A 46,082-nucleotide genomic window follows, 5' to 3' on the forward strand; every position below is an offset into this window, starting at 1 on the left:
AGCTCAGTCGGGCTGGTAGGTTGCCCACCTTCACTATCGGCCTAGCTGAGCTAATAAAGAAAGATTTTTATGAATAAAATTAATAAAACCGAGTTCGAAAAAGAGCTTAAAAAGAAAAATAAAGATTTAAAAACCTCAATTTGATAATATTTTTGAAGCAGAAAATCGACTTAAAAACTCGCGTGTAGGTTTAGCCGGCAGCTTAGCGGGACTGATCCAATCTAACTTGGAAATCTTAAAGAGGCTTGAGAATAAATAATGAATTATCTCGACGCTGATAAGAAATATTAGAAACCTGAAGTAAAGCTTATGATGAAGACGGAAAAACACAGAAGATTGCAAAATATTCAAGCCTTGGAGTGTTGGCCGTAGTACTGTACCACACTAGCAAGAGATATACGATTATGTTGTGCCTGTGTACTATAAGAACTGTAAAACTGTAACGATTAAGCACGGTACTGTTGAAGAAGGTTTTAAGAGTGTGTCTTCATCAATAATAGTTGAAAAATTAACTGTTTAGGAAGGGCGAGATGGCGAAGAAGAGGTGTGTGATGCATCAAAACTGGGGTATGAACAGAAAAGAACCGTTAAGAGAGAGCCTATAACTGAGATTGTTTCATATAGGATTAAACCTTCAGTGCATGAGTCGCAAGATTCTATAGAAGATGAAGATGATGAAGAAACTGGCGGAGTAATTTGCCGTGATGGAACAAGGAGCTATTCGGTTAGTCGTGGAACGTGTTCTCACCATGGTGGAGTTGAGCAATGGCTGTAAGACTTGATTTTTGGGGTGGAGTGGAATAATATCAAGATATGAAAGATATGCGAAAGATAGTTGTGTATGGTATTCTCGGGCTGGTCGTGTTAGGGCTAGTTGGAGCTTTAGGATATACTCTTGCTTTTCCGGATAAAGTAGCTAAAATAACAGGACATGACAAACTGTTGAATAAGCCAGTTGAATATCATGAGCCAGAAGTGACTACAATTCCTGAGAGACCAACTGCTGACAAGATATTTGAACTTGTGAACAAAGAGCGAACCCAAAGAGGGATTGCTCCTTTAGTGCGTGTACCTGAAATTGACAACGTTACAAGGCTTAAGGTTGAAGATATGATCAAGAATAATTACTATGCTCACAGGAACCCAAAAACCGGACGTGGGTTAATTGACCAAACTTATGTGGACAATCATTGTAAGGAGTATGGTGAGAATATTAACCAAGATGATTATTGGACTACAAGACCTGAAGACCATCCAGCTGAAGACCATGTTAAAGAATGGATGGAAAGTACTGATGGACACCGTGAAGCTATTTTGAACCCTAGATTTAAATATGCAGGATTAGCATTGGGTTGGAGAACTGAAAGCAGGTTTGTTACAGCTCTTCATTTTTGTGAACCTTTATAGACCTTAGATCATCTCCCAAATAGAAATAAGGAGAAGATATGGGCTATATTGCAGACTATAATGGTTTGAATGCGAACAAATATAACGGCAGTAAAGACTTTCGTGGTTTTTTGGCAGCGAACGGCTATGAAAATTTCTTACCATATGTTGGTAATGATGGTAAGGGAGATTTCAGGAGAATGGCACAAAACCCAGCATATGCTGATCAGACCCAAAGGAACTTGGGTGGAGCAATGCAAGAGTTGCATAATTGGTGGAGTAAGAATAACGCTGATGTGAACAGGCGATACACAGACCCTCGTAGTAGTGGTGGATACTACGACCCTCGGGCAGCAACAGAAGCACGGGCAAGAGCAGATGAAATTGCGAAATACCGTGAACAAGAACGAGTGGCATCTGAAGGCTTGGGTAGATTGGACCGCCAACGAGACATTTGGCGTGGTAATGTTGAGAATAACTACGCTAACCAGCTAAACGACCTTGAAAACAGCTACACCCAAAGCAAGGGAGCCTATGAGATGAACAAACGAGACTCAGAAGCCCAAAACCGTGCGGTGCGTTCACAAATCATGGAAGACGCAAACAACCAAACAAACTCTTTACGTCAAATGTTTGCAGCAGGTGGGGCTGGAGATTCAAGTGCAGCACAAATTGTTGCTCCTTGGGCGGTTGGCTTGGAAGCAAGCCGAAACGCCGGAAGTGCACAAGATGCTTTTGCCCGAGATCGCCGAAGCCAAGACTTGGAGTTTGCTAGTGCAACTAATGCATATAACAAGAATAAGAAAGATTGGGAAGCTAACCGCCAAGATGCGCTAAACAATGTTGATTCGCAAATTGAAAGTAGCCGAATTGACTTAAATAACCGTATTATGGATGCAAGGCAGAAACAAAAGACTGCGAATGGTCAAGGATTACAGAGTGCAATTGACCAAACTAGGGATCTATCTAACCAGATCGGCAACAGCCAAAATAAGATTTTAGATTTGAGCAAGGAAACACCAAAAGCGCTTGAAAAAGTGGAATTTAAAGCACCAAAGCTTAGTGATTATAGCGAAAATGTGCAAGGTGTTAAGGTGGATAGCGGAAATACGGATCAGGCAGGGCTCCAAGACCAGCTTGACCCACGACTTGCTGCGTTGCTTGATCCGAATAAGAAGAAAAAGGATTTGCAGGCGTAAAAAAGGGAAGCTCGAAAGGGCTTTCTTTTTGGCTTGACTCTAGAATTAATTGACATATCATTTTTTCCTTAAAATATATTTTTAAAAACGAAAAAATATGGTACTATTTAAATAGACAAGAGCTAAATAGGGGGAATACTTTTATGAGCAACAATGAAAGAATAGAAAAGGCTGAAAAAGAATTAAAACAAAAAATTGAAGAAAAACTAAAGGAAATAGAAAAAGAAACTAAATCTATGTCTGAAATTGAAAAGATTAACTTTCTTTTTTCTGAGGCTAAAAAGATAGATGAAAAAGAACCTATTATTCTTGACAAATAATATAAAAATAAATAATAAATTTGTCTTTCTGGACACTAATATTTTTGTTTATGCTTCAGAAAATGATACATTTAAAAACTGGCTAATAAACAATAAAGAGAAAAATGGAGTCTCCTTTACCACTATTGATATAGTTTCTTTTGAATATACAAAAAACTGTAAAGACAGTTTACAGATAGTTAAAAAACGCGAATTAATAAACCTTCTAGCATCAGCACCTATACAATCTAGACATTTTTTTGATATTGAATTTTCAATGATTATGTCCAAGCTAGTCTCAGATAAAAATTGCCAATTCGCAGACTTTCTACTAGCTTCTGCATTAATGAAATATTCAAAGAACAGAGAAGATAATCAATGTTATTTATTAACTGCAGATATCAAGGCTTTCACCTCTAATCTTTTTAAAATTGAAGGAATTCTAAACATTTCAGTAAAATCAAATATGGTAGCTATATATTTAATTTCCTTCAATAAGGGAGAATATATTAAAGAATTGAAAAATATAAAGTAATTTATAGAATTAATCTTTTAAATTTATATATTAGACCAATAGACAAAATAATATAATGGAATTATGGATGAAATACGAAAAATATATCATAATATAGTAAATACTGATGATATAAATAAATATCTATCTGACACCGATGATGGCGAATCCGGGATTATTGAATTTAAAGAAGTTGATCAATTAAATGATAAAAGTAAAAAAGCAACCTTTAGGGCAAAAATAGCTAAAGAAATGTGTGCCTTTGCTAATTCTGAAGGAGGTATTCTAGTTGTTGGTGTTAAGGTTGAAGATGGAAAAGTTATACCAGCATGTAAAGAATCGAACCTTGAAAATTTTTTAGAGAAACAAAAGATAAGTAAATATCTCGAGCCATCTCTTAAAGGTTTGAATTTTAAGTCATTAGGTGTTGAAGACGGAAGTAATAAACCTGTTATTATTATGATTCCTAAAAGTGAGTTCTTGCCTCATAGAACTATTAATAACTATAATGATGTTGAAGGTAAAAGTAAGGATATTGTTGGGGAATATTTTGTTAGAGAAAGTAGTGATAGCCGCAAGCTTTCCGAACAGCTTGTGCGGGCAATGTATCTATCATCGGGAAGAGCTCCAAGATTTGAAATAGTCCCTGTAATTAAATTTATAAAAGCTTATGATTGTAAGGTGATAGATGTTCAGGCCTTAGTTTATCCGGATAAGTATAAGTTTATAGATAAATATTATTTTAGTGCTAAATTAAAAATGTATGATAAGTTTTTTAACACTATAGGTGAATGTTTCCATGGAAAAAATATTTTTGATGTAAGTATTTTAATGGATGGTGAACGAAGTAAGAAAATGCCAATTTATCCTTCAGATAAAAATAGATATGCTGCAGATTGTAATATTAAGATTAGACCAAGGCTTGAAGAGGATATTTATGATATTGCCCTAGATAATGAAATAGTTTTGGACGATAATGCTTATGGCACTATTAAGTATATAATCATTGATGTTGTTTATGCTTGCGAGGGTATGTCTGCAGTAAAACGTCGATTTGGTTATATTTTTGATGTGAAAGATTTTAGATATTATAATAATAGTGAAATAGGGATGCATAAATTTAAACATCTGAAGAATGTTTTTTTAGATGGCAGACTTACGGATAAAATTGTAGACTTAGATTCTTTTAATAAATTTACTAAAATAGGATTCAGCAATAGAGACGAGCTATTTAAAGATAAATTTGGATTTACTGAAGAAGGCTAAACTTTTCAAAATTTTTAGTATATGATATAATCAAGATAGAATATACGGCTCATCGCGAAAGTGGTGGGCTTTTTCTGTTGGTTAAAAGATATTTTGAAATATATATACTTAACTATTATCGATCATCCCCACTTCTATAAATCTTATCTGTTGTTGGCTAGCTAATTTCTCAAGATTAGTCTTTAATATATCTTTACTAAAAGCGATTAAAAATAGTATAATTAAGACAGTACATTTTGAAGAATTGAATATAAAATAATCGACCTAAAGGATAGGAGATTTTGCTTAATTGCAAGGTCTCCTTTTCTTTTTGTCTCAAAGGAGAAGAGATGGATATTTTCAAGGGTATTGGCGACTTTTTTGGCGGACTTTTTGGCCAAAAGAAAAAGCGAGAAGATGAACAACAACAGCCACAGCAACAATCTGCGGTGAGTTTTAATAACGCCCCAAAACTGGGAGATAATTTTATAAATAATTTAAACAACCTCACTCAACCACAGCAACCAAAAGAATTTGCGAAGAGTTCGGTAGATTTAAACCCAGTAAAACCGGTGCAGCCTGTGCAACCACAACCACAAATGAATCGAGACCAAGAACGCCAGCAACTAGCGAACAAATATCGGCAAGAAGAAACAGACCGCTATAACCAAGGTTCAGACCATGCAGCGAACTTCTTAAATGATATTTTTAGTGGTGGCAAAACGGCGCAAATGCGAGAGAATACTATTAACCAGAACATCCAAAACCGTGTCAATGCTGAAATGCTCCGAAAATATGGATCAGATGACCAACAGGTGAAACAAAATATTGCACAAACTAGCCAAGATATTAACAACAAAGCAGCATCAGTGAATGACTTCACGAAAAACTATAACAATACCGTGCAACAAACGGTTACTTCGCCAGTATCAGCAGTAAAAGGTGCAGCAAATAGCGTGATGGAAACTGTGCCGAAAGTTTCTGGAGCAAGTGGGCTTGATTTGTTTACTAATAATTATAAAAATATTGATACATCTTTACTGCACCCTAATTGTACATGTATTGAACGGTTTAAGGTTACGAATGTAGAAACTAACGAAAAGCCGAAAAGTATTTTAGAATCTACCCCTGAAAAAGTTGTAAATGATTTAACTACTGAAGAAAAAGCTTTTATTTATGACTTTGAGCGTAATGGCTATAAGATTGATAAAATAATTTCTAAAGATTATGAAACTTTTAAACCAACGAATGATTTTATTATTAATGGGCTAGAGTGGGAGATGAAGACGCCAGAAAAAAGTTTAAAGTATTCAACTATGTCTACACATATAAGAAATGCTATTAAGCAGAATAAGGAAAATTTTATTATTAATTTACAGGGTAAATATTATAATGAAAAAGCTTTAAGGCAATTATCTGATTATAATAGCAGGAACCCAAGCTATAAACTAAAAAACCTTGTTATATATAAACAAGGTAAGATTATACAATTAATTGGCAACAATTCTATTAATAAAAAATAACACCCCAATCCCCTACTTTCTGACGGTGGATTATTGATATTATCGCACTACTGGTGGGGGGAGGTGTTATTTTATATTATAATAATAACATATATAATATAGCTAAATCAATCTATAATCTATAAAAAATATATAGATATAAAGAAAAATCCTTGCAATTCCGTCAATTCTTATGAATCTTACACCTTTACGGCAGCACGGAAAGACAAGGATTTTTCTTGAATGATTATAATCTTATCCACTATCATTATATCATAACAAGTCTACGATTGTCAATCTGTCAATTAAAACAATACAATAGCAAAAATTCAAATAATAAAGTAGATAAAATTTTTATATAGATATGGGGAATTTATTGCTATATTAGAAAAATAAAAAAACACTAGAGTGGGACTCCAGACCTTTCTGTTAAGATATTATTCTCCTTACTCGGTCCGGTGCACTCTAATGTTTTATATTATAATAATAACACGTATAATATAGTTAAATCAATCTATAATCTGCAAAAAAGGTAAGCTTATTGATTTACTGGAAAATATAAACATTGAGCCTTAAATATTGATTTAAAATTAAAAATATAATATATTTAATATATAAATATCATCTAACGACCCCCCACCAGTGGTGCGATAATATCAATAATCCACCGTCAGAAAGTAGGGGCACCACCGTTAGGTGGTATTTTTTTAGTAGAGCTAATGTACTAATTGTGCTTAAAATCAAAAAATTTATTATTGCCGACAGAAATAAAGTAGTTTATAGCAAGAATATAAAATAAAAAAGAGCTATATTGTCCACGCCTCTATGTCGTAAACGCGGGGAAGCATGAACTAGCTCTTTTTTGCTAATATAGCCGTCGCCTTCAGGCTTATACATCCCAAGACAAACGGCTATTTAAACAATTACATTATACGTATTTATTAACTTGAAGTCAATAAATAGACATTAGGTAGTGTGTTGTTTTATACTATAAATAATAAACATTCTGACGTAGAAAAAACACCCCCTCGTGAGGGGTATTTTGTTTTGGGACAATTATTTTTTATTCATTTCTTAATGTGCGTTTTAATAGCTTAGCTAATTCTTGGGCGATAGTTGTGCCATTCTTTTCAGCCCTCTTCCTTAGTTTTTCGTGTGATTCAGCATCAATTCGTATAGCTTTAGCTGTTTTAGTAAAATCACCCTTTTTTTGTGCCATTCTTTTTCCTTCCTTCGGCAAGGTATTTGTGGCGGAGGCTTGACAACATTTGTCTTTTTTGTTAGGATTTAGGTAGGTTTATTTTTTGTCATTGGTTTCAATTTTAAGTAAATTGATTTCAATGACTTTTATTTTTATGTTCTTAAAAGTAAAAAACATTTTACCATCCTTACCCCCTTTCTTGCCGATTTATTAAGTTACGCCTTCGCCACTGTTAATAGTATACAACTTTACATCAAGGAAAGTAAGAAGTAGGGGCTTGATATTAGTTAATTATTTTAGTAATATATTGATAGTTAAGATAATTCTATTTTAACTATTTTCATTTTTGAAGGTTTCTTTTTGGAACCTTCTTTTTTGTTTTAATTTCTATAATGATATTCAATAATTCAATTTTAGCTATTTTCATTTTTTCTCCTTGATTTTAAAGTGCCTTACTTCTTACCTATTTATATTATAGCAAAATATACGTATAAAGTAAACTGTTATTATAATATATAATGTCATTTATATATTTATGTATTTATTTATAAACTCTATACATATCTGGAATATTAGTATGTGCCAATCGGCATGGAGGTTTAAGCCCTTTCTCGTCTTACTTAGCGTTTTGTTCAAAGACGCTTTTTTTATTTTTACTTAAGCAAAAAACTTTTTGAGTTTGTGGGGTGGATGTAGTAAAATTTAAGTATATTTATGAAGCCTGTTTTTTCAACTATTAGTTATGGTTTATATAATATAGAATCTTATTTAATTGAGGACGGCTTTTGTACAGAAAAAATATTAGAGGAAATAGTAGCTAAAACAGGGCTTCATATAGTTAAAAAACAGAAGCATGAATTTTCACCTCAGGGTTTAAGTATGACATTTATTTTAGCAGAATCACATATTGCTATACATACTTACCCAGAATTAAAAAGTGCTTACATTACATTAACTACATGCCATAAACTAAATGAATTACAACGTAAAGAGATACTAGAAAAAATAAAGAATAGTTTTAATACTGATAATGTTATAGAAAAAATAGTTAGCGTATGATATTTAAAAAAACGATAGGTAAAATAAAAATAGGGGATATTTTAAACGGTGAAAAAACTCGTTTTAGGGTTGAGGGCTGTTTAGTTTTTGAAGAAAAGCGTTTAGAGAGGAAGGATGAGGATGATTCGGCCTATACCAATACTATTTATAGATGGGAAGAATGGGAACTTGTAGGGTTTAATAATTATGATAGTTGGTTGGAGATAGACCACTATACGAGAAAAGTTTCAATATATGAGCCTATTTATTTTATGGGACCGATTGATCCAGTAAATTTTAGAAAGGGCGATACTATTACCTTAACCGAAAAGGGTAGTGAAGAACAAAAAACGGTTTATGTGGAAGAAGTTGGCGAAGGTACCATTGTTGAAATTCAAGGTAAAAATACTTTTCAAGTTTTTAAAGATGAAAAAATGGCTTATGCTACTCTGAAGCAAGACGGTAAGTTAATAACTATTGAAAAATATAATAATCGTGAATATGATGCTTATAAGAAAAGAGAAATTACACGAAAGGAACAGAAAAAATTATTCGGTAAAGTTATATATGATCCAAATTGGTTAGTTATTTATTATATCGTTGGAATATTAATATTTTATGCAATTATTACAATCTTTTTAAATATCTTTTTTCCTAGCTCTTCTAGTAGTGATAGTAATAGTAGTGGAGGGGGCGTATATACTACTAGAGGAATCCATGGTGGGGGTGGAGGAGGAGTTGGTAAATAATGGCTATATTTAGAAGCAGAAAAGATAAGGAAAGAGAGAATGTAACTCTATTTGCTGCTGCTCTTTTAGTGGCTATAGGTGGAATTATCTACGAGCTTATTTTAGGCTCTGCCGCTTCATATCTAATTGGTGATTCTACTTTAAGCTTTAGTATTGCAACTGGCGTAACGCTTTTTGGTATGGGGGTAGGGTCATTATTAGTTAAAAAAGTAAAAGGCCATCCAGCGACAAGTTTTGCTCTTAATGAGATTTTTTTAAGTTTAGTTGGTGGTAACTCGGTTTTAATTCTATATATTGCTTTTGGGTTTACTAAGATATCTTGGATTATTTTTTCTATAATTAGCCTATTAATTGGCGTGATGATAGGTTTTGAAATACCTTTAATGATGAAAACTTTTGAAAAGTTTGGCCGCAAATCTTCAGTAGAGCTGCTAAGTAAAGTGTTTGCTATTGATTATTTTGGCGCTTTAGTTGCCTCCTTAGTTTTTCCGTTACTACTATTACCTCAGCTTGGGCTTATGAGAAGTGCTTATTTTGTAGCTAGCTTAAATATATTAGTTTCACTATTAATACTAAAAGAAATAAAAACATCTAAAAAGGTTTTTTCTTTATGTTTAGGTGCTTTCTTTATTGTGGCTAGCTTATTTGTAGCTTCTAACTGGCTAGAGAAAAAGATAGATTCTGGAATTTATAAAGACCCTATTGTATTTTATAAACAAACTGAATATCAAAAAATAGTACTTACAAAATACTATAATGACACGAGGTTATTTTTAAATAATAACTTACAATTTTCTTCATTAGATGAAGCTAGATACCACGAAACTTTAGCCGTTAGTGCTATGTCATCAGTAGAAAATCCTAAACGAGTGGCTATATTTGGTGGTGGAGATGGGTTACTTGCAAGGGAAATATTGAAATATCCAAGTGTTGAGCATATTGATTTAGTTGATATAGATTCTGAAATGACAAAACTAGCTAAGGAAAATAACTTTCTAAGAAGCCAAAATGAAGGCTCATTTTTTAATAAAAAAGTAAAAATTCATAATCAGGATGCTTTTAGGTTTGCGTTTGAAACTGATAATAAATACGATGCAGTGCTGGTTGACCTTGTAGACCCTTCTAATGAACGACTTGCTAAACTATATTCAAAACAATTCTATCAAAGAGTAAATGATCTTTTAACAGATAGGGGGGTAATGATAACACAAGCGACTTCATCCTATTTTTCGCCTAACGCTTTTGCTACAGTTTTCTCAACTGTTAAGGAGGGACAGAGGGATAGGGAAGTATTACCTTTTTCTATAAACATACCATCCTTTGGCGAATGGGGTTTTGTTATGAGCATAAAAGATAAAAGTAAAGTTTTATCTCAGCCCTTGCCTACAAACCTTAAATATCAAAATAAAGATAATTTAGATTATATAATTAAGAAAAACCCTATAAAGATTAATAAGGGTGAAATTTCTACATTGCTTCAACCAAGGATTATAGAGATATACAATAACGATATGAAGCAATGGCGATATTATAAATAGAGTATAAGTACATGATATAATAGAGCTTATGGATATTATAACTGTATTTAAAGTTGCGATAGTTGCAATTATAGAAGGTATTACTGAATGGCTTCCAATATCTAGTAGTAGCCATATAATGCTTTTTGATAAGATTGTAGGACTTAATTTTACAAATGAATTTAAAGAAGTTTTTTTGGTAGTTATTCAGCTAGGTGCTATTTTAGCTATTATAGTAACTTACTTTAATTTATTAAATCCTATATCGGAAAAGAAGAGCTATAAGGAAAGGAAAGAAACTTGGGAATTATGGGGTAAAATACTAGTAGCTTCTATTCCAGCAGGAATACTTGGTGCAATTCTTAATAAGACTATAGATAGTAAACTTGAAAATTTTATAGTAATATCAACCACATTAATATTATACGGAGCTATCTTTATTCTTTTAGAAAAGTTCATATTTAATAAGAATAAAAAAGCAAAAGTTCAAAAAATAAATGAAATAAGCTATACTGATGCTTTAAAAATTGGAGGGTTTCAAGTATTATCATTAATACCTGGAACCTCTAGGAGTGGATCTACTATACTAGGAGGTGTTTTGTCTGGCTTCTCTAGGTCTGTTGCAACAGAATTCTCATTTCTTATAGCCATACCTGTTATGTTTGGTGCAAGTGCACTTAAAATATTAAAATATGGGTTACATTTTAGTGAGGTAGAGCTATTCTATATGGCTTTAGCTACTGTTATAGCTTTTGTGGTATCAATGGCTGTAGTTAGAAGAATAATAGCTTATCTTAAAAAACATAGCTTTGAAATATTTGGTTGGTATAGAATTTTACTTGGCATGCTAATTATTCTATGTTTTATTTTAAGGTAATATATGGTAGAATATAGTTTATGAATTGGAAGACTGTGTTTAAGTCCTTTAAAAATAAGGACATGCAAAAACGTTTATTTGGAGTTATAGGTTTAATTATCGTATTTAGATTTTTATCACATATACCTGTACCTTTAGCCGAACCCACTAAATTAAAAGAGGTAGTTGCTAACGCTATTAATTCTACTGATTTAGGTGGTTTTATAAACTTGTTAACTGGTGGTGCTTTGACTAGCTTTTCTATTATGATTGTTGGGCTTTCACCATTTATTACTGCTTCAATTATTACTCAGATGCTTTCTAAAGCTGTTCCATCACTTGAGGAACTTAATAATGATGGTGAATCTGGTAGAAGAAAAATAAATCAATGGACACGTATGCTTACTATCCCTTTAGCTATTGTCCAGTCTATTGCTTATATTTTTATTCTGCGAACAACAGTACTTGCACAAAATACAACAGTATTTAATGGTATGAATATGATGGACTGGGTAGTGGCTGTTACTGCTATGACAGCAGGATCAGTGCTATTAATGTGGATAGGTGAAATTATTACTGAAAAAGGTATTGGTAATGGAATTTCTTTGATAATTTTTGCAGGTATTATTTCACAGCTTCCAAGAATGCTTGCTACTTTCGGCAGTTCTATTGGTGATACAAAAACTTATGGTCCACTTCAAATTTTTAACTGGTTTACATTACCAGTTAACCCAGTTGTAACCGGTGTTGCTTTTGCTCTAGGATTTGCAGGAATTATCCTTCTATATATTTTAGTTAAAATTAATGAAGCACAAAGAGTTATTACTATAAATTATGCAAAGCGTGTTCATGGTAATTCATCTTACGGTGGCATTAAGAGTATTTTGCCAGTAAAATTAATTGTTGCTGGAGTTATACCTGTTATTTTTGCTGTTTCTTTCTTGAGCTTACCAGCTTTTGTTGGTCAAGTTATGAAATCATCTAATACGAATGTTGATCTTGCAAATAAACTAATAACATGGTTCCAAGCACCTAACGCAGGTTCTTTTACAGGTAGTACATGGGAGGCTTTCATTTACCCAATTTGTTACTTTATCTTAATTGTAATGTTTACTTACTTCTACACCTCAATAGTATTTAATTCTAATGAAATAGCTGATAATCTACAAAAACAAGGTGGATTTATAGAAGGTGTACGCCCTGGAATTTCAACAGCTAAATACTTAAGTACTACAGTTAATAGATTAAACTTGTTTGGGGCTATAGCTTTAGGATTAATTGCTATTTTACCTTTTGTTGCAGATTATTTGTTATATCATTTAGTACAAATACAAAACGGTAACTTATCAATAGGCGGAACAGGATTACTAATTGTTGTTACCGTTGCACTTGAAAGTATTAGGCAGTTAAATTCTAGAGCCTTAATGGTAACTTACGACGATTATAAATAGAATTTTATAAAAGGGTGGAAGGTGGTATATTACCGTGATTGTTAAAAACAGGAATAGCCGTAAAAGAAAAGTATTTACTATAATATTAGTGATTGCTTGGCTAAGCTTTGCAGGATTTAGTGCCTATTACGTATATACTCATTTTATTGATGTCAAGCCAGAAGTAATTACTAGGGTTGACCCTAATGGTGTAGAAATAAAGGTTGATGAACGACCCGTTACGGTTCAAGCTAAGCAAGAGTGGACAGTACCAGCTAGCCATCCAAGGTATATCTCTATTCCTAAATTAGGAATAGAGAATGCTAGAATAGTTCAGCTAGGGATTATTAAAAAAACTGGCCAGTTAGATGCTCCTGTATCTATACATGATGCTGGTTGGTATAACGGTAGTGCATTACCTGGTAAGGGTGGCGCAATGCTTATGGATGGACATAACGGAGGCCCTAATTTCGGTGGCATATTTGAAAAACTTAGGGAATTAAAAAACGGCGATGAAATTATCATTGAACGTGGCGATGGTAAAAAGTTAACATACGTAGTAAAAGACAACCGCGATATGAATGTTAAGGATATTAATGATCCATCTAATAAATGGGGGATGGCTACCATGACAAATTCTATAGAAGCTGGTAAAGAGGGACTTAATATTATTACTTGTGTCGGTCAATGGGATGAAAGATCGCAAACTTTTAATGAGAGAACAATGTTAAGGGCTGTAATAAAATAAGGTATAGATTATTTTAAAAAAGTAGATAAAACTTCTTCAGGTAGTTGGAGAAGTTTTATTTTTATACGAAGATATATTATAATTAAAAGTAGATAATATCAGCTTGAATGGATAAAACTATGGAGCTTTCTAAATTTAAAAAAACTATTATAATACTTATTACACTTTTATTTGGTTTTATACCTATGTTTATATCTGCTATTTTGACGGATTCGTTTATCGGAGATAAGTATGATCTTCCAATGATTTTTTATATTAGCATTATGTTTGGAGACTTAGTTCTTTTACCTATATTCAATATTAAATTTGTAGAATTGTTTTATGAAAATAAAAAGAATATTATAGCTAAAAAATATAAGACTATCGGCAAAATTATATTAGTTTCTGTATTGTCTGCCTGCATAAATTTATACTCCCACTTTATTTTATGGCCTAACGATAATATTACAGGATTTATGGATTTTCATAAGGGTGAATTAGCTATTGGTGGATGGGTGCATTTCTTTTTTAGCTTTTTGCAAATGATAATTGTATTTTATTATTTAATCGAGTTGCCGGAAATTATTAAAGCAAACAAGAGTAATAAATTAATAAGATCATTACAGAAATTATTGATTATTTTCGTACTTCTACAAATTCCTGATTTTATTCTTCGAAATATTAAATTAAATACTATAAATAATTTTATAGGTGCCTTATTGACGGATTGGCCATCGGTAGCTGTTCCTATAGTTATGATAGCTTACTTTACATTTTTACAGATTAAATATAGAAAATAGCATATTAGAAAGCTCTAAAATACTCAAGGCTTAGGACATAGTAGGGTAAACTACAAACATAAAAATATAAGAGACTACTGCATTCGAAAAATATAACATAAAAGACCTAATATATTATTTTAAAGCATAAGCTAAGAAAGAATAAAACCTATTTTAGTGCTTGACTTTTTTACTCGGATGGTGTAAAATTTTATAGATTTATGGCTCAGAAAGAAGTTATCAAGTTGGAAGGGAAAATCGTAGAAGCGTTACCAAATACGCAGTTTAAGGTTGAACTCCAAAATGGGCATACAATCACCGCCCATATTAGCGGAAAAATGCGTAAAAACTATATCCGTTTAGTACAGGGTGATAGAGTGGAAGTAGAGTTGACCCCTTATGATCTCACGAAGGGAAGAATCAGCTTCCGACTCAGAGACGAAAAGCAAGTATCGTAATAACAAATATGGAATGCCGTTATTATCATCTAACGGTAGTCTTATTATTTTTATGAGGAGCTTGCAGATAATATCAACCTAAAGGAATAAGGAGTTTTTTACACTTTATGAAAGTTCGTGCAAGTGTTAAAAAAATCAGTCCTGATGACATTTTAGTGCGTCGTAAAGGTCGCCTACGTGTTATCAATAAGAAAAAACCTAAGAATAAGCAAAGGCAGGGTTAAGTATGGCTCGAATCGCAGGTGTAACAATCCCAGCGGAAAAACAAGTATGGATTGCTCTTACCTATATATATGGTATCGGCGAAACTACTTCAAGAACTATCCTTGCGGCGGCTAATATTGAGCCGACCACTCGGGTGAAAGATCTCACCGAGGCTGAAGAACAGAAGCTACGTGAAATCATTGATAATGATTACACTGTAGAAGGTGATCTGCAACGCCTCGTGGCAAATAATATCAAACGTCTAAAAGACATTAACAATTATAAAGGTATGCGTCATAAGACAGGTCTTCCTGTGAACGGACAGCGCACCCGTACAAATGCACGAACACGCAAGGGACGCGCAATTGCCGTTGGTGGAACGCAACCAAAAGCAGCAAGTAAGACCTAAGATTAAGGAAGGAATAGGAAAATGGCAGAAAAAGTTAGTCGTAAAAAACAGCGCCGATCTGTTCCATCAGGTCAAATGCACATTCAAGCTACTTTTAACAATACTATTATTACTTTTTCAGACAAAAAAGGTAATGTGTTAACAGCAGCAAGTGCAGGTGCTTGTGGCTTCCGTGGAAGCAAAAAAGGTACTGCATACGCAGCACAAGTTGCTACTGAAAAAGCAGCTGAAAATGCTAAGACTCTTTATGGTCTTGGTTCTGTAGATGTTTTCGTAAAAGGTGTGGGACTTGGTCGTGATTCAGCGATCCGTTCATTATCAAACCTAGACATCTCAGTTGAAAGTATTAAAGATGTGACGGGTGTTCCACACGGTGGTGTTCGTCCAAAGAAAGCAAGGAGGGCTTAATAAATGGCACGAGATAGGTCTCCGATTGTTAAACAATCACGCCGTGAAGGCTATGCTCTTCATCCAAAAGCTACTAAGATTATGGCGCGTAAAAGTGGTATTCCTGGACAACATTCAGGAAGCCGACAAGGTAAGCCAAGTCTTTATGCAATACAATTACGTGAAAAACAAAAAGTACGTCGTCTATACGGATTACTTGAAAAGCAATTCGCACGTTTAATGAAAGAAGCATCACGTAAAGATGGTCTAGCAGGTGAAAATCTTCTTCAACTTCTAGAGCAACGTCTTGACAATGTTATTTATCGTGCAGGGTTTGCTACTTCACGTCGTCAAGCTCGCCAATTAGTAAGCCATGGACATTTCATGCTTAATGGTAGACGAGTAGACATTCCATCAATTCGCGTAAAAGCAGATGATGAAATTGTAGTACGTCCAAAAAGCCAAAAATCTGGTTACTTTACTAACTTACAGGATGTAGTTGCTAATACAAACCAACCTGCACTTAGCTGGTTGAAATCAGACAGTAGCAAAATGACTGTTAAAGTTACTGGTCTTCCAAAACGTGAAGAAGCAGAAGCCGGAATTAATGAACAGCTAATTGTTGAGTACTACTCACGATAAAGGGTAAGGAGCTAAAAGTTTATATGTCAAAATTAATTCATAATCCAGCGCTTGCTGAGATCCAAGATAATAGCGAAACTTCTGCAACTTTTGTAGTTAAGCCGCTAGAAGCTGGATACGGTAATACGCTTGGTAACAGCTTGCGTCGTGTTTTGCTTTCAAGCATTAACGGTGCTGCTGTGGTAGCATTCAAAATAGAAGGTGTAAGCCATGAATTTACAACTGTTGAAGGTGTTCGTGAAGACGTTGTAGATATTATGCTAAACCTTAAAAATGTAAAATTTAAAGCACATACAGATAATCCTGTAGAATTAACTCTTGAAAAGAGTGGAGCAGGTATTATTACTGCTGGCGATATTCAATCTAATGCAGATATGGAAGTGGTAAACCCAGACCAAGTTATTGCTACTATTGATGGTGAAAAAACTAAGTTTATAATGCACCTAGTAGTAGAATCTGGCCATGGATATAAAACTATAGAAGATTCTAGTGAAGATAGATTACATAGTGATATGATAGCTATAGATGCTATGTTCTCGCCAGTTTTACGTGTGCGTTATAAAGTTGACAACACGCGTGTTGGACAAAATTCTAATCTTGATAGTCTTGAGATTACAATTGATACTGATGGTTCAATTTCACCTAGAGAAGCTTTCGAACAAGCAGCTGCTATATTAGTAAACCAATATACTGCTTTAGCTGGATCTACTGAAGTTGCTCCAGCTCCTGCATTAGGAGAAGAAGCTGATGATGAAGCTAGTGAGCTTTATACACCAGTTGAAGATTTAAACTTGACAGCTCGAACAACAAATGCGCTTGTTAATAACAACATTCGCACCGTTCACGATTTAGTTAACCTTACCGAACAAGATTTGCGTGAACTTAAAGGCTTTGGAAGTAAAGCTCTAGATGAAGTAAATGATAAAATAGCGGAGTTAAATTTATAATATGCACCGACATGGATATAAAGGGCGAAAATTTGGTCGTGAACGCGACCAACGCCGCGCACTCCTCAAAGGCTTGGCAACTTCGCTTGTCATTCATGGCAAGATTGAAACTACTTTGCCGAAAGCCAAAGAGACATTGCGTTATACTGAAAAATTAATTACAAAGGCCAAAAAAGGTGATTTACATAACCGTAGACAAGTAATGGCAAAACTTGGAAATATCGAAGTTGCTAATAAACTTGTTGATGTAATAGCACCACAACTTAAAAATAGAAATAGTGGTCACCTACGCATAGAACGAACTAGAGTTCGTCGTGGCGATGGCGCTGAAATGGCTATTATTGAGTTTGTTGACCAAATTAATCATGAAAGTGAGGATAAGTAAATGGCTGTTAATGCAAAAACTTATTCACAAAAACCAGTAGAAGTAGAAAGACGATGGGTTTTGATTGATGCAGAAACTGCACCAACACTTGGACGTTTGGCTACTGAAATTGCTACTTACTTAACAGGTAAAAATAAAGTTACTTACACACCACACACAGATGGTGGTGATTATGTAGTAGTTATTAATGCTGAAAAAGTAAAAGTAACTGGTAATAAAGAAGAAGATAAGATGTACTACCGTCACAGTGGTTTCCCTGGTGGACTAAAAGAGGCATCTTTGAAGGAAGTTAGAGTTAAAGATGCTTCAATGATTATTGAAAAAGCAGTTAAAGGTATGCTTCCTAAAAATAAATTACAAGAAGAACGCATGAAACGTCTACGTGTTTATAACGGTAGTGAGCACAACCATGTAGCACAAAAACCTGAGAAAGTTGAGGTAAAATAATATGGCTGATACTAAGTATTTTTATGGTCTTGGTCGTCGTAAGTCTGCTACAGCACGTGCAAGACTATTTGCAGGAAAAGGTAACCTAACTATTAACGATAAGCCTGCATTGGAATATTTTTCAGGAAATAAAACTATGCTTGCTGAGGTTACTGACCCATTAGCACTAGTTCAAAAACAGAATGAATATGACATTACTATAAAAGTTAATGGTGGTGGTCTTTCTGGACAAGTAGATGCGATTAAGCTTGCAATTTCAAAAGCTTTGACAGTTGCACATGTTGATTTACGTCCTGTACTAAAGAAAGCAGAATTATTAAAACGTGATCCACGTGAAAAAGAACGCAAGAAGTATGGTCTTCGTTCTGCACGTAAAAGAGAGCAATTCTCAAAACGTTAAAAGCTACGATAAAAATAACTCCGGATGGAGTTATTTTTATTTTTTATTATAAAAATTATTAAATATTATCAATATTATAAAGCCCCTCAACTAGGAGGGGTAAGGAACACGCTAACGCACTACATGAACTACTTTAGTGACTTTTAGGTCACCTGTTGATATCATTTTATAAAAGATATTGAAGATATTACCATTACTAGTTAGTTTAACCAAGCCTTTTTGAGAAGTGGCGTAATACCTGCTACCTTTTAAAATATGTTCAGACTCTTTGATGAGGTCTGATTCAGATGGGAAGATTTTATCCTTAAGATTATTCATCTTCTCTGCTTTAGTGTGAAATTGGTGATAATGTACTAATGGAACCATAATAGATTCCTCCTTTACTATTTGATAATTATAATTATACCATTAAAATATATAATTTGCAATAGTAAATTTATATTTTTATTACTAGTAGTTCTATTTATATAAGCTAAGTAATAATATATTTATATAGTATAATAATACCTTTACTAAAAATAGAAATATTGAAAAATAATTATGATTATGATTAAATAAGGGTATATTTTAGTAAGTGGGAGTTATTATGAAAAACATTTTAAATAAAAAAAACATATTTAAAATAATATTAGTTTTGTCACTTGTTATACTGGCAAGCCATGGTTGGTTTATGTATTTAACAGTACCAAAAAATTATGTAGGGTCAGTTTGCAATAATAAAGTAATAGAGGAATATAATAATTTAATCCAAGATGGTAATAAGCTAGATAAAGAAGCTAAAGGTTTTGAAGATAGAGTGATAGCTATGAAGAATTATAGCAAAGATTCTAACTGCGTACTTATTTCTTTAAGAATGAATGAATACCTTAAGAATGAAGATAAATATAAAAAAGATTTAGAAAATCTTAAAGACCTAGTAAATAAAAATCAATCCCCTAGTATTAAGAATAAAGGTATAGATAGTCTTGATAATTTAATTCAGAATGCTAATTTTTCTAATAACGACGATTACTATATAGATGCAGGTGAGTTAAATGACAAAAAATAAAATAGTTATATTAGGTAGTGGGTTATTATGTACTATTTTTGTTAGTTTTACTATGACGTTATTTAATAGTAATTATGCTAGTGCGTCAGTTATAAGCGGAATAAAAGATGATTTGCGTAGTCTAGATGGTAGAACTGAAGCTTCCGGACATACCCTGCATTGGTTTACCCTTCCTGGCAAGCCTATTGATAGGGATAGCGACGCAATTGAAATACCGGATAATTTTAATAAGGTGACTGTTCAGCTTAGAACTATTGCTTATACCCATAAAAATAGTAGATATATCCCTGCAACATCATACTCTACTAATATTAGAAAAGGTATTGGCCTGTATGCAGACAGGATAAAAAATATCGATTTCAATGCTAAAGACGTAGGTAAAGGAAAAATCGTTGAGATTGGTAGACGGCCAGCGCCAGGTAATTTTACTACCGAAGCTGAGTATAGAAGAAACTACCTTACTTTAGAACTTGATATTAGAGGTATAGGAAGAAGTGGTGAAGTTGTTGCTATGCCTATACCTATATTTTCCTGTTACCATACAAGGGGGCTATTCAATTTATCTGGAATAGATAATGGTGATGAATGGGAAGGTCAACTTATAGACGGCCGTGCAAGATGTAATTCTTCTGATTATATATTAAAAATTAAACGCTTGCCAACTATTCCACCCCCACCAGCATCAGAAAGCTCTCATGCTAAAACTTTAATATCAGTTAATGATAATGGCAATAAAAAGAGTATTTATGATAGAAATTGGAGTGAACAAAACCTATTAGCACCAGTAGGTAAGAACTTAATGTTCTACCACTCTGTTTATGATGGTGTAGGCTATAAAGATGATACTAGGTCGAACTGGTCATGGAATACTAGACTAGGAGCCGTTAACTCTGGCCTAGAAAAAACAGGAAGAGGAACTGTTGTTCGGCAAGGAAATATTCACGAAACGCTAAGGAATAGTCGAAGTAATAGTAGTTCTATGACTATAAAACCAAACCAAGCAGGTCAAACTATTTGTGATAGCATTAACTATCGAGCTGAGCATTTTAGGTATATATATGAATATAAAGAACGAAAAGAAAATGGAGAAGTTGTAGGATACGATTTGCAAAAACATGAGGAGCGTAACCCAGAAAGTGTAGATGTGCATTCTACCCCTAGATGTGCTTATGTGCCTTATGATTATGAATTAAAATTATGCTTAGCATCCTTATCAACAACACCTCAAGTTTATTGTGGAGGTTCAGACATACCAACTGAATCAAATAAAGAAATCCCAATAGATCCAAATATAGAGAATAAAGGAAGTACACCAACGCCTTCAAATACTAAATGGAAAATTACTCAATGGAGAGTTTCAGAAGATAATGAGAATATCCCTGTAGGGAAGGGAGGAGATGATAATAATGGTAAAAATACTTGCCAGTATTATAGTGAAGTATTTGCTGGAAATATAAGAGACTGCAAGGTTACTAACGAGGGTGAAAAAAGCATACCTATTGGTGACAGTTATTTTGATAGTAAAAAAATAGTAGTGCCAAATAATGCTAAAGTTGGCGAGAGATATTGTATAGGTTTGTCTGTATCTCCTTATTCATTAAAGCAAAATGAAGATAAAGCTAAACAGGATAGTAAGATAGGTAAAGAATGGCGACATGCTGCACCTATTTGTATGTTAGTTGTTAAAAAGCCTAAGGTGCAAGTATGGGGAAACGGTATATATACACGTGGTGGAATAAAGACAAGTACAACAGTTGTGTCGGGCAAGACGCTTGGTTCTTGGGTAGAATATGATGCTTTTTCGGCTAAAAGTATTAAAGGATTTAAATCTGAATCGTCTTATACAACAAATAATTTGACATTTACTAACAATATTCATCATTTAGGTAACTGGGGGGTGTGGAATAGTATTTCTACAGCTAACTATATAGAAAATGGTGTTAGAGCTAAATTTGGTAGGAATAGCAAGAACGATCCAGTAAATAAAGTAGAAGTAGAAGAATACAGAGGAAATTATACTTTGAATGGCTTGGACGGTAATAACAAACCTGACGGATGGACGAGTGTAATTTACGCTGATAATATTAAAATAAATGGTGATATTATAAATAAGAATCCTGCAGATAATAATATTACTAATATTCAGCAAAAAATTATTATTGCTAATAATATCTATATAGATCCAAGGGTTAAAAGGATTGATGCGTGGTTGATAGCTAAAAATGATTTAATTACATGTACTGAAAATAATGCTAGTTTTAAGACAAAAGTATCAAATAAAACATGTAATAATGAGCTAAAAATTAATGCAGGGGTAGTGGCTAAAAATATTCATTCTTGGAGAACATATGGAAGTGAAAACGGAATGATGGAAAAACCTGCTGAAATATATAACCAACGAGCAGATGCTTATATGTGGTCATATAGTAAAGGGTCTGGTGATAACCATATAGTTACTACTTATACTAAAGAATTGCCAGTGAGGTATTAAAATTATGGGTATTAAAAAATATAATTCTGGATCTGTTTCAATGTTTGTGGTAATTATGACAAGTACCTTAATTGTCATAATGGCATCAAGCTTTGTAAAATTAATGAATCGTGACCAGCAAAGAGCTACCGAGCAAGATTTATCTCAATCTGCCTACGATAGCGCACAGGCTGGGGTGGAGGACGCTAAAAGGTTTATTGCTAAGTATAGTGCAGAGTGTGGAAGAGGTTTAAGGCTGGATACTCGAGAATGTATTGATATGCAAAATGCTTTAAATAAATCTGACTCATGCAATATGTTAAATAGCGGTAATATTGGAGCTAAAGAGGGTGAAACGCAAATTCAAACAAGTGCATCTTCATCATCTCGCGACTCACAATTAAATCAAGCTTATACATGTGTTAAAATGCAATATGATACGGATGACTTTTTAGGGAAATCTAGTACTCAGCAATCAAAAATGATACCTTTAAAAGGAAATAGAGATTTTAGGTATGTTAGGATATCTTGGCATAATGTAAATAATATGTCTAAGCCTGACGAAAGCATTAACTTGCCGGAGGTTACTGGACATCCATCACGAATACAAACAGAGAGTCTTAGTAATTGGCAAAAAAATGCCACTAGGCCGGCAATGTTAAAAACGCAGTTCTTTGGCTATAAGAATGGCAGAAACATGTTAGAAAAAATGGATAGTTCGTTTTCCGATGATGGTGAAGGTTTAGATGAAGCGTTGCTAATGCCAACTGATCCAAAATCAATATCAGCTAACTCACGATTTAACCTTCCTAATAATCGTAGAGATAATCCTACGAAATTAGAATACTTATATCCTGTTAGCTGTAATAAGAATTTACTAGCTGGTGGATATGCTTGCATGGTTACTATAGATCTTAATCATAACGTATTAACTGGAGACAACGCTTTCTTAAGGCTTCTTCCTATTTATAGAGATACAGATTTTAAAATTGAGCTATTAGATGAAAGGCAAAGAATAGTTAAATTTAATGGTGTTCAACCAAAAGTAGATTCTACAGGTAGGGCAAATGATAGATTTAGAAGAGTTGAAAGTAGATTAGAATTTAATGATTCTAACATCCCTGTTCCTGATTTTGCTGTAGAATCAGAAGATACTAGTCAACCGTTTTGTAAATCTTTCTGGGTGAGTCATTTGAAGAACGGTGGATGGGAATGTAAACTCTAAAAAAATCACATATATAAATAATGCCGGTATAATTACTGGCATTATTTTAAGATATGTTACATCTTGTTAAAAGTTGCCATTAGCGTTATAATAAGTATATGAATGAAAATTCTCGATATGCGGTAGGGGTGGATGTTGGTACTTCATATATTAGATGTGTAGTAGCTAGTTTAGATAATGAAGCAAAACCAAGAATTGTAGGTTGTAGCCAAGTTGAAAATAGTGGTATGAAGAAAGGAGTTATATCTCATCTTGCTGGACCTAATAAAGCTTTAGATAAAGCTTTGAATGAAGCTGAAAATATGAGCGGGCAGGATATTAAAAAGGCTTGTTTTAGTATTAACGGATGTCATATATTGAGTACTAAAACCGATGGAATGATAGCTATTAACTCTCCTAAACAGGTGGTTTCTTTAGACGACCTTGATCGTGTTGAGGAAGTAGCTTCAATAGGAAAAATACCAAATAATCGAGAAATACTTAAATTTATACCATACTCGTACAATTTAGATGGGCAAGATGGTATTGCTGACCCTATGGGTATGAATGGAAATAGATTAGAAGTTTATGCGAACATTATATCTTCCTTAGCTCCACATATAAATAATATACATATTTTAGCTGAAGAAATGGAGATGAATGTTACTTCTATTATCCCTAGTGTTATGGCTGCCAGTGAAGCTGTTTTAAACGAAAAGCAGAAAGAAAGTGGTGTAGTTGTGATTGATATGGGAGCAACTACTACTGGTGTTGCTATATATGAAGAGGGCGATATACAGTTCCTTCGAGTAGTGCCAATGGGTGGGCAAAATATTACTAATGACTTAGCTATTTGTCTTAAAATAACACCTGATATTGCAGAAGAAATTAAATTAAAACATGCACTTGCTATTGAGCGCAGTGAACACCACGATATTGTTGTTAAGAGAGGTCGTGAACACTATAGTTTTAACACTAGCGAAATTGATGAAATTATAGAAGCTCGCCTTGAAGAAATTTTTGAAGAAGTAAGGAAAGTTCTAAAAGTTGCTGGTAAAGATGCAAAACTTCCTAGTGGTGCTGTACTAGTTGGCGGTGGAAGTAATATGAAAAAAATTGATGAGTTTGCTAAGAAACATTTAGATTTAGCTACTCAAATAGGAAAATCTAATATTGAGTCTTCAGTTTCTGAAGAGGTGTTTAGCCCCGAATTTGCTGTGGCGGTAGGCCTTATGCTTGAAGATACTAATAGTGATGGCGATTTAGGTGGTCATCACCAAAGAGAAAAAGAGCAAAATGGATTTTTTGCACGGCTCTTTAGAAGAAATAAATAAAAAGTGTTATAATAAGTGAAAATAAGGAGATTTTAAATGCCAGAGATTAAACCTAATGAGATTCAGACATTTGCTAAAATTAAAGTAGTTGGTATAGGAGGTGCTGGAGGTAGCGCTGTAAACCGCATGAAGGATGTAGGTTTAAATAATATTGAATTCATTGCAATGAATACAGATGCACAAGCTCTTTATAACTCTAAGGCTGATACTAAAATACACCTTGGCCGAGAGACTACAAACGGCCTTGGTGCAGGTGCCGACCCAATGGTTGGTGAAAGTGCTGCTTTAGAATCTAAAGAAGATATAAAGCAAGCTTTAGAAGGTGCTGACATGGTGTTTATAACAATTGGTGCTGGTGGTGGTACTGGTTCTGGTGCTGGTCATGTAGTAGCAGAAATAGCACGAGAAATGGGTATTTTGGTTATTGGTGTTGCAACCAGACCATTTACTTTCGAAGGAGCAAAGCGTAAAACTAATGCTGATTGGGCAATTAGTCGCCTTGCATCAGCCGTAGATACTTTAATTACTATCCCTAATGACAGGTTGCTTCAAACAGTTGATCGCAATTTACCATTAATGGAAACTTTTAAAATTGCTGATGACGTATTAAGACAAGGTGTTCAAGGTATTTCAGAGTTAATTACTGAACATGGGCTAATTAATCTAGACTTTGCTGACGTTAAGTCTATTATGAGTAATGCTGGTTCTGCGTTAATGGGGATAGGTCGTGCTAGCGGTGATGAGCGTGCAAGAAAAGCTGCCGAGCAAGCTATCGAAAGCCCAATGATTGAAGTTTCAATAGATGGAGCTAGAGGTGTACTATTTAATGTTTCCGGTGGTTATGATATGAGTATGAGTGAAATACAAGAAGCTGCCGAAATTATTACAGGAGCCGTAGCGCCTGATGCTAATATAATTTTTGGTGCAACATTAAAACCAGAATTAGAAGATGAATTAATTATCACCGTAGTTGCTACTGGTTTTGACCGTGAATATAATGCAGAGCATAAAAATAATTCATTAGATAGCGTAGTAACACAAGACTTAAGTATTGATAATTCATCAAAAAATAGCGAGAATGTAGAAGATATAGCAGAGTCAATTGATATAGAGCTAAATAAAGAAGAAGAGAACTCAGCAGCTGATTTTACTGGAGAACTTCAAACAAATAATATCTGGGCTACACAGGAAGATGATGAAGAAAGTGATATTCCAGCATTCTTACGTCGTCGAAAACGTAATAAGAAGGACTAATGAAATATAAAATAGACGAAACAAAAGTTTTAGAATCTAGAGTTTCGGTAGATGGAGAATCTATACGGCGTAGGCGCATAACTAAGGATGGTTATAGATTTACCACTTATGAACGTATAGAAAAGCCACAGTTAACCGTACTTAAATCTCATGGTGGTAGAGAACCTTTTGGTAGGGATAAACTTAAAGGGTCTATAATTCGTTCTATTGGTAAATTTGTTTCTGATATGCAAGTAGAAGAGATAATTAATCGGGTAGAGAATAAGCTTTTGAGTCGTTCTAATAAAGTATCATCTCATCAGATTGGTGAAGAGGTGTTAGAAGCTTTATTTGTTATGAATAAAGTTGCTTATATAAGATTTGCAAGTGTATTTAATGGTTTTCAAACGGTTGAAGATTTTGAAGAGATTTTACAAAAAATAAGGAATGAAGAATGAGAATTATAGCAATTTATAATAAAGAAAGCGACCACGCCCGAGCTACAGAAGATTTTTTATATGAGTTTGAGAGAAGAACTGGCTATAAAATTGAGACTCTAAGCCCTTATGATAGAGAAAATGAATCCCTGCTTCGTGCTTATGATATTGTTGAATACCCTACTATAATCGCCCTTTCAGAATCTGGCGAACTGCTACATATATGGAAAGGTATGCCTATACCTCTTATAAATGAAGTTTCGTATTACTTAGGATAATTATATAGAATGGATATTCTAGCACTCTTATTGTAAGAGTGCTATTTTCGTGTTATTATATATAGTATGACAAAGACATCAAATTATTTAGTGCCAACAGTTATTGAAGAAACTAATAGAGGTGAGCGTGCGTTTGATATCTACTCTCGTTTACTTAATGAGCGTGTGATTTTTTTAGGCGATGAAATAAACTCGCAAACAGCTAATATTGTGGTGGCACAGCTTTTACATTTAGCTTACCAAAATCCAGATGAAGATATTAAATTATATATTAATTCTCCTGGCGGAAGTGTTTATGATGGCCTTGCTATTTTAGACACTATTAATTTTATTAAGCCAGACGTGCAGACTATAGGAATTGGGTTGCAAGCTTCTATGGGTGCTTTTTTGCTTGCTGCTGGAACTAAGGGTAAAAGAGGAATCTTACCCAATGCTCGTGTAATGATCCACCAACCATCAAGTGGAACTAGAGGAAAAATAACTGATCAAGAAATTGATCTTAAAGAGGGCTTAACGCTAAAAGAAAAGTTAGCAGAAATATTAGCAAAAAATACTGGACAGAACCTAGAAAAACTTAAAAACGATATGGAACGTGACTACTGGATGAGTGCAGAAGAAGCTGTTAAATACGGTATTGTTGATAAGATTTTATAGAGTTAAATTACTATTGATTTTTAGATCAATAAGGAGTAGAATTATATATGCTTTAAAAAGCAAAATAGTTCTTTTAGGAGGATGGTAAGATGAATATACCAGAAAAAATTAGCGAAATCCTACATACTAAGGACCATTCAAAAGAAACTTTGGATGAAGAAACTAATAGAGTTATTTTAGCTAGCCGTAAAGCTGAAATGGAACGTAGTGTACAAAGGTTTATAATGTAATAGCCTTTTCCTCCATATACAATAAAAGTGGCAATATTGCCACTTTTAAATTTAAAAAAGAAAAGTCCGTTTTAAAACGGACTTATTTTAGTGGTTGAAAACTAGTGCCTACTTCAGAATTTTTTAATCTTAGAAATTCTTCATAAGTTACTGGTACAGGCCTATAGGTAATGCTATCACCAAAGCGTAGTTTTGCCAATACATAATACCTATCATTGGGCAATAGATTCAAGTAACCTTCTGTGTAAGTATAATCTGTTTTTACTGGTTTTTTTGCAATTATTTTTACGAAAGAATACTCATCAGCCCAAGCAAACTGCTCACTACTATAGGTTAAGCCTTTTATTTTCTTACCTTGACTGTCACCGAAATAAATTCTAGTTCCAAAACCTAGAGGATTTATTACGAAAAATACATTGTCAACTTTTTGACCAGTACCAGCCTGTGAGAAGGTTAAGCCTTCTGCAGGTAAGATTGTTTTACCAGCAAATTCTTCACTTAACCAATTTTTAGCTTTATTACTACCAATTTTACCTTTTTCTAAAATATCCTCTAATTTCTGCTTCCATTGTGAATTTGAATTAGAATTCAAAATAGGGTCGTTATTCTGGGTTGCTTCAGGAACAGCCTTTTCATCCGTCTCTTTAGGAGATGGACTAGAAATATTACTAGTTTTAGGGGCTACGCTAGTTTTACCAGTGTCATCTTTATTGCTACAGGCTACAAAAATGAATGAAGCTAGTATTATACTAAAAAATAACACTACTTTTTTATCAAGATTTTTCATAAAAATCCTCCTTATTTTTAAATGTACTAATATATTTATATTTTATAATAAAAATACAAAAAAGTCAAATAAATAACAGATTCGCTATTATTGATTTCTATTGAAAAAAATGACTTTTTATGATAAAATTGCTTATAAGAAGTAGTGTGTCTGCGGGAATTATTTCAGAGATTTGGCAGTTTCTGAATGTCGTTAGACGGAGAATCTTCGGGCCGATTCTAATAACACTTATAAAATACAAGGAGAAAAATGGCGGAAAAGCGAGTAAACGCTGCGGGTCGAGTATTCTTTTCAAAAGAGGATGCTATTTTAAGTACACCCGATTTAATTTCTCACCAACGTGAATCGTGGCGAAATATGATCGACACGGGTCTTAGTGAGATTTTTAATGAATTAAACCCAATTGAAGACTATACTGGTCAACGATTGTCGTTAAAATTCAAAAAATATGAATTTCATAACCCTAAAACCACCAAGAGTTATGCAAAAGAAAATAATATAACTTTTGAAGCACCTCTTCATGTACAGGTTGAGTTAACTAATAAAGTTACTGGTGAAGTTAAAGAACAAGAGATTTATCTTGGTGATTACCCATGGATGACTAGCCAAGGTACCTTCATTATTAATGGTACTGAACGTGTTATTGTTTCTCAGTTAGTACGTTCTGAAGGTGTATATTTTAATGCTGAAAACTATGCTGGCAAAAAATACTATGGAGCTAAAATTATTCCTGCGCGTGGTGCATGGCTTGAATTTGAAACAGACCCTAAAACTAACGTAATTTATGTAAAAATTGACCGTCGTCGTAAAATTACAGCTACAACATTAATTCGTGCTCTTGCACAAATCAGTAAAGATGAAGTTAAAGAAATCTTTAAAGATGTTGATAGTGGTGATATTAAATATATTGAAACTACTTTAGAAAAGGATAGCGCAAGCGGACCAAACGAAGCGTTAATTGAAGTTTACCGCCGTTTACGACCAGGAGACTTAGCCACTATTGATAATGCTCGTTCTATGATTGAACGTATGTTCTTTGATTTTAAACGCTTTGATTATGGACGCGTTGGTAGATATAAAATCAATAAACGATTAAATATTGAAACACCAAATACTGTAGATAACAGAACTTTCCAGATGGATGACCTTTACCGAATTATTAAAGAAGTTATTCGTTTAAATAATGAACAAGGTGAAGTTGATGATATTGATAGTTTAGAAAACCGACGAGTTAAACTTGTAGGCGAACTTGTAGCTCGCCAATTCCGTGTTGGTATGCTACGTATGCAACGTAATGCAATGGATAGAATGTCCTTAACTGATATTGAAAATGTTACTCCTGGACAATTAATTAATGCTCGCCCAGTAGTAGCAGCAGTGCGTGAATTCTTTGCTGGAAGCCAGTTGGCTCAAGTTATGGATGAAACAAACCCACTATCAGAGCTTTCACACAAGCGTCGTCTAAGTTCAATGGGTCCTGGCGGTGTTACTCGTGATCGCGCTGGACTTGAAGTTCGTGACAGCCACCCAACACACTATGGGCGTATTTGTCTTGTTGAAACTCCTGAAGGCGCTAATGTTGGTCTTGTTACTAACCTTGCGACATTTGCTAGAATTAATGAATACGGCTTTATTGAAGCTCCATACTTAAGAGTTAAAGACGGTAAAGTTACTGATGAAGTTGTATACCTTGATGCAGCACAAGAAGCCGAAGAAATTATTGCCGATGCTGGGTCTAAACTTAATGATGACGGAACTTTCGTTGAAGAACAAGTATCTGCCCGAAAATCACTTGTTCCTTCTCAGGTTGAAAGAAGTGAAGTTACGTTGATGGACGCTGTACACAGACAAGTTCTTGGTGCTGCTGCTTCCTTAATTCCATTCTTGGAGCGTGACCGTATTGACCGTGCTTTGACTGGTTCATCCATGCAGAAACAGGCCGTGCCTCTTCTTTGGACTGAAGCACCAACCGTTGGTACTGGTGTTGAAGCAGATATTGCTCGTAATCTATCTCAATTAATTACTGCCGAAGATGATGGTGAAGTATTAAAAGCTGATGCTAATACTATTGAAGTAAAATATAAAAATGGTACTACTATTTATGAGCTAAAACACTTTGAAAAGACTGCTGACGACCGTTGTTATAATCAAAAAGTAATAGTTAAAAGAGGCCAAAAAGTTAAGAAAGGTGATATTTTAGCTGAAGGTGCAAGCATTAGCAATGGTGAGCTTGCTTTAGGGCGTGATTTACGTGTTGCCTTTATGTCATGGGGTGGATATAACATGGACGATGCTGTGATTATATCTGATAGATTAGTTAAAAACGATGCTTTAACAAACATCAACATTAAAGATTACATGGTTGAAGTACGCGAAACTAAGCTAGGACCTGAACAAGTAACTCGTGATATTCCTAATGTTAGCGAATATGCTTTAAGGCACTTGGATGAAAACGGTATTGTACAAGTTGGCTCTGAAGTTAAAGCTGGAGATGTTCTAGTTGGTAAAATTACACCAAAAGGTGAACAAGAACTTTCAAGTGAAGAGCGACTACTTCGTGCTATTTTTGGTGAAAAAGCTAAAGATGTACGTGATACTTCACAGCGAATGGGAAATTCTGGCGCTGGTAAAGTTATTGGTGTTAAAATCTTCTCAAGAGAAAACGGTCATGAAATGCGTGCTGGTGTATTAATGCAGATTCAAATCTTTATTGCTGAAGCTCGCAAAATTATGGTTGGTGACAAGATGGCAGGACGCCATGGTAACAAGGGTGTTGTTGCTAAGATTCTACCAGAATCTGACATGCCTTTTATGGAAGATGGAACCCCTATTGATGTAATTCTTTCACCTCTTGGTGTACCATCACGTATGAATCTTGGACAGTTATTTGAAGTTCACCTTGGTATGGCTGCTAAAACACAAGGATATCGTGTTGCTACACCTACTTATGATGGTGTTGATGCTGAAACTTTAAGTGATGAATTAGAAGCAGCTGGTATTGCTAGAGACGGTAAAGTGCAACTTTATGACGGTTTAACTGGCGAGCCATTTGAACAACGCACTACAGTTGGATTCATGCACATGATTAAGCTTCACCATTTAGTAGCAGATAAGATTCACGCTCGTTCTACTGGCCCTTATACTATGGTTACACAACAACCTCTTGGTGGTAAAGCACAAAACGGTGGACAGCGATTTGGAGAAATGGAAGTTTGGGCGCTTGAAGCTTATGGTGCAGCTAATATGCTTCAAGAAATGCTAACTATTAAATCTGACGATGTGGTAGGACGCGCTAAAGCCTATGAGAGCATCATAAAGAACAATAAAATTGTTGGACCAGAACTTCCTGAATCATTCAACGTTTTAGTAAAAGAACTCCAGGGATTAGGATTACGCGTTGACTTGCTTGATGAGCATACGCAAGTTGATGCCGAAGAGCTATTATCTGTAAGAAATGCTGACGTGGATAGTTTAAGCATTGAAGATGAAGAATATGAAGCTATTCGTGATGAATCCGATGGTGAATTTGAAAATAATATGAATATTCAAGACATTGATGAAATTGATGAAATTAAGGAGGAAGCGTAAATGGCGAGGGTAGTACATACCAATCAAATGACCGATTTTGATGCCGTACGTCTTGCTGTAGCTAGCCCAGAAGATATTTTGGGCTGGTCACACGGCGAGGTTACAAAGCCAGAAACAATTAACTATCGTACACAAAAACCTGAAAGAGATGGTTTGTTCTGCGAAAAAATATTTGGACCTGTAAAAGATATTAACCCTTATGACAGCAAATTAAAGGGCGTAAGAAGCCGTGAAGTTGCTGTTGATAAGAACGGTGAAGTGGTTACTAAATCTATTGTTCGTCGTGAACGTATGGGGCATATCGCCTTAGCAGCTCCTGTAGCACACATTTGGTTTATGCGTGGAGTTCCTAGTGCAATGAGTTTACTATTAGGTATGACCGTTAAAAATATTGAGCGTATTGTTTATTTTGCAAGTCATGTTATTTTAAGTGTTGACGAAGAGAAACGTGAACAACTACTAGCTGATCTAGATGCTGAAGACACTGCAGCACGTGCAGCTATTAAATTCCGTTATGAAGAAATGGCTAAAGAAGATGGTGTTAATCTAAAAGCTATTGCTGAAATGCAAACCAAAGAAATAGATGAGCTTAACGAAAACTATAAAACTAAGAAAGATCAATTTACAGGAATTACTAAAGGTGCTTTGATTACTGAAACTGAATATCGCAATCTTCCAGAAGAAGCTCAAGATATTATTGAGATCGGTATGGGTGGTGAAGCTATCAAAAAAATGCTTGATGAGGTTGATGTAGATAAGCTTATTGAATCTCTAAAAGAAGAATCTGAAAAAGCAAAAGGCCAAAGACAAAGTAAGATCCTAAAACGTCTAAAAACTATTGAAGGAATGAAATCTGCTGGCATTAAACCATCTAGCCTATGTATTTCTGTTCTTCCGGTTATTCCTCCGGATCTACGCCCAATGGTTCAATTAACTGGTGGTCGTTTTGCTACTTCAGACTTAAACGATTTATACCGTCGTGTAATTAACCGTAATAATCGTTTGAAAAAACTTATAGAGCTAAATGCTCCAATGGTTATTAAGCGTAATGAAATGAGAATGCTACAAGAGGCAGTTGATTCATTGATTGATAATAATGCTTCAAGAAGTGGTAGGTCTGCTAATACTACTGGTGGACGCCGAAAGCTAAAATCATTAAGCGATATGCTAAAAGGTAAGCAAGGACGATTCCGTCAGAACCTACTTGGTAAGCGTGTTGACTACTCTGGACGTTCAGTTATTGTTGTTGGTCCAACACTTAAAGCTCACCAATGTGGATTACCGAAACAAATGGCAGTTGAGCTATTTAAACCATTTATTATCTCTTGGTTGATAGATAAAGGACATGCTAACCATATTAGAACTGCTACACGTTTAATTGAAGCTAAAGATTCAGTAGTTTGGGATGCTTTAGACGAAGTTATTGTAGGTAAATATGTGCTTCTAAACCGTGCTCCATCACTTCACCGTTTATCTATTCAGGCTTTCCAACCTAAGTTAGTAGATGGTAAAGCTATTCAATTGCACCCACTAGTTGCTAATGGATTTAACGCTGACTATGACGGTGACCAGATGGCTGTTCACTTGCCACTTTCTGAAGCTGCCCAAGAAGAAGCCAAGAATTTGATGAGCATTTCACATAACCTTCTAAAACCAGCAGATGGACAACCAGTCCTTTCTGTTGACCAAGATGTTGTTTACGGTAACTACTATCTAACTTACGAAAAACATTCTGAAGCTAGCAAAAAACCACGAGCTTTTGCTAATGTTTATGAGGCAGAAATGGCTTATGACAAGGGCGAAATTGCACTTCAAACACCTATACGCGTAAATGTTAAAGGCGAAAACCGTAATACCACATTAGGACGTGTATTCTTTAATGAATTGTTACCTGAGGATTATCCTTATGATAATAACCCACAAACTAAGAAGCAAATTAATAAAGTTCTTGCTGATATGTTCTCTCACTACGGTGCAGAAACTACAGTAGCTGTTGCAGACAAAATTAAAGCTTTGAGTTTTTACTTTGTAACTAAGTCAGGTTTATCTATTGGTAAAGAAGACTATACCGTATATGAAAGTGGTAAAGTTGCAGAAATTATTGCTGAAGGTGATGCTAAAACTACATTAATTCAAGAACAATATGATCAAGGATTGTTAACAGAACAAGAACGCTACAACCTTATTATTAACAACTGGCATGATGCTATAGACAAGGTTGATAGTGAGATTGCTGACCGTGTTAAGAATGAGGGTGCTGATTCTCCTGTAGGATTAATGGCGATTTCTGGTTCTCGTGGTAACGCAACTAACATCCGTCTTGCTTCTGGATTAACAGGAATTATGGTGGATGCTACTAACCGTGAAATTGAGCTTCCTATTCGCTCTAACTATACACACGGTATGAGTTCCCTTGAAGCTTTCGTGGCTACACGTGGTGCTCGCCAAGGTTTGATTTCTACAGCCCTTAAGACAGCTGACTCTGGTTACTTAACAAGACGCCTTGTAGACGTTGCCCAAGATGTCTTCTCTACTACTGATTCTGAAGAAGAAACTGATGCAGGATTTGAGATTTTCCGTTCTGAAAGTGAAGACACAATGATTGCTTTTGGTGATCGTTTATATGGTCGCTTTACTGCTGAGGCCGTAGAAGGACATATTGGAGCTGATGAGTTAATTAGCCGAGAGATTGCAGACGCTATAGAAAATGATGTTAAAATTCAAAGTGTTAAAATTCAAAGCGTATTGTCAACATCTAACTTATCTGGTATTCCACAAAAATCTTACGGTATAGATATGGCTACTGGTCACTTAGTATCAGCTGCAGAACCTGTAGGTGTTATTGCTGCTCAATCAGTTGGTGAGCCAGGTACACAGTTGACCCTAAACACATTCCACAGCTCTGGTGTTGCTGGATCTGGCGCCATCTCACAGGGTCTTCCACGTGTTGAAGAGCTTCTGGAAGCTCGTTCACCTAAAGGTCAGGCATATATGACTGAAGTTTCTGGACTAGTGGATATTTGGGAAGATAACAATATGAATATTATCCAAATTACGCCACAAGTTAAAGTTGATGGTGAGGAAATGGCACCTGTACGTTATGAAATACCTAACTCCGTAGCTTTAGCTGTAAGTAAGAATGACTTGGTGGAAGCTGGTGATCGCCTAACAATTGGTTCATTAAATCTTCGTGATCTTATGGAATATAAAGGTGTAGAAGCAACTCAAAGATATATTATGAATGAAATTCTACGTATCTATGCAGCCCAAGGCCAAGATATTGCATCTAAGCACCTTGAGATTATAGTACGCCAAATGTTCAGCCGTGTATTAATTGAAGATGCTGGTGATTCTGACTTTGTAACAGGTGATATTGTTTCTAAAGCTTCAGCTGTAGAAGCTAATAAAGAATTAGCTAAAGAAGGTAAGAAACAAGTTTCATTTAAGCAACAGCTTCTAGGAATTACTAAAGTTTCTATTTATAGCGATAGCTTCCTGTCGGCAGCTTCATTCCAAAATACTACAAGCGTATTGATTGGAGCAGCTACATCTGGACGCGTAGATAAATTGCATGGACTAAAAGAGAATGTGATTATTGGACGCAAGATTCCTGTAGGAACAGGTGTTAAAAACAAAGTTTCAAAAGAAGTAGAAGAAACTGAGGAATAAAAATATTAAAAATACTAGTCTTAAACGGCTAGTATTTTTATTGTATAGTTTTAGATTATGATATAATTTAAAGTATAGAAATAATTTAGTACAAAAAAGAATCTTATTATGAATAAAAAAAATATAATTATGCAGAATATAAAAAACATCCCGTTTATATTTATTGGAATTGTTTCTATTATTTTTGGATTAGTAATGCTATGGGATACAGTAATACTGCCATTATATAAGATGAATACATGGGTAAAAACAACAGGGGAAGTGGTTGGCTACGAAAAAAAATCTTCTAGTAAAATTGATGATAGCGGCAATTCAGAACAAGTTGATGGCTATATAGCGGTAATTGACTATAAGATAAAAGATGCCACTAACGAAGTTCATCTTGAAATGAATAACACCCCTGAAATTGGGACTAAGTATGAATTATATTATAATCCTAAAGATGATAAAGATTATATTCTTGGAGGGGTTAATTATTTAAATTTACTTTTTATAACGAACCTGATAATAGGTACATGGATCATTAAAGAGAATCTACTTAGAACCTTTAAAAATAGAAAAGATAATAAAATAAATAATTCTCTTGTAAACAGCGGACTTCAAGCTATAGGTAAAATTGACAGAATAGAAAGATCTAAGGATGGATTTTACCAAGTTGTGGTAAAGATTTTAATGGATAACGGTGAATATCATGAATATAAATCTGATAAACATAAAATAATAAAAGATAGGTTAAATATTATCGGCAAGAAAGTTTCAGTATACTTTGATAAGAATGACTATCAAAAATATTACGTAGACATTAATAATATTAAATAAAAAGGTAGACTTAAATGAGGATTTTATATACAGATGGTTCAGCTGCACCAAACCCTGGCCCTGGTGGATATGCTGTTATAGAGAATGGTAAACCTATAGCATTAGGTGGGGAACCTATGACTACTAACATTAGAATGGAAGGAATTGCTTTAGGGAAAGCATTACGTTTGCTTAATGGTGAAGAAGCAAAAATTTATACTGATAGTGATTTCTGGCGACAGGTTTTAATGCAGTGGGCACCAAATTGGCAAATTAACGGTTGGAAAAAGAAAAAAGGTGATATTAAGAATTTAGATATAGTAAAACCTTTATATGAATTATACTGTCAATCTAATGCTGAAATTATTTGGCTTAAAGGCCATGCTGGACATGAATATAATGAACTAGCTGATAGTTGGGCTAACAAGGCTAGAGAAGGTCAAAGAATAGAGAATATTAATGGTTAAAAGTAGACTGAAAAATATAGTTTTTGATAGTGATTTTTTAATTATGAATACAGTTAGAAAAACATTATCAAATATAAATAAATATAAGTTTACTTACATTTTAAACGCTTCTTTATTGCAATTTTTTATAACTTCAGTAGGTTTTTTTGTTTTAGGACAAATACTAAATTTGATTTTAATATTCTCTGGACAAGAGAATATTAATAAGAATAATTTTTGGCAACTATTCACTAATCCTTTAAGTATACTTGCAATTTTTAATTATTTACTTTGTATAGCTTTTTTAACTTTTGTTGAATTTTCTGTTATTACTTTTATGGTGTATGGAAAACAAAAAGGTACGCATTTTTCTATTAAGACAGTTATGAAATATGCAGGAAGCAATGCTAAGAAAATAGCAGGGATACAATTAGTTTGGTTTTTTGTATATTTTGTGCTAACAATCCCTTTATCTAACCTAGGATTATCTTCAGCTATAACGGAAAAGCTATATATACCAGCTTTTATTACTGGGGAATTTTTTAAAACTTTAAATGGCAGCATAATGGTTATTACTTTTATGGTATTAGCTTTTTATATTAATTTAAGACTTATATTCACTTTACCATTAACAGTAGTAAATGATGATGCTTCCTTTTTAGCTAATATTAGAAAATCGTGGCAAATTACAAAGAAAAATAAAATAAAATTGCTAATAACTATAGGTTTGCTAGAGGCTTCATTGCTATTACCTATGTTTATTTTTATTATTTTATCAATGTTAGTTTTAGGATTATTAGATCACAATGGTAATAATGCTATAATGCAGGTTATTTTCTTTGTATTGATAAAAAGTTCATTATTCTTCTTTTTAGTAATATCGAAGATTGGTATTATAGATATTTTAATTTCTACAATTGCTAAACAGAAAATTATTAGTAAAAAAGTCTATGATCATCATAATGAAGAACAATTTAAGTCAAGAATGCTACTAATGTTTTTTATTATACTAGTCCTAGGCAATGCTTTTGTAGGAGTGTGGAAAGTTTATATGATGAAGATAAACCCAAATACGGCAATAATCGGTCATCGTGGATATGATAAACATGGTGTAGAGAATTCTATAGAATCTTTAGAGGCTGCTAAAATGGCTGGAGCTAATTTTGTAGAAATGGATATTATTATGACTAAAGATAAGAAATTTGTTGTTTCGCATGATTTTAATTTAAAAAGAGTAGCTGGGGTAGATAGAAATATAGCAGATATGAATTTTAATGAAGTTGTTAATTTACCCTTAAGACAAAGAGGGTTTAAGAGCCACTTGCCTTCTTTTGAAGAATTTGCCGAAAAATCAAAGAAGCTAGATATGAATTTGTTTGTAGAATTAAAACCTCATGGTAGGGAACCTGAAGATTATTACGATATTTTTATCAAAGAAATGAAACGGTTAGGGTTAGCTGAAAAATCTAAAGTTATATCAATTGATCAAAAAACTATTGAAACAATCGAGAAGAAAGCTCCAGAGTTTAAAACTGGGTACATTATCCCATTACAATTTGGTGGTTTTAATAAAACTAATGTAGATTTTTATGTTATTGAAGATTTTTCCTACAGTGAGAGATTAGCTGAGCAAGCTAAGAAACACCATAAAGGGATATATGTTTGGACAATTAATGAAGAAAGTAAATTATATAAATATTTACAGCAACCAATTGATGGTATTATAACGGATGAAGTTTTGCTAGCGAAAACTGTTCAAGAAAAGCTATCTAATAAAGAGAGTTATTTAGATAGACTACTTATGATGTTCGACTTATAAAAAATAAAATCTATAAACCAAATTTTAGTACTTTGAGATATTGATTTTTTAATACTTTTATGCTAGAATAACAGATGAACTTTATTTACGTAAATAATAAAACTTGGTGATATGGACGTCGCGATATGGGAATACCCGACTGCGAAACCCCTTAAAACCAAGTTTTAACAGTGGATAGAAGTTTATAATATTAAACTAATGGGAGCATAAGTGAAATGAAAACACTTCTCGGTACCAAAATTGGTATGACCCAAATCATCGGTGAAGATGGCGTAGCTACACCAATTACGCTAATTCAAGCCGGCCCCGTTACTGTAACTCAGGTTAAAACCGTAGAAACTGACGGTTATAACGCAGTACAGGTGGCATTTGGTGAGGGTAAGAACCTGAGCAAGGCCGTGGCTGGTCACACTAAACCAGCAGATGTAACTCCGAAACATATTCGTGAGTTCCGTGTCGAAGAGATTCCGGCAGATCTTAAAATCGGCACAAAAATTAATGTTGAAGCCTTTGGGCTTGGCGACTTAGTAAGCGTAACTGGAACTTCAAAAGGTAAAGGTTTCGCTGGTACAGTTAAACGCCATAATTTCAACACAAGTAAAAGCTCACACGGTGGTAACGGAAACGTACGACGTGTAGGATCAATTGGTTCAATGTACCCACAAAAAGTCTTTAAAGGTAAAAGAATGCCAGGACGTATGGGTCATGACCGTGTAACAGTTAAAAACTTAGTTGTTGCATATATTGACGTAGAGAACAACCTAATCGGTCTTAAAGGTGCTGTACCTGGACCTAAAAAAGGTTTAGTAAGTATTGGAGGTAAAGCATAATGGCTGAAAAAACAACATTGCCAAAGAGCGTTTTTGCAGTTGAAGTTCGTAATCATGAACTTTTAAAGCTTGCCTATGACGCTTACTTAGCAAATAATCGCCTAGCATCTGCAACTACAAAACAACGTGGTGAAGTGCGTGGTGGTGGTAAAAAACCATGGAGGCAAAAAGGTACAGGACGCGCACGATTTGGTTCTATTCGTAACCCAATTTGGCGTGGCGGTGGTATTGTTTTTGGACCACGTGGTAACGAAAACTATACTAAAAAAATTAGCAAAACTTCAAAACGTGTAGCTCTTCGCCAAGCGTTAACAGTTAAAGCTGAAAAAGTATTAGTTGCTGATATTAAAACAACTGGTAAAACTGCCGAAGTTGCAAAATTCTTAAAAGATAACAAATTGAATCGTCGTATTCTAATTGTTGCTGAAAAGACAGAAGAATTAATTCGTGCAACAAATAATATTCAAGAAGTATTGTTGGTTTCTCCAATGTATCTAAATGTATTCGATATTATGAATGCTGACAACATTGTAATTGAACCAAAAGCTCTTGAAGTGATTGAAAGCTGGTTAGGAGGAGAAAAATAATGGCTATTAAACCTATTACTCCACGAGCAACTGAGAAAGCTTATGCTCAGACTACAACAAAAAATATTTACGTATTTAATGTGCCACTTAATTTGAATAAAAACCAAATTAAAGAAGCAATTGAAGCTGAATTCAGCGTTACTGTAACTGGCGTACGAACAGTAGTTCAAGCTGGTAAGGTAAAAAGAATTAACAAATCGCTAAATCCAAAGCGATATGTTGCGGGTACAACAACCCAAAAAGATATTAAGAAGGCTTATGTTTCTCTAAAAGAAGGCGATAAAATTGCTATCTTTGAAGAAAATACAGCTGAGACTGAGGAGAAGAAGTAATGGCTATCAAAAAGTATAACCCAACAACTCCTGCTCGTCGTGGTATGACCACTGAAGATTACAGTGAAATTACAACTAAAAAACCACTAAAAAGCCTGTTAAAAGCAAAAAAGCAAAATGCTGGACGAAATAACTCAGGACGTATTACAGTTCGTCACCGTGGTGGTGGAGTAAAAAGACATTACCGTTTAGTTACTCATAAACTACCAACAGGATTAACTTTAACTGTTCGTGAAATTGAGTACGATCCAAACCGAAGTGCTAGAATTGCTCGTGTGCAAGACCAAAATGGTAAATTCTACTATGTATTGGCTGACACTTCAATGGTGCAGGGTAAAGTATTCCAAACAGGTAAGACTGATATTGAAATTGAAGCTTCTAACCGAATGCCTCTATCTGAAATACCAGTAGGTTCATTGATTTATGCAATTGAAATTACTGCAGGTAAAGGTGCTCAAATGGTTCGCTCAGCTGGTGCTAAAGCACAACTTATGGCTAAAGAAGGCGAATATGCGCAGGTTAAATTACCATCTGGTGAAGTGCGTAAGTTCCGTCTTGAGTGCGAAGCTACAATCGGTACTGTTGGTAATATTCAACACCAAAACGTTAAAATCGGTTCAGCTGGACGCAACCGTCGTAAAGGTATTCGCCCAACTGTACGTGGTGTAGTAATGAATGCTGTAGATCACCCTCATGGTGGTGGTGACGGTGGACGCCATGGTATTGGACGTGCAACACCAAGAACTCCTTGGGGTCAACCAACACTTGGCTATAAGACACGCCGACGTAAGAGTACTAATAAATTTATCGTGAAGAGTCGTCACGAAGCTAAGAGGAGAAAATAAATGAGTCGTTCACTTAAAAAAGGTCCGTTTATCGACTTCAAGCTTGCTAAAAAAATAGCAGCTCTTGGCGTAGATGACCGTACTGTAATTAAGACTTGGGCACGTGCATGTACTATTACTCCAGAAATGGTTGGTAGAACAATTGCTGTGCATAACGGTAGACTACATGTTCCTGTATATATTTCAGAAAACATGGTAGGTCACAAACTTGGTGAATTTGCACCAACACGTAAATTCCGCAAACACGGTGGAAAGGATAAGAAATAATGGCTAATGTAACAACAAGAGCTTACATCAAAGGTATTGGTCAAACACCACGAAAAGTTTCTATTGTAGCTAGCTTGGTACGTGGACGTACAGTAGCTGATGCATTAGTTATTCTTGACCATACACCACGCCGAAGTGCATTAGTGGTTAAAAAAGCTATTGAATCTGCAGCTGCAAATGCTAAAAACAATGATAATGCAGACCCTAAAACATTAGTTATTACTACATTATCAGTAACAGCTGGTGCTAGATTGAAAAGATTCAAACCACACATGCGTGGAATGGCTTTACCTTTCCAGAAGAAAACAAGCAACATTTTAGTTGAAGTTTCTGGTAAAGTTAAAGAGAAAAAAGCTCCTGCTAAAAAAGCAGAAGTAAAGAAAACAACTGCTAAGAAAGCAGAAAAGGAGAGCAAGTAATGGGACAAAAAGTAAATCCAATTAGCTTCCGTTTGCAAGCTCATAAAAAATGGGACTCACGATGGTTTGCTCCTAAAAAAGATTTTGCTAAATTCTTAATTGAAGATGACAAAATTCGCAACGCTATTGAGAAACGTTTTGCTTCTCGCCCAACAATTGATAGGGTAGAAATTGAACGAACAGAAAACCTAATAACAATTGCTATCCACACTGCTAAAGCTGGTGTAGTAATTGGTAAAGGTGGGGCTGGCGTGCAAGAACTTAAAGCTCAACTTGAAAAACTAGTTAGCTTACCAGTACGAATTAACATTGAAGAAGTTCGTCGCCCTGAACTATCAGCTAAATTAGTTGCTGAGAATATTGCACACCAACTAGAACGCCGAATTAACTTCCGTCGTGCTGTAAAAATGGCTTTGCAAAATGTAATGCAAGCTGGTGCTAAAGGTGTACGTATTGAGGTTGCAGGACGTTTGAATGGTGCTGAAATGAGCCGTCGCGAGAAATTCTCTGAAGGTTCAGTACCTCTACATACAATTCGTGCAGACATTAACTACCATGGCGCAAGAGCTCAAACAGCTGCTGGTGTTATTGGTGTTAAAGTTTGGATTAATAAAGGTGAAAGGAACGACTAATGGCTATTTTATTACCAAAGAAAACCGCTCACCGAAAAGTTCGTAAAGGTAAAAACCCAGGTCGTGCTACACGTGGAAATACTGTTGCATTTGGTGATTACGGTTTAATGAGCCTTGAAAATGAGCGAATTAATTCAAGACAGATCGAATCTGCTCGTACTGCCATGACACGTTACATCAAACGTGGTGGACAAGTTTGGATTCGTATCTTCCCTCACACACCAGTTACTCGTAAACCACAAGATGTGAAAATGGGTAGTGGTAAGGGAAACCCAGAATTCTTTGTGGCTAAAGTTAAAGCAGGAACAATACTATTCGAAATGAATGGTGTTTCTGAAGAAGTTGCACGTGAAGCTATGCGACTAGCAGGTCACAAATTACCAGTTAAAGTTAAATTCGTAAAGAAAGGTGAAATCTAATATGGCGACTACAATGACAGGTGTTGTTTCTAGCGCAAAAGCTAACAAAACTATCACCGTAACAGTAACTAGCCGTGAAACACACCCAATTTACGGTAAACAATACACTGTTACACGAAAATATACAGCTCATGATGAATTAAATGAAGCTGGTGAAGGCGATAAAGTTATTATTAAAGAAACTCGCCCAATTTCTAAAACTAAGAAATTTACTCTAGTTGAAGTGGTTGAAAAAGCTCGTGGTAGTGTAGAATTGAAAGAGGAGGCTTAAATGATTCAACAAGAGTCCCGTCTTAAAGTAACAGATAACAGCGGTGCAAAAGAAATTCTATGTATTCGTGTACTTGGTGGTAGCAAAAGACGTTATGCACGTGTTGGCGACATCATTGTAGCTACAGTTAAAGATGCTAACCCTACTGGAAATATCAAGAAAAAATCAGTTGTAAAAGCTGTTGTAGTGCGTACAAGAAATCAAATTCATAGAAAAGATGGTTCAACTATCTGTTTTGATGATAACGCAGCAGTAATTATCGGTGAAGATAAATCACCAAAAGCTACTCGTGTTTTCGGACCAGTGCCACGTGAATTACGTGACCTTGGCTACAACAAAATCATTAGCTTAGCACCGGAGGTACTATAATTATGGCTATCAATGGAATAGTAAAAGGTGATACTGTTGTAATCATCAGTGGTAAAGACAAAGGTGTAACTGGCGAAGTTGTTAAAGTTCTTCCTAAGAAAAATGCAGTATTAGTAGAAGGCGTTGGCAAGAAACATCGCCATGTAAAACCAAATCAATTAAACCCACGTGGCGGAGTTAAGGAAATTCATGTTCCTACTCCTGCTCACAAAGTTAAAAAAGTAGAAGCTAAAAGCGCTAAAAAATCAAGCAAAAAAGGAGATAAATAATGGCTAAAACTACTGTTTATGTTCCACGCTTGAAAAATCTTTACAAAGATCAATTTGTAAAAGAATTACAAAGCGAACTAGAGCTAACAAATATTCACCAAGTTCCAAAGCTTGAAAAAATTGTTGTTAGCGTTGGAACAGGTAAGAAAAAAGAAGACAAACGTTTTCAAGATTTAGTAGCAAACACTATTACTAAAATTACTGGTCAAAAACCTGTTGCTCGTCTTGCTAAAAAGTCTATTGCGACTTTCAAAATTCGTGCAGGAATGGGTGCACCAGTTGGACATAGCGTAACATTAAGAGGTGATAGAATGTATGAATTCTTAGATCGTCTTGTAAATGTTAGCTTACCACGTGTACGTGACTTTCACGGCGTTGGTGCTAAAGGTTTTGATAAAAGTGGTAACTATAATTTAGGAATTGTTGAACAATCAATCTTTCCTGAATTGAACTTTGAAGAAACTCAAATTCTTCATGGTCTACAAGTTACTTTTGTAATTAAAAATCAAGATGTTTCTCATAGCCGAGCTTTACTAGAAAAATTCGGTATTCCATTTGAGAAGAAAGGTGGAAAAGCTTAGTATGGCTAAGAAATCAATGATTGCAAAAGATCTAAAGCGTAAAAAAATGATCGAAAAATACGCTGCTAAGAGAGCAGAACTAAAAGCTGCTGGAGACCAAGAAGCATTGCAAAAGCTTCCTCGTAACTCTAGTCCAACACGTCATAAAAACCGTGACAACTTCGATGGAAGACCACGTGGATATATGCGACGTTTTGGAATGAGTCGTATAACATTTAGAATTAAAGCTTCCAAGGGTGAAATCCCTGGTGTAACAAAGAGCAGTTGGTAAGAAAGGAGAAATACGAAAATGTCATTACAATCAACAGACCCAATCGCTGACCTTCTTACCCGTATTCGTAATGCGGCTCTAGTTGGTAAAAACGAAATTCGTGTTCCAAGCTCAAAAATTAAAAAAGTTGTAGCCGAAGAACTTGCTAAAGCGAATTACATTGAAGCTGTAAATGTAGAATCTGCCAGCCCACGAGATATTCTTATTGTTACCATCAATAAAGAAGGTGAAGCTGTAAGATTTAACGAATTAACAAGAATGAGTAAACCCGGACGACGTATGTATGTTGGCGTAGAAGAAATTCCACGCGTAAAATCTGGTCGGGGTATGGTGATTCTTTCAACTTCAAAAGGTGTTATGAATGGCTTTGAAGCTAAAAAACAACGCCTTGGTGGTGAATTACTACTTAAAGTTTGGTAATCATAAACCTTAAAATAAAAAAGAGCTCCTATATTAGGGGCTCTTTTTTATAGTTTGATAATATCCTACAAATAGTATAAAATAGAATTATCATTTGTCAAAATATACCTTATTATTTTAGCTTATGAAGAAATTTTATATGGAGGTGGTTTCAATGATGGAATCATATATGGATAATGAAGTACTGCAGGATAGTATTATGGGTTTTAATAGAATATTTAAAAAATATAATACTAATTTCGCTAATGAAATAGAGCAAGCCAGAGAAGTGGTTAAAGAAAGAAGAGGTTCTTCTACTTTAGTTTTTATAGTGGTCTGTTCTTTATTTAGCTTAATAATAGCTATACTATCGGTTTTTATGTTTGGCTGGTGGGCTATACTAGTTTTAATAACATCTTGTATTACTACTTTAATTATTATAATTACTTGTAATGCAATAGTTTCTAGTAAAGGTATTTTAATTACTTATTCTATTTGTGAGAATAAGATAGTTAGGTGCTATCATGATGCTAGAATATGTGATAGTGAAGAGCTAGCTAAAAATACTATTGCAAGCATAACAATAAATCAAGAAAACCAAGGAATGTTAGCTTTAAATCAACATAATCAGACAATTATTAAAAATAAATTTATTACTGATATGTGCAAAGTAAGTACTATAGTGCATTCAATAAATACTATGTACTTATTGTTATTACTTACAATAATACTATTAATGACTACTAATTATTTATTAGGTAGTACGGCTTTAATAGGCTTATCTATACTAGTAGCTGTAATATATTCTATTTATGTAGTATATACTTATAATAGATATTTATATTATAATAAGTTATCTAATTCATATATTAACT

At 34.5% G+C, this 46,082-nt stretch carries 55 protein-coding genes; 52 read left to right on the forward strand and 3 right to left on the reverse strand.

Annotated features, from left to right (window positions below):
• Nucleotides 1-544: 544 nt before the first annotated feature.
• From G6CMJM_RS02135 to G6CMJM_RS02160, 7 genes are all read left to right on the forward strand, one after another.
• A complete protein-coding gene (locus G6CMJM_RS02135) occupies nucleotides 545-775 on the forward strand; it encodes a DUF3761 domain-containing protein (protein ID WP_129718833.1) in 231 nt (76 codons plus the stop codon).
• Between the two features lie 38 nt (nucleotides 776-813).
• Entirely contained in the window at nucleotides 814-1,407 is a 594-nt protein-coding gene (locus G6CMJM_RS02140) for a CAP domain-containing protein (RefSeq protein ID WP_129718834.1), read from the forward strand.
• Nucleotides 1,408-1,445: 38 nt separating this feature from the next.
• On the forward strand, nucleotides 1,446-2,585 hold the full coding sequence (locus tag G6CMJM_RS02145; protein ID WP_129718835.1) for a hypothetical protein: 1,140 nt from the start codon (nucleotides 1,446-1,448) through the stop codon (nucleotides 2,583-2,585).
• 143 nt (nucleotides 2,586-2,728) lie between these two features.
• Complete coding sequence (locus G6CMJM_RS03195) at nucleotides 2,729-2,905, forward strand: hypothetical protein (protein ID WP_165302671.1); 177 nt, start codon at nucleotides 2,729-2,731, stop codon at nucleotides 2,903-2,905.
• Nucleotides 2,874-3,419: a hypothetical protein gene (locus tag G6CMJM_RS02150; RefSeq protein ID WP_129718836.1), complete on the forward strand. Its 546-nt coding sequence runs from the start codon at nucleotides 2,874-2,876 to the stop codon at nucleotides 3,417-3,419. The genes G6CMJM_RS03195 and G6CMJM_RS02150 overlap by 32 nt, the downstream gene beginning before the upstream one ends.
• A gap of 63 nt (nucleotides 3,420-3,482) precedes the next feature.
• On the forward strand, nucleotides 3,483-4,664 hold the full coding sequence (locus tag G6CMJM_RS02155; protein WP_129718837.1) for an AlbA family DNA-binding domain-containing protein: 1,182 nt from the start codon (nucleotides 3,483-3,485) through the stop codon (nucleotides 4,662-4,664).
• A gap of 329 nt (nucleotides 4,665-4,993) precedes the next feature.
• Nucleotides 4,994-6,166, forward strand: coding sequence for a hypothetical protein (locus G6CMJM_RS02160; protein ID WP_129718838.1), 1,173 nt, complete (start codon nucleotides 4,994-4,996; stop codon nucleotides 6,164-6,166).
• Nucleotides 6,167-7,208: 1,042 nt separating this feature from the next.
• Here the strand turns inward: G6CMJM_RS02160 and G6CMJM_RS03200 are convergent.
• Nucleotides 7,209-7,364, reverse strand: coding sequence for a hypothetical protein (locus G6CMJM_RS03200; protein WP_165302673.1), 156 nt, complete (start codon nucleotides 7,362-7,364; stop codon nucleotides 7,209-7,211).
• A 696-nt stretch (nucleotides 7,365-8,060) separates the two neighbouring features.
• Here G6CMJM_RS03200 and G6CMJM_RS02165 point away from each other — a divergent pair.
• The 16 genes from G6CMJM_RS02165 to rpsI all read left to right on the forward strand — a co-directional run bounded on the left by G6CMJM_RS02165 (nucleotide 8,061) and on the right by rpsI (nucleotide 18,721).
• Nucleotides 8,061-8,405: an S-adenosylmethionine decarboxylase family protein gene (locus tag G6CMJM_RS02165; protein ID WP_129718839.1), complete on the forward strand. Its 345-nt coding sequence runs from the start codon at nucleotides 8,061-8,063 to the stop codon at nucleotides 8,403-8,405.
• Nucleotides 8,402-9,133 carry a DUF4178 domain-containing protein gene (locus G6CMJM_RS02170; RefSeq protein WP_129718840.1) on the forward strand — a complete coding sequence of 244 codons (732 nt, stop codon included), beginning with the start codon at nucleotides 8,402-8,404 and terminating at the stop codon, nucleotides 9,131-9,133. The genes G6CMJM_RS02165 and G6CMJM_RS02170 overlap by 4 nt, the downstream gene beginning before the upstream one ends.
• Nucleotides 9,133-10,671: a polyamine aminopropyltransferase gene (locus G6CMJM_RS02175; protein ID WP_129718841.1), complete on the forward strand. Its 1,539-nt coding sequence runs from the start codon at nucleotides 9,133-9,135 to the stop codon at nucleotides 10,669-10,671. The genes G6CMJM_RS02170 and G6CMJM_RS02175 overlap by 1 nt, the downstream gene beginning before the upstream one ends.
• Before the next feature lie 28 nt (nucleotides 10,672-10,699).
• Nucleotides 10,700-11,527: an undecaprenyl-diphosphate phosphatase gene (locus G6CMJM_RS02180; RefSeq protein ID WP_129718842.1), complete on the forward strand. Its 828-nt coding sequence runs from the start codon at nucleotides 10,700-10,702 to the stop codon at nucleotides 11,525-11,527.
• A 20-nt stretch (nucleotides 11,528-11,547) separates the two neighbouring features.
• The gene (gene secY, locus G6CMJM_RS02185) at nucleotides 11,548-12,957 is read left to right on the forward strand and encodes a preprotein translocase subunit SecY (RefSeq protein ID WP_129718843.1); all 1,410 of its coding nucleotides are present in this window, start codon (nucleotides 11,548-11,550) and stop codon (nucleotides 12,955-12,957) included.
• 34 nt (nucleotides 12,958-12,991) lie between these two features.
• Nucleotides 12,992-13,684, forward strand: a complete 693-nt coding sequence (locus G6CMJM_RS02190; RefSeq protein ID WP_165302675.1) for a class F sortase — start codon at nucleotides 12,992-12,994, stop codon at nucleotides 13,682-13,684.
• 107 nt (nucleotides 13,685-13,791) lie between these two features.
• The gene (locus tag G6CMJM_RS02195) at nucleotides 13,792-14,463 is read left to right on the forward strand and encodes a hypothetical protein (RefSeq protein ID WP_129718845.1); all 672 of its coding nucleotides are present in this window, start codon (nucleotides 13,792-13,794) and stop codon (nucleotides 14,461-14,463) included.
• 200 nt (nucleotides 14,464-14,663) lie between these two features.
• Nucleotides 14,664-14,900, forward strand: coding sequence for a translation initiation factor IF-1 (gene infA / locus G6CMJM_RS02200; RefSeq protein WP_129718846.1), 237 nt, complete (start codon nucleotides 14,664-14,666; stop codon nucleotides 14,898-14,900).
• Between the two features lie 107 nt (nucleotides 14,901-15,007).
• Nucleotides 15,008-15,124: a 50S ribosomal protein L36 gene (rpmJ, locus tag G6CMJM_RS02205; RefSeq protein WP_129718847.1), complete on the forward strand. Its 117-nt coding sequence runs from the start codon at nucleotides 15,008-15,010 to the stop codon at nucleotides 15,122-15,124.
• Between the two features lie 2 nt (nucleotides 15,125-15,126).
• Nucleotides 15,127-15,513 (forward strand): 30S ribosomal protein S13, encoded by a 387-nt coding sequence (gene rpsM / locus G6CMJM_RS02210; RefSeq protein WP_129718848.1) that lies wholly within the window; start codon nucleotides 15,127-15,129, stop codon nucleotides 15,511-15,513.
• Between the two features lie 21 nt (nucleotides 15,514-15,534).
• Nucleotides 15,535-15,921, forward strand: coding sequence for a 30S ribosomal protein S11 (gene rpsK, locus G6CMJM_RS02215; protein WP_129718849.1), 387 nt, complete (start codon nucleotides 15,535-15,537; stop codon nucleotides 15,919-15,921).
• A gap of 3 nt (nucleotides 15,922-15,924) precedes the next feature.
• Nucleotides 15,925-16,542 (forward strand): 30S ribosomal protein S4, encoded by a 618-nt coding sequence (gene rpsD, locus G6CMJM_RS02220; protein WP_129718850.1) that lies wholly within the window; start codon nucleotides 15,925-15,927, stop codon nucleotides 16,540-16,542.
• A gap of 23 nt (nucleotides 16,543-16,565) precedes the next feature.
• Nucleotides 16,566-17,489, forward strand: a complete 924-nt coding sequence (locus G6CMJM_RS02225; RefSeq protein ID WP_129718851.1) for a DNA-directed RNA polymerase subunit alpha — start codon at nucleotides 16,566-16,568, stop codon at nucleotides 17,487-17,489.
• Between the two features lies 1 nt (nucleotide 17,490).
• Nucleotides 17,491-17,874 carry a 50S ribosomal protein L17 gene (rplQ, locus tag G6CMJM_RS02230; RefSeq protein WP_129718852.1) on the forward strand — a complete coding sequence of 128 codons (384 nt, stop codon included), beginning with the start codon at nucleotides 17,491-17,493 and terminating at the stop codon, nucleotides 17,872-17,874.
• Complete coding sequence (rplM, locus tag G6CMJM_RS02235; protein ID WP_129718853.1) at nucleotides 17,875-18,321, forward strand: 50S ribosomal protein L13; 447 nt, start codon at nucleotides 17,875-17,877, stop codon at nucleotides 18,319-18,321.
• Between the two features lies 1 nt (nucleotide 18,322).
• The gene (gene rpsI, locus G6CMJM_RS02240) at nucleotides 18,323-18,721 is read left to right on the forward strand and encodes a 30S ribosomal protein S9 (RefSeq protein WP_129718854.1); all 399 of its coding nucleotides are present in this window, start codon (nucleotides 18,323-18,325) and stop codon (nucleotides 18,719-18,721) included.
• Between the two features lie 111 nt (nucleotides 18,722-18,832).
• On the opposite strand, the gene G6CMJM_RS02245 is transcribed toward rpsI, so the two are convergent.
• Nucleotides 18,833-19,087 carry a hypothetical protein gene (locus G6CMJM_RS02245; RefSeq protein ID WP_129718855.1) on the reverse strand — a complete coding sequence of 85 codons (255 nt, stop codon included), beginning with the start codon at nucleotides 19,085-19,087 and terminating at the stop codon, nucleotides 18,833-18,835.
• Nucleotides 19,088-19,307: 220 nt separating this feature from the next.
• Between G6CMJM_RS02245 and G6CMJM_RS02250 the strand changes: the two genes are divergently transcribed.
• The 9 genes from G6CMJM_RS02250 to G6CMJM_RS03205 all read left to right on the forward strand — a co-directional run bounded on the left by G6CMJM_RS02250 (nucleotide 19,308) and on the right by G6CMJM_RS03205 (nucleotide 27,609).
• Nucleotides 19,308-19,769: a hypothetical protein gene (locus G6CMJM_RS02250; RefSeq protein ID WP_129718856.1), complete on the forward strand. Its 462-nt coding sequence runs from the start codon at nucleotides 19,308-19,310 to the stop codon at nucleotides 19,767-19,769.
• Nucleotides 19,756-22,260: a hypothetical protein gene (locus tag G6CMJM_RS02255; protein WP_129718857.1), complete on the forward strand. Its 2,505-nt coding sequence runs from the start codon at nucleotides 19,756-19,758 to the stop codon at nucleotides 22,258-22,260. The genes G6CMJM_RS02250 and G6CMJM_RS02255 overlap by 14 nt, the downstream gene beginning before the upstream one ends.
• 4 nt (nucleotides 22,261-22,264) lie before the next feature.
• Nucleotides 22,265-23,464 carry a hypothetical protein gene (locus G6CMJM_RS02260; protein ID WP_129718858.1) on the forward strand — a complete coding sequence of 400 codons (1,200 nt, stop codon included), beginning with the start codon at nucleotides 22,265-22,267 and terminating at the stop codon, nucleotides 23,462-23,464.
• A 98-nt stretch (nucleotides 23,465-23,562) separates the two neighbouring features.
• Nucleotides 23,563-24,777, forward strand: a complete 1,215-nt coding sequence (gene ftsA / locus G6CMJM_RS02265; protein WP_129718859.1) for a cell division protein FtsA — start codon at nucleotides 23,563-23,565, stop codon at nucleotides 24,775-24,777.
• 36 nt (nucleotides 24,778-24,813) lie between these two features.
• A complete protein-coding gene (ftsZ, locus tag G6CMJM_RS02270) occupies nucleotides 24,814-26,031 on the forward strand; it encodes a cell division protein FtsZ (protein ID WP_129718860.1) in 1,218 nt (405 codons plus the stop codon).
• A complete protein-coding gene (locus tag G6CMJM_RS02275) occupies nucleotides 26,031-26,468 on the forward strand; it encodes an ATP cone domain-containing protein (protein WP_129718861.1) in 438 nt (145 codons plus the stop codon). Before ftsZ ends, G6CMJM_RS02275 begins: the two co-directional genes overlap by 1 nt.
• Nucleotides 26,465-26,725 carry a hypothetical protein gene (locus G6CMJM_RS02280; RefSeq protein WP_129718862.1) on the forward strand — a complete coding sequence of 87 codons (261 nt, stop codon included), beginning with the start codon at nucleotides 26,465-26,467 and terminating at the stop codon, nucleotides 26,723-26,725. The genes G6CMJM_RS02275 and G6CMJM_RS02280 overlap by 4 nt, the downstream gene beginning before the upstream one ends.
• A gap of 66 nt (nucleotides 26,726-26,791) precedes the next feature.
• The gene (locus G6CMJM_RS02285; RefSeq protein ID WP_129718863.1) at nucleotides 26,792-27,379 is read left to right on the forward strand and encodes an ATP-dependent Clp protease proteolytic subunit; all 588 of its coding nucleotides are present in this window, start codon (nucleotides 26,792-26,794) and stop codon (nucleotides 27,377-27,379) included.
• Nucleotides 27,380-27,468: 89 nt separating this feature from the next.
• On the forward strand, nucleotides 27,469-27,609 hold the full coding sequence (locus G6CMJM_RS03205; protein ID WP_165302677.1) for a hypothetical protein: 141 nt from the start codon (nucleotides 27,469-27,471) through the stop codon (nucleotides 27,607-27,609).
• An 82-nt stretch (nucleotides 27,610-27,691) separates the two neighbouring features.
• Here the strand turns inward: G6CMJM_RS03205 and G6CMJM_RS02290 are convergent, their stop codons facing one another.
• A complete protein-coding gene (locus G6CMJM_RS02290; protein WP_129718864.1) occupies nucleotides 27,692-28,396 on the reverse strand; it encodes a hypothetical protein in 705 nt (234 codons plus the stop codon).
• 249 nt (nucleotides 28,397-28,645) lie between these two features.
• Between G6CMJM_RS02290 and rpoB the strand changes: the two genes are divergently transcribed.
• The 20 genes from rpoB to G6CMJM_RS02390 all read left to right on the forward strand — a co-directional run.
• Complete coding sequence (gene rpoB / locus G6CMJM_RS02295; RefSeq protein WP_129718865.1) at nucleotides 28,646-31,984, forward strand: DNA-directed RNA polymerase subunit beta; 3,339 nt, start codon at nucleotides 28,646-28,648, stop codon at nucleotides 31,982-31,984.
• Nucleotides 31,985-32,011: 27 nt separating this feature from the next.
• A complete protein-coding gene (rpoC, locus tag G6CMJM_RS02300; RefSeq protein WP_478210062.1) occupies nucleotides 32,012-35,653 on the forward strand; it encodes a DNA-directed RNA polymerase subunit beta' in 3,642 nt (1,213 codons plus the stop codon).
• A 108-nt stretch (nucleotides 35,654-35,761) separates the two neighbouring features.
• Nucleotides 35,762-36,472 (forward strand): DUF3592 domain-containing protein, encoded by a 711-nt coding sequence (locus tag G6CMJM_RS02305; RefSeq protein WP_129718867.1) that lies wholly within the window; start codon nucleotides 35,762-35,764, stop codon nucleotides 36,470-36,472.
• 14 nt (nucleotides 36,473-36,486) lie between these two features.
• Complete coding sequence (locus G6CMJM_RS02310) at nucleotides 36,487-36,918, forward strand: ribonuclease H family protein (protein ID WP_129718868.1); 432 nt, start codon at nucleotides 36,487-36,489, stop codon at nucleotides 36,916-36,918.
• A 43-nt stretch (nucleotides 36,919-36,961) separates the two neighbouring features.
• A complete protein-coding gene (locus tag G6CMJM_RS02315; RefSeq protein ID WP_165302678.1) occupies nucleotides 36,962-38,716 on the forward strand; it encodes a glycerophosphoryl diester phosphodiesterase membrane domain-containing protein in 1,755 nt (584 codons plus the stop codon).
• Between the two features lie 215 nt (nucleotides 38,717-38,931).
• The gene (gene rplC / locus G6CMJM_RS02320) at nucleotides 38,932-39,546 is read left to right on the forward strand and encodes a 50S ribosomal protein L3 (RefSeq protein ID WP_129718870.1); all 615 of its coding nucleotides are present in this window, start codon (nucleotides 38,932-38,934) and stop codon (nucleotides 39,544-39,546) included.
• A complete protein-coding gene (gene rplD / locus G6CMJM_RS02325) occupies nucleotides 39,546-40,133 on the forward strand; it encodes a 50S ribosomal protein L4 (RefSeq protein WP_129718871.1) in 588 nt (195 codons plus the stop codon). Before rplC ends, rplD begins: the two co-directional genes overlap by 1 nt.
• A complete protein-coding gene (locus tag G6CMJM_RS02330; RefSeq protein ID WP_129718872.1) occupies nucleotides 40,133-40,465 on the forward strand; it encodes a 50S ribosomal protein L23 in 333 nt (110 codons plus the stop codon). Before rplD ends, G6CMJM_RS02330 begins: the two co-directional genes overlap by 1 nt.
• Nucleotides 40,465-41,310, forward strand: a complete 846-nt coding sequence (gene rplB, locus G6CMJM_RS02335) for a 50S ribosomal protein L2 (protein ID WP_129718873.1) — start codon at nucleotides 40,465-40,467, stop codon at nucleotides 41,308-41,310. Before G6CMJM_RS02330 ends, rplB begins: the two co-directional genes overlap by 1 nt.
• Nucleotides 41,311-41,577, forward strand: coding sequence for a 30S ribosomal protein S19 (gene rpsS / locus G6CMJM_RS02340; protein WP_129718874.1), 267 nt, complete (start codon nucleotides 41,311-41,313; stop codon nucleotides 41,575-41,577).
• Entirely contained in the window at nucleotides 41,577-41,996 is a 420-nt protein-coding gene (gene rplV, locus G6CMJM_RS02345; RefSeq protein WP_129718875.1) for a 50S ribosomal protein L22, read from the forward strand. Before rpsS ends, rplV begins: the two co-directional genes overlap by 1 nt.
• Nucleotides 41,996-42,628, forward strand: coding sequence for a 30S ribosomal protein S3 (gene rpsC / locus G6CMJM_RS02350; RefSeq protein WP_129718876.1), 633 nt, complete (start codon nucleotides 41,996-41,998; stop codon nucleotides 42,626-42,628). The genes rplV and rpsC overlap by 1 nt, the downstream gene beginning before the upstream one ends.
• A 5-nt stretch (nucleotides 42,629-42,633) precedes the next feature.
• Nucleotides 42,634-43,047, forward strand: coding sequence for a 50S ribosomal protein L16 (gene rplP / locus G6CMJM_RS02355; protein ID WP_129718884.1), 414 nt, complete (start codon nucleotides 42,634-42,636; stop codon nucleotides 43,045-43,047).
• 1 nt (nucleotide 43,048) lies between these two features.
• Nucleotides 43,049-43,318, forward strand: a complete 270-nt coding sequence (gene rpsQ, locus G6CMJM_RS02360; protein ID WP_129718877.1) for a 30S ribosomal protein S17 — start codon at nucleotides 43,049-43,051, stop codon at nucleotides 43,316-43,318.
• Nucleotides 43,319-43,687 carry a 50S ribosomal protein L14 gene (rplN, locus tag G6CMJM_RS02365; RefSeq protein ID WP_129718878.1) on the forward strand — a complete coding sequence of 123 codons (369 nt, stop codon included), beginning with the start codon at nucleotides 43,319-43,321 and terminating at the stop codon, nucleotides 43,685-43,687.
• Between the two features lie 2 nt (nucleotides 43,688-43,689).
• A complete protein-coding gene (rplX, locus tag G6CMJM_RS02370) occupies nucleotides 43,690-43,956 on the forward strand; it encodes a 50S ribosomal protein L24 (protein WP_129718879.1) in 267 nt (88 codons plus the stop codon).
• Nucleotides 43,956-44,537, forward strand: a complete 582-nt coding sequence (gene rplE / locus G6CMJM_RS02375; protein WP_129718880.1) for a 50S ribosomal protein L5 — start codon at nucleotides 43,956-43,958, stop codon at nucleotides 44,535-44,537. The genes rplX and rplE overlap by 1 nt, the downstream gene beginning before the upstream one ends.
• 1 nt (nucleotide 44,538) lies before the next feature.
• Complete coding sequence (gene rpsN, locus G6CMJM_RS02380) at nucleotides 44,539-44,808, forward strand: 30S ribosomal protein S14 (RefSeq protein ID WP_129718881.1); 270 nt, start codon at nucleotides 44,539-44,541, stop codon at nucleotides 44,806-44,808.
• 18 nt (nucleotides 44,809-44,826) lie between these two features.
• Entirely contained in the window at nucleotides 44,827-45,228 is a 402-nt protein-coding gene (rpsH, locus tag G6CMJM_RS02385; RefSeq protein ID WP_129718882.1) for a 30S ribosomal protein S8, read from the forward strand.
• 154 nt (nucleotides 45,229-45,382) lie between these two features.
• On the forward strand, nucleotides 45,383-46,082 hold a 700-nt coding region (locus G6CMJM_RS02390), incomplete at its 3' end, for a hypothetical protein (protein WP_129718883.1).

The organism is Candidatus Nanogingivalis gingivitcus, from assembly GCF_004151455.1.
Lineage (GTDB): Bacteria > Patescibacteriota > Saccharimonadia > Saccharimonadales > Saccharimonadaceae > Nanogingivalis > Nanogingivalis gingivitcus.

What these genes read in the sequence shown, in the direction of transcription:
- rplQ (WP_129718852.1), top strand. Translation starts at nt 17,491, where the DNA reads ATGCACCGACATGGATATAAAGGGCGAAAATTTGGTCGTGAACGCGAC.
- G6CMJM_RS02225 (WP_129718851.1), top strand. Translation starts at nt 16,566, where the DNA reads ATGTCAAAATTAATTCATAATCCAGCGCTTGCTGAGATCCAAGATAAT.
- rplE (WP_129718880.1), top strand. Translation starts at nt 43,956, where the DNA reads ATGGCTAAAACTACTGTTTATGTTCCACGCTTGAAAAATCTTTACAAA.
- rpoB (WP_129718865.1), top strand. Translation starts at nt 28,646, where the DNA reads ATGGCGGAAAAGCGAGTAAACGCTGCGGGTCGAGTATTCTTTTCAAAA.
- rpsN (WP_129718881.1), top strand. Translation starts at nt 44,539, where the DNA reads ATGGCTAAGAAATCAATGATTGCAAAAGATCTAAAGCGTAAAAAAATG.
- G6CMJM_RS02245 (WP_129718855.1), bottom strand. Translation starts at nt 19,087, where the DNA reads ATGGTTCCATTAGTACATTATCACCAATTTCACACTAAAGCAGAGAAG.
- G6CMJM_RS02280 (WP_129718862.1), top strand. Translation starts at nt 26,465, where the DNA reads ATGAGAATTATAGCAATTTATAATAAAGAAAGCGACCACGCCCGAGCT.
- G6CMJM_RS03200 (WP_165302673.1), bottom strand. Translation starts at nt 7,364, where the DNA reads ATGGCACAAAAAAAGGGTGATTTTACTAAAACAGCTAAAGCTATACGA.
- G6CMJM_RS02180 (WP_129718842.1), top strand. Translation starts at nt 10,700, where the DNA reads ATGGATATTATAACTGTATTTAAAGTTGCGATAGTTGCAATTATAGAA.
- G6CMJM_RS02145 (WP_129718835.1), top strand. Translation starts at nt 1,446, where the DNA reads ATGGGCTATATTGCAGACTATAATGGTTTGAATGCGAACAAATATAAC.
- G6CMJM_RS02305 (WP_129718867.1), top strand. Translation starts at nt 35,762, where the DNA reads ATGAATAAAAAAAATATAATTATGCAGAATATAAAAAACATCCCGTTT.
- rpsC (WP_129718876.1), top strand. Translation starts at nt 41,996, where the DNA reads ATGGGACAAAAAGTAAATCCAATTAGCTTCCGTTTGCAAGCTCATAAA.
- G6CMJM_RS02175 (WP_129718841.1), top strand. Translation starts at nt 9,133, where the DNA reads ATGGCTATATTTAGAAGCAGAAAAGATAAGGAAAGAGAGAATGTAACT.
- rpsQ (WP_129718877.1), top strand. Translation starts at nt 43,049, where the DNA reads ATGGCGACTACAATGACAGGTGTTGTTTCTAGCGCAAAAGCTAACAAA.
- rpsK (WP_129718849.1), top strand. Translation starts at nt 15,535, where the DNA reads ATGGCAGAAAAAGTTAGTCGTAAAAAACAGCGCCGATCTGTTCCATCA.
- rpmJ (WP_129718847.1), top strand. Translation starts at nt 15,008, where the DNA reads ATGAAAGTTCGTGCAAGTGTTAAAAAAATCAGTCCTGATGACATTTTA.
- G6CMJM_RS02140 (WP_129718834.1), top strand. Translation starts at nt 814, where the DNA reads ATGAAAGATATGCGAAAGATAGTTGTGTATGGTATTCTCGGGCTGGTC.
- rplV (WP_129718875.1), top strand. Translation starts at nt 41,577, where the DNA reads ATGGCTAATGTAACAACAAGAGCTTACATCAAAGGTATTGGTCAAACA.
- G6CMJM_RS02290 (WP_129718864.1), bottom strand. Translation starts at nt 28,396, where the DNA reads ATGAAAAATCTTGATAAAAAAGTAGTGTTATTTTTTAGTATAATACTA.
- G6CMJM_RS02155 (WP_129718837.1), top strand. Translation starts at nt 3,483, where the DNA reads ATGGATGAAATACGAAAAATATATCATAATATAGTAAATACTGATGAT.
- rpsD (WP_129718850.1), top strand. Translation starts at nt 15,925, where the DNA reads ATGGCACGAGATAGGTCTCCGATTGTTAAACAATCACGCCGTGAAGGC.
- rpoC (WP_478210062.1), top strand. Translation starts at nt 32,012, where the DNA reads ATGACCGATTTTGATGCCGTACGTCTTGCTGTAGCTAGCCCAGAAGAT.
- G6CMJM_RS02275 (WP_129718861.1), top strand. Translation starts at nt 26,031, where the DNA reads ATGAAATATAAAATAGACGAAACAAAAGTTTTAGAATCTAGAGTTTCG.
- G6CMJM_RS02150 (WP_129718836.1), top strand. Translation starts at nt 2,874, where the DNA reads ATGAAAAAGAACCTATTATTCTTGACAAATAATATAAAAATAAATAAT.
- infA (WP_129718846.1), top strand. Translation starts at nt 14,664, where the DNA reads ATGGCTCAGAAAGAAGTTATCAAGTTGGAAGGGAAAATCGTAGAAGCG.
- G6CMJM_RS02310 (WP_129718868.1), top strand. Translation starts at nt 36,487, where the DNA reads ATGAGGATTTTATATACAGATGGTTCAGCTGCACCAAACCCTGGCCCT.
- G6CMJM_RS02285 (WP_129718863.1), top strand. Translation starts at nt 26,792, where the DNA reads ATGACAAAGACATCAAATTATTTAGTGCCAACAGTTATTGAAGAAACT.
- rplB (WP_129718873.1), top strand. Translation starts at nt 40,465, where the DNA reads ATGGCTATCAAAAAGTATAACCCAACAACTCCTGCTCGTCGTGGTATG.
- rpsI (WP_129718854.1), top strand. Translation starts at nt 18,323, where the DNA reads ATGGCTGATACTAAGTATTTTTATGGTCTTGGTCGTCGTAAGTCTGCT.
- G6CMJM_RS02250 (WP_129718856.1), top strand. Translation starts at nt 19,308, where the DNA reads ATGAAAAACATTTTAAATAAAAAAAACATATTTAAAATAATATTAGTT.
- secY (WP_129718843.1), top strand. Translation starts at nt 11,548, where the DNA reads ATGAATTGGAAGACTGTGTTTAAGTCCTTTAAAAATAAGGACATGCAA.
- rplC (WP_129718870.1), top strand. Translation starts at nt 38,932, where the DNA reads ATGAAAACACTTCTCGGTACCAAAATTGGTATGACCCAAATCATCGGT.
- G6CMJM_RS02330 (WP_129718872.1), top strand. Translation starts at nt 40,133, where the DNA reads ATGGCTATTAAACCTATTACTCCACGAGCAACTGAGAAAGCTTATGCT.
- G6CMJM_RS02255 (WP_129718857.1), top strand. Translation starts at nt 19,756, where the DNA reads ATGACAAAAAATAAAATAGTTATATTAGGTAGTGGGTTATTATGTACT.
- G6CMJM_RS02315 (WP_165302678.1), top strand. Translation starts at nt 36,962, where the DNA reads ATGAATACAGTTAGAAAAACATTATCAAATATAAATAAATATAAGTTT.
- rplD (WP_129718871.1), top strand. Translation starts at nt 39,546, where the DNA reads ATGGCTGAAAAAACAACATTGCCAAAGAGCGTTTTTGCAGTTGAAGTT.
- rplN (WP_129718878.1), top strand. Translation starts at nt 43,319, where the DNA reads ATGATTCAACAAGAGTCCCGTCTTAAAGTAACAGATAACAGCGGTGCA.
- G6CMJM_RS02170 (WP_129718840.1), top strand. Translation starts at nt 8,402, where the DNA reads ATGATATTTAAAAAAACGATAGGTAAAATAAAAATAGGGGATATTTTA.
- G6CMJM_RS03205 (WP_165302677.1), top strand. Translation starts at nt 27,469, where the DNA reads ATGAATATACCAGAAAAAATTAGCGAAATCCTACATACTAAGGACCAT.
- ftsZ (WP_129718860.1), top strand. Translation starts at nt 24,814, where the DNA reads ATGCCAGAGATTAAACCTAATGAGATTCAGACATTTGCTAAAATTAAA.
- G6CMJM_RS02260 (WP_129718858.1), top strand. Translation starts at nt 22,265, where the DNA reads ATGGGTATTAAAAAATATAATTCTGGATCTGTTTCAATGTTTGTGGTA.
- rpsS (WP_129718874.1), top strand. Translation starts at nt 41,311, where the DNA reads ATGAGTCGTTCACTTAAAAAAGGTCCGTTTATCGACTTCAAGCTTGCT.
- G6CMJM_RS02195 (WP_129718845.1), top strand. Translation starts at nt 13,792, where the DNA reads ATGGATAAAACTATGGAGCTTTCTAAATTTAAAAAAACTATTATAATA.
- ftsA (WP_129718859.1), top strand. Translation starts at nt 23,563, where the DNA reads ATGAATGAAAATTCTCGATATGCGGTAGGGGTGGATGTTGGTACTTCA.
- rpsM (WP_129718848.1), top strand. Translation starts at nt 15,127, where the DNA reads ATGGCTCGAATCGCAGGTGTAACAATCCCAGCGGAAAAACAAGTATGG.
- rpsH (WP_129718882.1), top strand. Translation starts at nt 44,827, where the DNA reads ATGTCATTACAATCAACAGACCCAATCGCTGACCTTCTTACCCGTATT.
- G6CMJM_RS03195 (WP_165302671.1), top strand. Translation starts at nt 2,729, where the DNA reads ATGAGCAACAATGAAAGAATAGAAAAGGCTGAAAAAGAATTAAAACAA.
- rplM (WP_129718853.1), top strand. Translation starts at nt 17,875, where the DNA reads ATGGCTGTTAATGCAAAAACTTATTCACAAAAACCAGTAGAAGTAGAA.
- G6CMJM_RS02160 (WP_129718838.1), top strand. Translation starts at nt 4,994, where the DNA reads ATGGATATTTTCAAGGGTATTGGCGACTTTTTTGGCGGACTTTTTGGC.
- G6CMJM_RS02165 (WP_129718839.1), top strand. Translation starts at nt 8,061, where the DNA reads ATGAAGCCTGTTTTTTCAACTATTAGTTATGGTTTATATAATATAGAA.
- rplX (WP_129718879.1), top strand. Translation starts at nt 43,690, where the DNA reads ATGGCTATCAATGGAATAGTAAAAGGTGATACTGTTGTAATCATCAGT.